Below are 45,713 nucleotides of genomic sequence, written 5' to 3' on the forward strand. Positions count from 1 at the left end.
GTCCTGGTGACGGGGGCGGGGCTGGTGGGCATGCCGGTCGGCCTGCTCGCGGTCACGGCGATGAGCGCACGCTCGCTGTCGGTGCTCATCGCCTGCGTGGTCCTCGCGTTCGCCTTCGTCCTCGCGCGCGGGGCGACGGTCAGGCCCGGAGCCGCCCCGGCGGCGGCCGCCGGTTTCGTCAGCGGGGCGCTGCTGACCTCGACCGGCATGAACGGCCCTCCGCTGGTCGCGGGCTTCCAGGCGATGGGGCTGGAACCGCGCGAGTTCCGCGCGACGCTACAGGTGGCTTTCTGCGCGTGCGACACGCTGGCCATCCTGGGTTTCCTGGCCGTCGGCCGGTTGACCGCGGACAGCCTGCTGCTCACCGCCGCCGGTCTGCCCGGCATGGTCGTGGGCTGGTGGCTGGGAGATCGGCTCTTCGCTCGGACGGACCCGCAACGCTTCAGGAAGATCGTCCTGGCGGTGCTGGTGGCCAGCGCCTGCATGGCCCTGGCCCAGGCGGCTCTCGGCTGAGCACGGCCCGTCCTGCAGGGACTCCACGTCGGAAGGTGAACATTCTGTGTTCACCCTCTCTTCAACATCCAACGTCCGACGTAGGATGTCCTCTCAAATCAGGACCTTCTCCTGCCAGGAAAGGCGAAGACATGCAGCATGGTTACCCCCCGGAGGGCCGTGCCGGGCGCTCCCTGCGCCGCCGGGCCGGCGCCGTCATGGTGCTCGCGGGTTTACTCGTCACCGTGTTCGGCGCGCCGGCGACAGCGGCGCCGACTGAGACGCCGACTGAGACGCCGACTGAGACGTCAGAAGCCGGCAGGGCCGGCGACACCGCACCGTCCGTGGACGAGCAGGTGCTCTACAAACAGGGCGACTTCGGATACGCCTGCTTCCGGATCCCCGCCGTCGTCCGCGCCGCGAACGGCACGATCCTGGCCTTCGCCGAGGGACGGGTGAAGGACTGCGGCGACGACGAGGACATCGACCTCGTGCTGCGCCGGTCCGCCGACGGCGGACGGACCTGGGGACCGCTGCAGGTGGTCTCGGAGGGGAACGGCACGACCCACGGCAACCCGGTGCCGATCGTGGACGAGCGTACCGGGCGGGTCGTGCTGGTCAGCACCCACAACGGCGCCGAGCCGTGCCCGGACGGCTGCGACCGCGACCCCTGGGTGCAGGTCAGCGACGACCACGGGGAGACCTGGTCGGCCGCCAGGGAGATGACCGAGGGCAAAAGTCCCGAGTGGAACCACTGGTACGCCACCGGCCCGATGCACGGCATCCAGCTCAAGCACGGCCCGCACGCCGGCCGGCTGGTCGTCGGCGCGAGTTACGAGAGCTGGGACCGGGTCGGCGCGCACGCCTACGGCACGCACCTGCTCTACAGCGACGACAGCGGGGCCACGTGGAACATCGGCGCCGAGACGTCCTACGACGACGGCACGATGATCGCCCAGGAGGTCACCGTCGTCGAGCTCACCGACGGGAAAATCTACGCCTCGGCCCGCGAACGCGGCACCGACGAGGGCAGCAGGGCGTACGCGACCAGCAGCGACGGCGGCGAGTCCTGGGACGAACCGTTCCGCACCATGCCGAAGCTCGCGACGACCGACGTCCAGGCGTCGCTGCTGCGGTACGACGACGGGCGCATCCTCTTCTCCTCGCCGATGCACCCGGGCGCCAGGGAGGCCATGGGGATCCGCTCGTCCTACGACGAGGGACGCCGCTTCGAGACGTGGGACGAGGGCAAGGTCTTCCACTGGGGGCCGTCGGCGTACTCGGACATGGTGCGCCTCGACGGCGACGAGGCGGCCCTGATGTACGAGGCGGGCGACGTCTCGCCGTACGAGCAGATCCGGTTCGCGCGCTTCGACGAGTCGTACCTGGAGACGCCGAACGGTCCGCCGCCCGGTGTCCCCGGGCCTCCGGCGCCCGGCCCGGCGACACCTGACACGTCGCCGTACCGCAACCAGGCGTTCGTCCGCGGCGGCGCGCAGACCACCGGCGGGCGGTTCGGCGGCGGACTGGCCCTTGACCGGGTGGACGACCGGGTGGAGGTGCCTTTCGACGACTCCATCGACCTCGGCGCGAAGGACTTCACGCTGACGTCATGGATCAGGTATTCGGAGACGACCGGCGCGCACACGATCCTCTGGTTCCACCGGGTCGACAGGGGCACGAACCCGCCGGCGTTGTGGTTGCGGGCCGAGCCGGCGAGCAACCGCATCCGGGCGATCCTCGCCGTCGACCGGTTCGACGTGACCGTGCAGTCGGCGAGCGCGTACAACGACGGGCAGTGGCACTTCGTGGTGCTCCAGCGGACAGGCGGCGAGCTGCGGCTCCTGGTGGACGGCCAGGAGGTCTCGTCGGCGGCGGCGCCGGCCGGTTCCGTGACCCTCGGCAAGGAGTTCGGGGTCGAGGGCATCCACGTCGGGCAGCGGCTGGACGGCGCGGACCGCTTCCGCGGGACGATGGACGAGGTACGCGTCTACCGGCGCGCGCTCACCGCCGCCGAGCTGGACCTGATCCGGCAGCGGAACCTCCCCGTCGGCGGGAGGCTCGGGCTGCGGCTGCCGTTCGACCGCGTCGGCTGATCACCTTCACCGTGGGCGCCACCCCCGTGGACATCCTACGTCCCCGGACCGGTGGCGCCCGCGAACGAGCGGCGAACGAACGACGTGCGCCCGGTGGCCGCACCATGTAATGGGCGTAAAATCTGCCGCACCGCCTGGCCCACGGGGACCGAGAGGTGGGATGTTCGACACGAGGTCTTCGACGAGCCTGGAGGCAGCATGCCCACGCGTGACGGCGCGTCGCTGCAGGAGCGCATCGTCGCCCTGATCCACGAGCGCGGTCTGGCCCCCGGGGCGCCGATGCCCACGGAAGTGCAGTTGATGAACCTGCTCGGGGCGAGCCGCAACAGCGTGCGCGAGGCCGTACGAGCCCTGAAGGCGCTGGGCATCGTCGAGATCCGGCACGGACATGGGACGTTCGTCGGGCACGCGTCGCTCGACGTCCTGACCCCGTCGCTCGCCTTCCAGGTGCGTGCGGGCCAGGGCGGCGGGATCCGCGCGCTGCACGACCTGGTCGAGGTGCGCGAGCTGCTGGAGACGGGGCTGATCGGCCAGGTGACGCTCGACACCAGCCCCACCCGGCTCGCCGCGCTGGACGCCCTGGTCACCGGCATGGACCGCGACCGCGAAGCCGATCGGGCGTTCCACGCGCTGCTGTACGAGTCGTGCGGCAACGAGCTGGTGCTGCAGCTCATCGGGCTGTTCTGGGACGTCTACCACGAGGTCGAGCCGACGCTCGGGCCGCCGGAGGAGCGGACGGCGGAGATCGTCGTCAACCACCGCAGGATCGTGACGGCCCTCCGCGCCCGTGACCCCGAGGCCGCCCGGGAGGCGATGCGGCTGCACTTCCGCGACGTCAAGGCGCGCATCGCACGAGCGCAGGCCCGCCCGGTGTCCGCCCCGACCTGACCGCGCACAGGTGCGGGGGTCAGGAATCGTCCACGCGGAGCACGGCGCCGGGGTCGCGGCGGCGGCTCATGGCGGTGTGCGCGTACGCCCCCAGCGCGGCGCACAGCCCCAGCCCCGCCGCCAGCGCCACGGGAGTGAGCAACCCCGGCGCGGGTCCGGAGACCGGCAGGCCACCGGCGAACGCGGACACGTCCACGCCGGGCCCGAGCGCGGCAGGCAGGACGAGACCCAGGGCCAGGCCCACCGGCGCCGTGATGACCATGACGGGCAGCAATTCGAGCAGGGTCAGCCGCCGGGCCTGCCGGTCGGAGAGCCCGAGCGTACGCAGCAGCGACACCGCCCTCGCCCTCCCGGCGGCCCCGGCGACCAGCGACAGAACGATCGCGACCAGCGCGTACGCCCCCAGCGCCACCGTCACGACGACCATCGTCGTGCGGACCGTGCCCGTGAGCGGGTCGGCCTGGACGGTGGCCAGCGCGGCCTCCTGCGTCTCCACGGTGGCCGAGGGCACCAGCCGCGCCAGCTCGGCGGGCGGGATGTCGCCCTTGATCAGCAACGTGTTGGCGGCGGGCCAGGGCAGTACCGCGCGCGACACGAGGAGGAACTGCCCGCTGGAGTAGAAACCGGGCACCGCGTCGATGACCCCCTGGGTGGTCAGCCGCACCGGCGACAGCCACGTGAGCTCGAAGGTGCCGCGGTCTCCCAGGGCGGGCGAGAGCAGCGCGGACGTGTCCCCGGACAGCGCTGGCAGGCCGATGGGGGCGTCCTCGTTGACCCGCCGCCACTGATCGAGGTCGACGGCGACGGCGTACGGCTGCTCCCCCGTGGTCCTGATCTGGACCCGGCCCGTCAGCGCGGGCGCCACCTGCTCGACCCCGGGTGCCCGGCGTACCCGCTCGACGACGTCGGGCGGGATGTCCGCGGCCGTCGTCAGCTTGATCGGCGCGCCCACCTTCTGCCAGGACGCGAGCCGCTGCGTGGTGGTGATCCCGTCGTGGACGACCGCGGCGAACACCGACAGGCTCAGCGCGGGCAGCAGGATCAGCACCGCGAGCGCACCCGTGGACCGCCCTCTCGCCGCCCCGGCCAGCCCCAGGAACGGTACGGCCGCTCGCCTCCGCGCGGCCAGCCGGACGAGCAGCCGCAGCGGGTACGGGTAGCACCGCAACGTGATCAGCGCGGCCGCCAGCGCCAGTGCCACCGGGATCACCAGCAGGAACGGATCCTGCGAGGCGGTGCCGGCCGGCCCGCGGGTCCGCGACAGGTACGCCCCCGTCAGCGCGAGCACGACGACCAGCGCCCCCGCCGTCAACCGCCGCGCTGACGGCCTGACCAGGTCGGCACGGCGCTCCCGCAGCGGCGTGCGATGGGCGAGCACCAGGCGTGCCACGGCGAAGGACACGGCGGTGACGACCACGACCGCCGGTCCGAGGTGCACGATCGGCAGCGCGGGACCCGGCAGGAGGAACGACAGGGCGTACCCGGCCAGGGCCGCGGGCCCCACCGTGAGCGCGGTCACGGTGGCTCCGGCGGACGCCACCTGCCACAGCGAGGCACCGCGCGCCCGTGCCAGGGCGATCGTGCGCTCCAGCCGGTCGGTCATCAGCCGCAGCCCGAGCATGATCACGCCGAGCGCGACCGCCAGCAGGCCGCCGAGCACGAGGTACATGACGGTCCGCGCGGCGGACAGCCCGGTCAGGAAGCCGGCGAGCAACTGGGGCAGCCCGGTGACCACGCGGTAGCTGATGGCGCCCGTTCCCTGGACGTCGACCTGCCGCCGGAACTCGGCGACCGCGGCTTCGGCGCGTGGCGCGTCGAGGGCGCTCGCGGCCCCCGCGTCGAGGGGAAGCACCCAACGGTAGGCCAGGGTGCTCGCCTTGTCGGTGAGCGCGCTCAACGCGTCGTCCGACATCAGCGTCGTGGTGTGGAACTGCTCCGGACCGTCCGCCGGCACGACATGGGTGACGTGCAGGACATCGGCGTCGTGGCTCCAGGAGCGGCCGCCCGGGTCCTTGGGCCGGAAGACGCCGACGATCTTCGCGGCGGTGTGCACGCTCTCCCCCAGCATCCTGGTCTGGCCGACGCGCAGGCCCATCCTGGCCACGGCCTCCTCCACGACGCCCACCTCGATGACCGGGATGGTCGCGCCGCGGTAACGCATGGTGGAGGGCTTGCCGGGCGCGCGGCCTCGTACCCAGTCCACGCGCCGGCCGGCGTCGGACAGCCAGCCGAGGTTGACGAAGGTGCGGCGCGGCCCGACCGCCTCGTCGACGGGCGTGCGGAAGGTCTTGGCGCTGATGTGGCCGCCGCGCCCGATCAGGGGCCGCAGCGCCACCGGGAGGAGCCGGCGCCACTGTCGGGCCGCGCTCTCGAACTCCGCGCGTGAGTGCAGCTCACCGGCGGGCCTGGCGGGAGCCGCGGTGACGGTCAGGTCGGTCCGCACCGCGGCGGTCCCCGCGAGCGACCGGAGCAGCGCCTCGTCGAACGACGCCTGCATCGTCCTCGGCAGCCCGGCGACGAGCAGGCAGGCGACCACCGTCAGCACGACGAGCAGCGCCGACGTGCCCGCGTGCGCCCGGACGTTCAGGGGGATCGTCACCTCTCCTCCAAGGCCTGCCCCCGCCACATGCGCCGGGCCAGCACGGCGACGATCGCGACGAGCACCGCCGTCACCAGGGCCAGCATCCCGGCGACGGCCGCCCACGGGATGTGGAACAGCACGCCGGGCGTGACCGCCGACGCCTGCCCGGTCAGCACGACGCGCGGGACCACGAGGTTTCCGACGACCACGGCGAGCCCGGTGCCGGCCACGAGCGACAGGCCGATGACGAACGCCTGCTCCGTCGCCAGCATCCCGAACACCTGGCGCGGCCCGGTGCCCAACGCCCGCAGTACGGCGAACTCGGCCCGCCGCTGCCGCGCGGCGACCACGGCGTTCACCAGGAACCCGAGCACCGCGAACCCCAACGCCGCGGCGAACGCCAGGGTCAGCGCCCCCTGCAGCGCGCCGGCCAGCGGATCGTCGCGCAGTTTGGCCCCCAGCTCTCGCCGGTCGACCGCGGAGACGTCCCATTGGGGGTTGCGGCGCAGGATCTCCCGCGCGGGCGCGGTGTCGCCGGCGGCGAGCCACCATTCGGTGGCGGGCCGGGACGGTCGCGCCGCGGCCAGCTCGTACGCCTGCAGCGTCTCCCAGTCGGCGAGCACGGCCTCCTGGCCGGGATCGCTCGTCGGCATGCTCGTCACGATTCCGGCCACCCGGACCCGCATGACCCGCCCCGAGATGCGGACCGTCCCGCTCTCCCCGGTGTCCAGCTTGAGCGTGGCGGCCAGGCCCGACGTGAGCACCACGGGCAGCGGCCCGGGCTCCCCGGACGCCCCGGGCGCCCCCGGCGGCCCGAAGGCGATCACGCCCCGCGGGCCGGCGACAGCCCTGGCCACGGACACGTCCCGTCCGTCCGCGCTCAGCCCGGTCAGCCGCAGGCCTGCCTGCTCCCCGGTCAGCTCTCCGGCCTGCTCTCCGGCCACGAGGCCACGTACCGACAGCGGACAGGTGATCGCGCCGGCGCGCCCGGTCATCGGGGCCAGGTCGAGCTCGATCCGGTTGCCGCCCTCCCGCAGGTCGCCGAGCGGCAGGTCGTGCCACACGCCCAGCCCGTCGGAGAGCACCAGCCGGGCCGGCCCGGCGGCGCGCGACTCGACCCGCACGGTGAGGGTGCGCGGCCGTCCCGGCAGGTCCACCGCGCCCGTCCGGTCCCCGCGGAGGGCGGCGGACAACTGCGGGAGCGTCCGCGCCGACAGGTCGGGGCGCAGGCGGAACACCTCGCCGAGCCGGCCCGCGTCCAGGGCGAGCAGCAGCGCGCTCTCGCCGCCCACCCCGGTCGGCGCGCGGAAGGCGGGAGAGGCGGCGGTGACGCCGGGCAGCGCCGTGAACGCCGTGCCGCGGCCGAGCACCCCCAGCTCGGGCCCCTCGGGCGGCCCCGACAGGCGCAGGTCGGCGGACGCCTGGTGATCGGCCTGGTCACGTTGGCTGGCCTGCCAGGTGGAGGTGGTGGCCATGGAGACGACGCCGATCGCGATCGCCAGGGTCAGCAGCAGCGCGGGGCCGGCGTACGTGAGCGGCCGCCTGCTGACCTGCCAGGCGCCCAGCGCGGGGGCAAGACCGGGCAGGCGCGAGGTCAGCCGCTCGGCCTGCCGTGACACGCGCGGCACCAGCCGCAGCCCCAGCAGGCCGCCCGCGAGCAGGGCCAGCGCCGGGCCGGAGATGATCAGAGGGTCGATGCCGAGCCCGCCCGACGCCGTCGCGGTGACCGGCGCGCCGTAGCGCTGGAGCTGCCAGATCGCCAGCGCGGCCACCGCCAGCAGCGCCAGGTCCGCGCCCGCGCCCTGGATCAGTCCGCGCCGGCGACCGCGCCCGCGCGCCGACTGCTCCTCCACGTACGTGCGCCGCGCCCCCGCCACCGCCGGCAGCGCCAGCAGCACGGCCGCGGCCAGCGCCACCCCGGACGAGACGAGGAACGCGGCGGCGTCGGCCTGCGGCGCCAGCCGTACTCCCGAGTCACCGATCCAGGGCAGCATGCCGATCAGCGCGAGCAGCGGCGGCCCGAGGAACGGCGCCACGATCGCGCACGGCACCGCCACCAGCAGCGCCTCGCCGCCCGCCAGCGCCGCGAGCCGCGCCGAGCCCGCGCCGCGCGAGCGCAGCAGCGCCACCTCCATGCGCCGGTGGTCGGCGAGCAGCCGCGCGGTCAGCATCAGCGCGTACCCGGCCAGCAACAGCAGCTGCAGCACCGGGATCAGCATCGTGGAGCGGGCCACCAGGGACGCGGTGGCGAGCTGGGTGAGCAACTCGGGCAGGTCTGCGGCGGTCAGGCAGTTCGCGCAGCCGGCCGCGCGCAACCGCTCCCCCACCCGGCTCACGGCCTCGGCCAGCGGGCGCAGCCGCTCGGGCGTCAGCGCGCCGAGCTCCGGCTCGGCCACCCACAGGGCCCGCACCCCGGTGGCGAAGCGCGCGACGAACGTCTCCTTCGCCACCATCAGCGGCCCGTACGTGGTGTACTCGCCGCGCTCCACGCCCCGGCTCAGCAGCTCCTCACCGGCCCAGCGCTCGGCCACGGGGTCGTCGAGCCGGAAGACGCCCACGACGCGGACCCGCACGGGGTTCCCGTCGAGCCGCGCCTTCGTGACGAACTCCTCGCCCGGCTCGAACCCGGTGGCTTCGGCCGCCTGTTCCGAGATCGCCGCCTCGACGGCCTCCCCGCCGTTCCCCGGCCACCTGCCCTCGACCGGCCTGGCGTGCCGGCCGAGCCCGTCGTGGCTGCCGAACCGCAGCAGCTCCGGCAGTTCCTCGCCGTCCTGCCCCGGCATGACGTACGAGTCCGAGCGCAGGCTGGTGGTGACGGCCGGAGGCGCTCCGTAGGCCGCGGCGAGCTCGCCGCGTACCATCCGGTCGTACCGCGGGAAGGTCTCGGCGTCGACCTGGGCGCTGATCGTGGTGGTCGTCTGCCCGTACGAGGCCGTCTCCATCGCTCTGCGCACGCCCGCGCCGGCGATGGCGGAGGCGTACATCGTCAGCGCCACCAGCGCGGTCGTCGTCAGCAGGATCGAGCAGAACGCGGCCAGGAGGAGCAGCGGTTCGCCGAGCGCCCGCTTGACGACCAGCGGCCCTCGCATGCCTGCTCTCCTTCCCCGACCATCACACCATCGGTGGCCCGGTGGGGCCGGGGCAAGAGTGCCGGCGCACCTGATACGCGCACGTGATCAACGAGCCGCCGGATCCCGCCCGGCGCCGGCTCAGCGGTGGCCGCGGCGCTGGACGTACAGGCGGTGGCCGCGCGGGCCGGTCCATTCCAGCCGGACGACCCCGGCCACGGCGGCCTCGTCCCTGCGGGCGGGGTCGGCCCAGTAGCCGAAGCGCGGGTTGCGGAAGAACGTCGCCCAGAGCCGCCCGCGATGGTCCTTGAAGATGTTGTTGTGACCGGCGCCGACGCCCATGGTCCACCGTTGCGAATAGGGCCCCTCGAAGCGGTCGGCGACGGCGACGACCGCGTCGTAGTGGTACTGCTCACGGCCCTCGCCGGCCGGCTCGTAGGCGTGGCGGGTGGTGCCGTCGGGGTTGGCCGACCTGCGGTTCCAGGCGGCGTGCAGCAGGAGGTACTTTCCCCCGTGCTTGAACACGTACGCGCCTTCGAGGTACGGCTCCGGCGTGTACGGCGTCTGCCGGAACTCCGGCAGGCCGGTCACCGGGACGATGTCCTCCATGTCGTCCCTGAACCGGGCGTACAGGTTGTTGTGCAGCACCAGCCAGGCGTCGCCGCCCTCGGTGTAGATGCTGCCGTCGATGTGGTGGTACGCGCCGGGCTCGATGAAGTCCGGCCCGCCGTTCAAGGGGTCACCGAAGGGCTTGTCGTGGTTGCCCTCCACCAGCCGGTACGGCCCCTCGACCCCGCCCTCGCTCACGAGCATGAATGAGCCGACCTTCCGGGAGTGGTCGCCCATGCACGCCACGACGTACCACCTGCCGCGGAAGTGATGCACCTCCGGGGCCCAGGCGGCGGACCGCTTGCCGAACCGCTCGTCGTGCCAGTACTCCTGCCACGGGGCGACCACCACACGTCCCGGCCGGTTCTCGCCGGCGAACTCGGGCGACCACACCTTGCCCTGCTCGGCTCCGGGCCGGATGCGCGTGGTGTCGGCCAGCCTCCACGGCCCCCGCAGGTCGGAGGCCACCCAGACGAAGATGCCGTCGTTCCACGGGGCCGGCCCCTGCTCGCCGGCCGCCCGGGTGGTGCCGGTGGCGACGTAGACCGGGCGGCCGCCGACGACGAAGCAGTTCACGTAGGTGTCCCGCATCCAGACCCGTTCGAGCTCCCTGTCGCGGGGGCGCAGTTCGAGCGGGAGCAGGAAGGAGTTGTCCGGACGCGGCCACAGGTCCGGGCGGGTGTCGGCGAGGCCGTAGGGCTCGGGGTCGGGCCAGTTGGGCGGGTGCCTGCGCATGGAGGCGGCCTCCGCGCTCGCGGGCAGCGCCGCCGTCCCCAGTACGCCCGCGGCTCCGGCCAGCAGGAACCTACGGTCCACGTGCGATGCGTCCTCGGCGTCGGTCATCGGTCATGTCCTCTCGCGTCGGCCTCTGTTCGGCGGCCGGTCGCGCGTGGCGGCCCGGGGACGAGGTCCCTGGCGCCGTGGCCGCGCGATAGGGCCGCCGATGTGCGGCATGCGGGAAGTCTGCCGAAGACATCTGAATTAGGTCAATAAGTCGGAAGAAATACACCAAGAACGCGAGCGCCGGGTCACCGGCGTCCGAGGGGCACCACGCCGGGCTAGCCACGTTCGAGCGTGAGCAGCGGCTCGGCGAACTCGGGCGCCGGCGCGCCGGGATCCAAGGCGACGAACCGCTCCAGGCGGCGGAAACCCTCCTCCAGCTCGTCGGGGCTGAGCTGGGCGAAGAACGAGAGGGTGCGCAGGCGCAGCCGTTCGAGCATGTCACCGCGGGTGCCGGGGGACGGCTCGGTCACCGTACAGAAGCCGGCGACGCGCCAGCCGTCCGACGTGAACATCTCGATGACCTCGTGCAGCGGCTGGAACAGCGCGGCGTCCACCTCGAAACCGCGGTGGAAGTGCTCAAGCCACCACGGGCGGGGATGGTGGTCGCTGAAATTGGCGCGCAGGAGCAGCCGCCCGCCCGGCCTGAGCACCCTGCCGAGCTCCACGACCGCCCGCGGCTTGTCCTGGACGTGGTGCCAGGCCAGGAACATGAGAGCGTAGTCCGCGCTGCCGGGCGGCACCGGCAGGTCCTCGGCGAAGCCTGCCAGATAGCGCACGTCGGGATGCGGGGACTGCGCCTGCGCTATCTCGCGCATGCGGGCCGCCGGCTCGACGCCGGTGACCGGGCCGAACGTCCGCGCCAGCGCGGGGGTGAACCTGCCGGTCCCCGAGCCGACGTCGAGCCCCGTCAGCGGACGCCGCTCGGGCAGCGCCGCCGTGAAGGCCGTGAGCCAGGTACGCAGTTGCGGCCCGGAAAGCGCCCGGCCGCGCGCGTAGTCCTGGTACTGCTCCGTGTCGTAGTCGATCCGTCTCACAGCAACCCCCGCACCGGTCGGCTGACCATCGATCCGATGTATCGACCTGATACATCGGGACGATATGTCGTGACACGTCATACCGCAAGGGGCCGTCGGCGTGGAGACCCGTCAGGCTCGCGGACGAAGCGCAGTGAGCCGGGGACGTCACGCGACCCGTGGAACCCGCCGGAGGTGATGCCGCCGTTGCCGCGCGAGGCTCCCTAGCTTGCGAGGTACCCGCCGCTGGCGTCGGGGTCGTGGCCCACGGCGCCGTCCACCTGGGTCGACTGGTGGGCGGTGAACCCCCGGCCCGACGGGTCCTCGCCGGTCTGGGCGCCGAAGAACGACAACGTCGACGAGATGGTCGAGCGCGTGGCCGCGGGGGCGGCGGTGTGCATCGGGGCCCGCTCGATGGCGGAGTACCACGCGGATCCCGAGCTGACGTGGTTGCCCATCGCCGACGTCGAACCGCTCCGGACCGCCCTGGCGTGGCCGAAGGGCACGGTCAGGCGCGTACCACCGCCACCGGGCACCGGGCGTGGTGCAGGACGCCCCGGCTGACGGAGCCGAGCAGCATCGAGCCCAGGAAACCGCGTCCGTGCGAGCCCACCACCAGCAGGTCGGCATGTCCGGACGCGTCGGTGAGCGCGTCCACGGGATGCGTGGACCGCGTGTCCTCCATGATCTTCACCTCTGGATGGCTCCGCGCGAAGGCCGCCAGCCGGTCGCGTACGACGCGGTGTTGCGCCGTACGGATCTCGTCCATGTCGTAGGCGATCACCGGTGCGTACGCGTGCACGGGCAGCTGCCAGGCGTGCACCGCGCGGAGGGTGGCTTCCCGCAGTTCCGCCTGCCGGAAGGCGTAGGCGAGCGCGGGCTCGCCCTCAGGCGTGTCGTCCACCCCCACGACGATCTCCCCGCGGGCCGGGCGGCTCTCGCCGCGCACGACCACGACGGGGCAGCGGACATGCCCGGCCACGTACGTGCTGACCGAGCCGAGCAGGGCGCCGGCGAAACCGCCGAGGCCGCGGCTGCCCACCACGATCTCGGTGGCGTCGTCGGCCTGCTCCCGCAGGACCACGGCGGGCCCGCCCTCGACGATCCGGGTGGTGACCTCGACGGTGGGCCGGCGCTCGCGAACGAGCTCCTCCGCTTCGCTCAGGATTCTCCGCCCCTCGCTCCACAGCAGCTCGGGCAGGCCGATATTCGAGTATCTGCCGATCGGGTACGGCCCCGGATCCACCGCGTGCACGATCCGCAGCGGCACCCGCATGCGGAAGGCGTCGTCCGCCGCCCATTCCACGGCGGCTCGTGAGGCTACGGAGCCATCCACTCCTACGATGACCATGACCTGTGCTCCTTTCGTCGCGCTTCCCTCGGGCCTCGCCGGCACCCGCCGGGCTCAGCCCCGCGCTGGCAGCACCGGCTCCAGGGTGGTGTCGGGGCCGACACGGGGCCTGCGGTCCCCCGCCGGCAGGTCGCCACGTGCCGGTCCGACTGCTCCCGCCGGCCGCACGACCAGGACGCGGCTCATCACCTTTCGCGCAGTCAGCTCATCGATGCCCATGACTCCTCCTCGACCTGCCGGTCACCCCACGACCTCGCACAGGAGTCCTTCGACGCCCGGCCTCGTGATCAGCTGCGGGTGGGCTTCGCCGGACGGGTGGCCATGACACTCACCTCCACAGGTCTCATGCCCAGCGCGTCAGGAAGCAGGCGGCCTGGTCAGGGCCGAGGTGGAACGCGACGATGGTCTGATGTCCGGAACGTGGCCGGGTCCCGCAGACGCCCGGCGTCCCCGCTCGACCGGGTTGGAGGAGATGGTTGGGCACCAGGCCGGCGACGCGGCGGGGACGGCCACGGACGGCCTGCTCGTGGCGCTGTTCGCGTACGCCGAGGGGATCGAGGCCCATCTGATGGGCCTCGACCGGGATGCCCTGTCGCCGGCCCGCCGGCTCGGCTTCGACCACGTCTGGACCCGTACGTCGCTTCCGCCGCTGCGCTGGGACGCCCGGCGCTGACCCCCTTCGGTCAGGCGAGCGACGGGAACTATGGCTCATTGATCACTGATGACGTAAAAAGCCGATATGAGAACGTTTGCACGCCGTTTATCCTCACTGTCGGCTGCCGTCGTCGTCGCGACCGCCCTCGCCTCGGCCCCGGCGACCGCCGAAGCCCCGGGCGACGGGCCGGCCTTCACGGTGCTCTCGTCGCGCCCGCAGGTCGTGTCCGCGGGGAACGCCCTGGTCCGCCTCGACATCCCGGACGACCTCTCCGCCAAGAAGGTACGGGTGAAGCGCGGCGGGACGGACGTGACCGCGAGCTTCCGCGCCGTCGACCGGGGCCGGGCCCTGGAAGGACTGGTGACGGACCTGCGGACCGGGCGCAACGTCCTCACCGCGACGGCGCGTGGCGTCCGGGCGGCGCGCATCGTTCTCGACAGCCATCCGGTCACCGGGCCGGTGTTCTCTGGGCCGCACGAGCAGCCGTTCGTCTGCGACACCGAGGCGTTCACCACGGTGACCGGGGACAAGCTCGGCCCGCCGGCGGACGAGAACTGCTCGATCACCACCCGCGTCGACCAGGTGTACCGCACCACGGCCGGGAAGTTCGCGCCGCTGCCCGCGGACCAGGCCCGCCCGGCCGATCTCGCCTGGACGACGACGAGCGCCGGCCGCCGGGTGCCGTACATCGTGCGCGTGGAGACCGGCACCGTCAACCGGGCCGTCTACGAGATGTCGATGCTGGCCGACCCCGAGGCCGGCGAGCCGGATCCGTGGCGGCGCTCGCCCGGCTGGAACGGCCGGCTGATCTACACCTTCGGCGGCGGCTGCTCCGGCGGCTGGTACATCCAGGGTCGCAACACCGGCTCCGTGATGGACGACAGGATGTTGCGCCAGGGGTACGCCGTGGCGTCGTCGTCGCTGAACGTCTTCGGCAACAACTGCAACGATCTCCTCGCCGGCGAGACGATGAGCATGGTCAAGGAACGGTTCATCGAGGCGTACGGCGCTCCCAGGTTCACCATCGGCTGGGGATGTTCGGGCGGATCGTACCAGACGCACCAGATCGGCGACAACTACCCCGGCCTGCTCGACGGCATCGTCTCCGGCTGCAGCTTCCCCGAGGTCGGCTTCGCCACGGTCAACACCATCACCGACGCGCGCCTGCTCGACCACTACTTCCGCGAGGTCGCGCCCGGCGCCTTCAGCCAGGAGCAGCAGCAGGCCGTCTCCGGCTTCGGACGGTGGGAGAGCATCGCGAACCTCGCCGGGGGCGGCGGCCGGATCGACCCGCGGATCTTCTGCCCGGACCAGCTCCCTGAGTCGTCGCGCTACCACCCGGACAACAACCCGGCCGGCGCCCGGTGCGACGTGTACGACCACACCGTGAACGTCTACGGCCGCGATCCGCAGACCGGGTTCGCCCGCCGTCCGCTGGACAACACCGGCATCCAGTACGGCCTCGGCGCCCTGCGCGACAAGGCGATCACGGTCGAGCAGTTCCTCGACCTCAACGAGGGGATCGGCGGCTTCGACGCCGACGCGAACCACGTGCCGGAGCGCACGGAGGCCGACCTGGCCGCGACGCGGGCGGCGTACCGGAGCGGGCGGCTGCTCAACGCGGGCGCCGGCCTGGCGCGCATGCCGATGATCGACTACCGCGCCTACACCGACGACGCGGCGGGCGGGGACATCCACATGCGCTTCCACTCGTTCTCCACCCGGGAGCGGCTGCGGAAGGCGAACGGCACCCACGCCAACCAGGTCATGATCGTCGAGGACAACCGGTACGGCGGGTTCTCGCTCAACAGCCCCGTCCTGCTCGACGCGCTGACACAGATGGACCGGTGGCTCACCGCGATCGGCGCCGACCACCGTCCCGGCCGCCCGCTCGACAAGGTGGTGCGGAACAAGCCACGCGAGCTCACGGACGCCTGCTGGACCCGCGACCCCGAACCCCGCGAGATCACCGAGCGGCAGGTCGCGGGCAACGGCACGACCGCCTGCAACACGCTGTACCCGGTGTGGACCTCACCGCGGCTCGTCGCGGGCGGCCCGATGGCAGGCGACGTCGTCAAGTGCCGGCTCCGGCCGGTCGATCCCGCCGAGTACGGGACTCCTCTGACGGAGCTTCAGCTCGACCGGCTGCGGAAGCTCTTCCCCGGCGGGGTCTGCGACTGGGACGCGCGAGGGATCGAGCAGCAGGGCCTCGCCGGCACCTGGCAGTCGTTCGGATGAGGTGAGTACGGCCCACCGACCCCGGGGCGCCCTTCCACGCCGGCGCCCCGGCCCCGTCCCGGGACGCCGAGGCGTCCGGGCCGGTTCATGGGTGCCTGGTCACCGTCAGCATGTGGTCGGCGCCACGCTGGAACTCGAAGGCGACCCTGCGCGGCGCGCACGTCAGCCCTTCCGCGCGCAGGTCCTCCCCCAGCGCGTCCAGAAAGCCGACGGGCTCCCCGTCGCCCATGCGGACCAGCGGGAAGATCCGCACCTCTCCCCTGCTGACCCGGCTCATCTCCATGATCGCCGCGCGGTGCCACTCCCGGTCCAGGTGATCGGCCCACGTGAACAGCAGGTGGGAACAGAGCACCAGGTCGGCGCTGTCATCGGCGAACGGGAGGTGCGGCAGGCCGGCCGCGACGTAACAGCCGGGGCGCTCACGCAGATCGGCGATGAAGTCCCTGCGTGCGTTGAGGCGCAGGTCGCGGCGGCGTTCCGTCGAGCCGTACCAGTCCCACACGAACCTGTCCGCGTTCGCGTCGATCATCGCGTCACACTGGTCCAGGTCGGCCTGCAGCCGGTCGGCGAGGACGCCGGCGCCGTGCGCGTAGAGCGGGTCCACCGCCGTGGTGCGGGCTCCCCTGACCCTGGCCCCGGCGACGAAACCGGACGCCCCGCCGGCGCAGTCGAGGATGACGCCGTCCAGGTCACGGTCGTCGATCGAGAACATCGCCCGGTATTCGGCGAAGGAACGGGACGACATGATGATGTCCGCCTGGTTCACGACCTTCCCCCAACGCCAGTACCGCCGCGTTTCTGCGAAGACCCTAGCAAGCCGCCACATGGCGCCCGCGGTCCTGGGCGAGCGACCGGGCGCCGGCGTTGTGACATTCGTCAGGGTTCGGCGGGCGGAGCGTCCGGTTAGGGTGGGGCGCATGAAGGGTCGGCTGTGGACCTCCCTCTATCTCGTCGTCCTGGTGTGGCCGGTGCCCGGGTTCCTGGCGTCCGGCCCTTCCGGCGTCATGGCCGGGCTGATGGTCGTCGGTCTGGCCTGCTTCGTCGCCCTCTACTTGCGGGTCGTGTGGACCGCGCTGGACCGCCCGCACCGCAACGCGACCCCGTACAGCCTGATCCTGCTCTTCATGGTCGCGGCCGCGATGGTACCGGTATTGGGCGAGATGTGGGTGTTCGCGACGTCGTACTTCCTCGTCACCGCAGCGGCCACGGCGCTGCCCGCGCGGGCTCTGCCGGCGGTGGGCGGGGCGGTGGTCGTGGCCATCCTGCCCGCCCTCGTGCTGCTCGGCAGGTCGCCGGCCGAGTTCTGGTGGATGCCGCTGCAGACCGTCGTCTTCACCGTGGCCATGCGTGCCTTTCTCCAGCTCAACGCCGCGAACAAGGCACTGAGCGAGGCCAACGTCGAGGTCGAGCGGCTGGCCGTGGACAACGAGCGCCTGCGCTTCGCCCGCGACATGCACGACCTCCTCGGTCACAGCCTGGCCGTGATGACGGTGAAGAGCCAGCTCGCGGCCAGGCTCGCCACCGCCGACCCCGAACGGGCCAGATGGGAGATGGAGGAGGTCGAAGAGCTCTCCCGGCAGGCGTTGTCCGACGTGCGTGAGGCGATCGGGGGCTACCGGGAGCCGTCGCTGCGCGGAGAGCTGGACGGCGCCCGTCGCGCGCTCGACACCGCGGGCGTGCGGCTGGACGTGACGGCCGGCCCGCTCCCCGCCGACGCCGAGCCGGTCCTGGCGTGGGTGGTCAGGGAGGCCACGACGAACGTCGTCCGCCACAGCGGCGCCCGCCACTGCCGCATCCGCCTCGGCGTCGAGGACGGGCAGGCGTACGCGGAGGTGTACGACGACGGCCGCGGGCCCGCGGACCCCCCGGAGCCCGCGGACGCCTGCGGCAACGGGCTGCGCGGGCTCGCCGAACGCGTCCACGTGGCGGGCGGCGCCCTTCACTACGGGCCCGCAGAGGGCGGAGGCTTCCTGCTGACCGCCAGGCTGCCCACATTCGACGAACACGACGGGCAGGCCGGGCAGGCCGGGCACGGTGAACGCTGGGAGCGCGGCCGGCGGGTGGACGTGGCGGAGGTGACGTGATCCGTGTCCTGCTGGCCGACGATCAGCACCTCGTACGCGAGGCGCTGGCGGCGCTGCTCGGCCTTGAGCCCGATCTCGAGGTCGTCGGCCAGGTCGGCCGCGGCGACGAGGTGGCGGGCGCCGTCGCCCGGTTCCGTCCGGACGTCGTGCTGCTCGACATCGAGATGCCGGGCCTCGACGGTCTCAGCGCCGCGGCCGGGCTCACCGGCGAACGTGTGATCATCCTGACCACCTTCGGCCGTCCCGGATATCTGCGGCGGGCCATGGACGCCGGCGTCTCCGGCTACGTGGTCAAGGACGCACGGGCCGGGGAACTGGCGGACGCCGTCCGGCGGGTGCACGCCGGGGAGCGGGTGTTCGACCGCAAGCTCTCCGCCGCCAGCCTCTCCGCCGGGGCGAACCCGCTCACGGGCCGCGAACGCGACGTACTGCGCGCCGCCACCGAGGGCGGCACCATCGCCGACGTCGCCCGCCGTCTCTACCTGTCCGACGGCACCGTGCGCAACTACCTGTCGTCGGCGATCGGCAAGCTCGGCGCGCGCAACCGGGCGGAGGCGGCGCGTGCCGCCGAGTCGAAGGGCTGGCTCTGAGCGGCGGCCCTGAGCGGCGGCCCTGAGCGGCGGCCCTGACGAACGTCACTACCGGCCACGCCCTGGCCTGGCGAGGCTTGAGGCATGGGTAGACGTATCGCGCCCGCGCTCGGGCTCTTCCTGTTGTCGCCGCTGATCGGCGAGTTCCTGCTGGGCAACCTGCCCGTCACCATGGTGTTCGCGCTCATCGCCCTGGCCCCGCTGTACGGGGGCGGCGCGCTGCTCGTCCGTGAGCTGGCCAGGCGCCGGGGCGCCGGCTGGCCGGGCATCGTCCTGCTCGCCGTCGCCTACGCTCTCGTGGAGGAGGGCCTGGTCACGCGCTCCCTCTTCAACCCTGGTTACGCGGGGATGGACCTCACCTCGTACGCGTGGATCCCCGGCGTGGAGGTGAGCGCCTGGTGGGCGACGTTCGTGCTGGGCGGCGTGCACGCGGCGGGCAGCATCTGCGTCCCGATCGCGGTGGCGGAGTCCTTCGTGCCGGCCAGGGCGGCGGAGCCGTGGCTGCGTCTTCCCGGGCTGGTGATCGCCGGGCTGCTGTTCGTGGTCGGGGCGGTGGCCGCCGCCATGTTCGACCCGGCCGCGCACCAGCCCTCCCCCGCCCACGTCGCGGGCGTGATCGTACTGACCGGGCTGCTGGTCCTGCTCGGCCTGCGCCGCCGGCGCCCGGTCACCGGGCCGCGAGGACGGGCTCCGGGGCCGTGGCCGGTGCTCGGTTTCTCCCTGGCGGCCGGGGCGGTGTTCTGGCTGGCGGCCCTGGCGCTCGACATCCTGGGCGCGTGGCCGGTCGTGGCCGTGAACATCACCGTGTACGCCGCGGTCTGCGTCCTGGTGACCCGCTGGTCCCGGCGGCCCGGGTGGGGAGCGGCCCAGACGTTCGCGCTGGCGGCCGGCGGCGTGCTCACCTACGCCTGGCACGGCTTTCCGCAGCCTCCCGCCGTACCCGTGGAACCGGCGATCGACCTCGCGGGGAACACCGTCTTCGCGCTGGCCGCAGTCGCGCTGCTCTCCGTGGCCGGGGCGCGGCTGCGCTCACCGCGGCTCGCCCGCCGGGAGCGAGCCTCGATGGAGGGATCTCCATGAACGCCGTGTGCCCCTGGATATAGTCACACCGTGTTCACGCTTCGTTCCTTGGCGGAACGTTCGTCCCTCAGCCTCACGGTGCTGGTCGAGGGCAGGCCGGGCGCGATGGACGAGCCGGTCGCCTGGGTGCACAACACCGAGCTGCCGGACCCGTCCCCTTACGTGCGCGAGGGGGAGCTGACGAGCGGAAGCAGGCGCTGGTCGGCATGGTGCGCCGGGGCGACGCGCTGGCCACGGCCATCTCCCGGGGAGCCGGCGCCGGCGGGGTGCTGAACGTTCTGCGGCGTGACTACGACCTGCCCCTCGCGGTGGTCGACAGGATGGCCCGCTCGCTCGGGACGGCATTCCTGTCGGCCGACATCCCGGCCACAAGCACGATCACACGCGAACTGCTCGGCTGGCGGCCCACCGGCCCCACCCTGCTGGAGGACATCGCCGCGGGCCACTACGACCAGCCCTGAACGATGCCGTCAGGCGTCGAAACGGCGGCGGGCCCCCTCGATGTGACCGAGGTGTTCCTGGGTCCAGTCGCACATCAGGTCGACCGTCGCACGCAGAGCCCGGCCCGGCGCGGTGAGGGTGTACTCGACGCGCGGCGGCACGGTGGGGTGCACCTTCCGCTCGGCCAGGCCGTTGCGCTCCAGCATGCGTAGGTTCTGGGTGAGCATCTTGTGGCTGATCCCCTCGACCTCGTCCCGCAGCTCGCTGAAGCGCAGGGTCCGCTCACCGAGAGCCTCGATGATCAGCAACGCCCACTTGTTGGCCACATCCGAGAAGATCTCCCGCGCCAGCGAGTCCGCGCGCCTCAGGTCCAGGTCGTCGGACGAACCCTCGAACTGCTTGGTCACCATCACGTTCCCCAGTCACCCAGAAGTGCGTTCTTCCACGTCAGCCGACACTCTCCTATGGTTTCCCGGTAACCGCAAGAGAGCACGGGCGTCCCGGGCACCCGGGCACCCGGACAAGGGGGCGTACGCCATGGCCATCACCCTGATCGATCCCGTCGGACTGCCCGAGATCGACGTCTACCGGCAGGTGTCGATCGCGTCGGGATCGCGGCTGGTCTTCGTCGCCGGGCAGGTCGCCTGGGACGCCGACGGAATCACGGTCGGCGAGGGCGACCTCGCCGCGCAGGTCGAGCAGTGCTACCTCAACATCGCCACCGCCCTGGCCGGCGCGGGCGGTTCCTTCGGCGACGTGGCGAAACTGACCGTCCACGTCGCCGGCTGGGCCCCGGACAAGATGCCCTCGCTCCTGGAGGGGATCTCGCGAGCGGCCGCGAGACTGGGGGTCACCCCGGTCCCGCCGGCCACGCTGCTGGGGGTCGCGGCGCTGGACGTACCGGAGCATCTGGTCGAGGTCGAAGCCATCGCGGTCCTCGACTGAGCGCGGATCCCGCCGCCTGGCACCTGGCCGCGGCCGGGCGCGCACGACGTCCGGCGCGGGCCGGCCGTGACGCGGTCCCGGTCTGGGCGGCTCCGGTCAGGTGAGGCCGGCGTCGTGGGCGAGGAGCGCGATCTGGGTGCGGTTGTCCAGGTCGAGCTTGGTCAGGATGCTGGAGACGTGGGCCTTCACCGTCGTGATGCCCATGGCGAGGTCGGCGGCGATGTCGGCGTTCGTCCGGCCTTGGGCGATCGCCAGCGCCACCTCCCGCTCGCGCGGCGTGAGGGCGGCCAGCGCGGAGCGGGCCCGTTCGTACGCCCCGGCCTGGGCGACGGTGCGCTCCATCAACCGCCGGGTGATGCCCGGGGACAAGATCGGGTCTCCCTCGGAGACCCGGGTGATCGCCTCCACGATCTGCGGCGGCGCGGTGTCCTTGAGCAGGAACCCGGCGGCGCCGGCGCGCAGCGCGTGCAGGACGTTCTCGTCGGTGTCGAACGTCGTCAGCACGATGACCTCGGGCGGCCGGGCGCGGGCGCGCAGCCGGCGGGTGGCGGTGATGCCGTCCACGCGCGGCATGCGCAGGTCCATCAGGACGACGTCGGGGGCGTGGGCGTCGGCCGCCGAGATGGCCTCCTGCCCGTCGGCCGCCTCGGCGACGACGGAGATACCGCCCACGCCGTCGAGCATCATGGACAGCCCGGCGCGGACCAGGGCGTCGTCATCGACCAGCAACACGCGGATCACGCGGGCCATAGTAGCCGGGCCCGCAACCGGAACTCTCCTTCGGTGCTCTGGTGGTCCAGCTCCCCGCCGGCCAGGCGTACCCGCTCGGTGAGCCCGACGAGGCCGAGCCCGCTGCCCGGCGCGAGGGCGGGCGTGCCCGCCGGGGGCAGCGGGTTGCGCATGTCGATCAGGAGGGGCGTGCCGGGAGCGCCGCGCAGCAGCAGCTCGACCGGCCGGCCGGGCGCGTGCTTGCGGGCGTTGGTCAGCCCTTCCTGCACGACGCGGTACGCGGTCTGCGACGCCACCGCCGGCAGGGCGGCGACGTCGGCGACCTCCTCGCGCAGGCGTACCGTCTGGCCGGCTTGCTCGGCCTCGGTGATCAGGCCAGGCAGGTCGGCCAGGTCCGGCCGGGGCGCGAGCTCGTCCGGGTCGTCGTCCTGCTCGTGCAGCAGGTTGATCACCTGGCGCAGCTCCTCCAGCGCCTGGTGCACACCGGCGCGGATCACCCCGGCGGCCCGCCCGAGCTGTTCCGGTGAGGAGTCGGGGCGGAACTCCAGCGCCCCGGCGTGGGTGGCCACCAGGGACAGGCGGTGGGCCAGCACGTCGTGCATCTCCCTGGCGAGCCGGCGGCGTTCGCCCATGCGGGCCTCGGCGACGCGCCTGCCCTGCTCGGCCTCGGCGCGGTGAGCGCGCTCGCGCAGGGATTCGAGCAGGGCTCGGCGGGAGCGCGCCAGCGCGCCCCAGCCGAGCAGCGCGCCGTAGGCGGAGGAGATCAGCAGCAGCCACCAGCCGAACGAGATGCCGGAGTTCGGCCGCCACAACCCCTGGACGACGTGGGCCGCGATGCCCGCCGCCGTCACCGCCGCCGCGACGGGGAACCGCCTGCGCCGGGCCACCTGGAGCGCCCCCATCGAGGCCGCGGGCGTGGCCACCGGGGAGAGCGTGGCCAGCAGGGTGGCGGTCAGCGCCCCCGAGACCGGCCAGCGCAACTGCGCCGCCGCGGCGGCCAGGCTCACCGCCGCGACCGCGAGGTCCAGCCCCCAGGTGGGCCGGCCCGCCAGGCTCCACAGTGACACCGCGGTCAGCACGCCCATGACGAGGAGCACGGCGGCGACCGCGCCCAGGTGCGGAGGTCGGTTCTCACTCACCGGCCCAGGCTATGGTCCGGTACGGCGGCGCCATCACCTACCAAAGTCGGACCCGTACCCCACGGGTGGAGGACGCCCGCGCCCGCCTGGTCGGCCCGGCCCGCCACGCGCGGAAGCCCTGGAGCGGGGCCGTGCGGCCGTACGGTCCCGCGGTCCCATGGTGCCCGCCGCCTGCTCGCCGCAGGCTGCGGTCACGGGAAAAGGAGGTGCCGGTCCGGCGGCCCCCGCCTACGCTGGCGCGCAGGCAGGCCCGCTCCGGCGCATGGGAGGTCCCCGTGGTGCACGACCGCCTCGCGTCGCTGGATTCGCCGCCCGGCTACCTCTTCCGCCCCTGCCGGGGCGGCGGCGACCACGCCGCGATGGCCGCCGTACGGCAGGGCTGCGCGGCGCTGGACCGGATCGACGCCCGGTCGGTGGTCGAGGGGCTTCCCACGGCAGCCGAGATCGCGGCGTCGTGCGCCGCGCCGGCCGACCCGTCCGGTGACCGCGTCCTCGTGGAGCACGCGGGTGACGTCGTCGGCTACGCGACGGTCACGTGGTGGGAGGAGCAGGACGGGACGTGGCTCTACCTGCACCGCGGCCACTTGCTGCCCGCGCACCGCGGCCGGGGCGTCGGCTCCGCCATGCTCGGCTGGGCCGAGAGCAGGATCCGCCGGCTCGTACGGCAGCACGGCACCGCGCGCACGGCCGTGTTCGGCGCGAACGCCACGGACCACGAACACGAGGCGACGGCGTTGCTCGCCGGCGCCGGGTACCGGCGGGTCTTCAGCCTGGTGGAGATGGAACTGCCGGACCTGCGCGACCTGTCCGCGAGCGGGCGGCCGCCGGACGGCGTGCGGGTCGGCGCCCTCGTACCTGACGCCTTCCAGGCGGCGTGGGAGACGGTGACCGGCTCGTACGCGGAGGCCGCCTTCACCGGGAGGTGGACGTTCGAGAGCTTCCTCGCCACCGCCGACCCGGCCTGCTGGCGGGGCGCCTGGGCGGGCGACCACCTGCTCGGCGTCGCCCTCTGCGTCGTGCGCCGGCGGGCCGGCGTGGTGGTGGGCGAGGTCGAGGAGCTCAGCGTACGGGCGCGGTCGCGGCGTCGGGGAATCGGGCGGGCCCTGCTGCTGGACGGCTTACGGTGCCTGCGGGCGCACGGAGCCGAGACCGCCCGGTTGTTCACCGGCACGGCGAATCCGCACCGCTCCTACGACCTCTACGAGAGCGCGGGCTTCGTACGCCGGACCGAGCACGTCCGCTACCGCAAGCCGGTCGGCCTTTCTCCGGGCCCGCCGACGCCGCCGTCACCGCCCGCCCCGGACGCGTGAAGCAGCCTCAGCCGCAGGCCTTCGCCGTGGTGCCGCTGCCCTTGTTGGTGCGGCCGATCCCGTTCGACACCGTGGCCGAGGCCTTGGCGCAGACGCCGCTGGGAGCGTAGACCATGTCGCCCCAGTGGCGGCCGCCGTTGCCCGCGCGGTAGGTGAAGGATATGTTCTTCTTGCTGGTGAAGACCGTGATCTGGCCGGTGCCGTGCTTGGACACCTTCGCCTCGCCCCAGTTGGTGCCGCAGCGGCGGGAGTAGTAGAGCTTGACCGTGCCGAGGCTGTCGCCGATCTCGTTCTTCAGCGAGGCCTTCTTCCCGGTGTAGACCTTGGAGGCGGCGCAGCCGCTCTTGTAGGGGTCCTTGCCGTCGTAGGCATGGGCGCTCGCGGGGCCGGCGCTCAGCAGAATCGTCGAGATCGCCGCCGCGGACACCGCGACCGCCGCTACCTGGATTTTCATGTCGGACATACTCCTTCGGAGTGGTTGTGGTGGAGGCTCGCCTGCAGCCGGCGCTCAGCAGTCCTTGGTGATCCTGGTGAGGTTCTCGGCCAGGCCCTTCCTGAACTTCTTCTTGCCCTCGGTCCCGCCGTTCGTGGCGAGACACTCCTTCCGCGTCCCCGCGGGACCCTTGAAGTGCAGCTCCGCGTACACCCGGTGGGAGCAGTGGTTGTTGAAGTAGACCGTCGTGGAGGAGTTGCCGTCCTTCCAGGAGTAGTTGGTCTTCCTTCCGGTGGGACGTACACAGGTGACGCTGTCGCGCTCGACCGCCTGGGCGAGGGCCGCGCCCGCCGTCGCCGCCGTCGCGGGTGCGGCGGGCGCGGACAGCATTGCCGTCGCGGCGCCGCAGGCCGCCAGGGCCGACGTCAGCTTCGTGACCCGCATTTCCGCATCCTTTCTCTCCGCGCGGACGACCAGTGAAAACAATCGCCTTCGCCTCCCCAAGGCACAGCGCCGAGACCCGGGTGAAGTGGGAACGGTTTCGACTATGCCGGGCATATCGAGGCGACGGCAACCGACATTTGCCTGAGAATTGTCCAGGCATTGTCCAGTGTCCATTTGGACAATAGAACAGCAGGTCAGGCACGTGTGGACGAGGTCAGACGAAACAACCGACGTGCCTTACCTGTGCGCCACAGAAACGACCTGGGAAAAGCCGGCACCCGCATCGCCGTCGTCCGGACGCCGAGCTTTCAGCGGTGAGTGAGCGGAATCTCGGACTCGACGCGGGTCAGCTTCTCGGGATTGCGGACGTAGTACAGGCCGCTGATGCGGGCGTCGTCCTGGACGCTGATCGCGAGGATGCCGTCGAGCTCGCCGTCCAGCCGCAGCACGAGTGCCGGGTTGCCGTTGACCACGGTGAGTGCGGTGGTGACCGTGCCGTCGTACCTGCCGAGGCCGCCGACGATCATGCGGCCGACCTTTCCCTGGCCGATGACCGGGTTCAGCGCGGCCTGCTTGACTCCGCCGCCGTCGGCCACCAGGACCGCCCCGGGGGCGAGCACGTCGAGCAGGCCCTGCAGGTCGCCTGTTTCGACCGCGCGCTGGAACGACTCCAGAGCCGCCTTGATCTTGCCCGGGGGCACCGCCTCGCGCGGGCGCCGGGCGTTGACGTGCCTGCGGGCGCGGTGGGCGATCTGACGGACGGCCGCGGGGCTCTTGCCGACGGCGGCCGCGATCTCGTCGTACCCGACGTCGAAGGCCTCGCGCAGGACGAAGACGGCGCGCTCGGTCGGCGCGAGCGTGTCGAGGACGAACATGAGCGCCATCGACACGCTCTCGGCGAGCTCGGCGTCGTCGGCCACGTCCGGCGCGGTGAGCAGCGGCTCGGGCAGCCAGGGGCCGACGTAGGCCTCCCTGCGGCGCGTCATCGTGCTCAGCCGGTTGAGCGACTGCCGGGTGGTGATCCTGACCAGATAGGCGCGCTGGTCGCGCACCTGGCCGAGGTCGACCTTCACCCACCGCAGCCAGGTCTCCTGGAGGACGTCCTCGGCGTCGGACGCCGATCCGAGCATCTCGTAGGCGACGGTGAAGAGCAGGTTGCGGTGGGTGACGAAGGCGTCGGTCGCCGGGTCGGCGGCGTGGTCGCCCATGTCTCGCCTCCTGTCCGCCCGGACGGTGTTCGCGCGTCTCACCACGGTAGGTCCTTCTCTCCTGGCGTGACCGTTCAGCGGGTGGACAGCGCGTCGCCGCGCCCGGCCCGCAGCACCTTGCGGCGCTCGGGGTCCTTGACCCAGGCCGGGTAGTTCAGCGATCCGGGCCTGCGTGCCTGGTCGGCCAGCTGCGGTTCGCGGCCGTCGCCGAGCCGCACGGCGTCGCGGGTCACGGCCGTCACCGTCGTGCCGGGGCCGTCCAGCACGGGTCACGCCGAGCCGGGTCACGGTGTCGACCACCAGCCCGACGCTCCCGGCCAGCAGGTCACGGCAGTCGGCGACCGCGTCGTGGGTGCCGCCCACGCACTGGTGCAGGCGGATCCGGTCGACGAAGCTCGGACGCGGGTTGGATCAATGTCACCGTCACGTCGTCGCGTTGCGTGAGGCGATTGGCGGCCAGTACGCCGGCGTAACCGCCGCCGATCACGACGACCCGGGCGTTCTCGGTCATGGTGTCTCCTTCGTGCCGTCAAATGGGGTTCGGCACAAGACACCGCCCGCTCCATCGTTGTGACCGGTGTGAGGCGGATCACTCCCGGCGTTCCACGTCCGACGACGGGGACGCCCCTCGGTGGATCCGGTGTGAGAGGCGGACGCCCCACCGTGGACGCCCGCCTCTCCTGTCACTGCTCGACGTTGGCGTTGTACTTCTCGATCGGCGCCTGCAGGGTGGCGGCGGCGTTCTGCATCGCCTGGTCGGCCGGGGTCCTCGGCTCCTGCCCCTCACCGGCGGGCACGGCCTGTTCGAGGCCGACCTCGGCGGCCTTCCTGGCCTCGGGCATGACGCCGAGGAGGCAGCCCGACGTGGCCGCCGACGGCTGCTGGGCGCGCAGCTGCGTCACCGCGACCTGGAAGTTGGGGTTGTCGTCCGCCTTGGCCTGCGGGTTGACCGGCACGTAGCCGGTCGCCTCGTGCCACTTCGCCTGCTGCTCGGGCGTGTTGGAGAACTTCACGAACTCCCAGGCGGCCCGCTTCTCCGCGTCGGTGTGCCCGACCGCGTTGATCCACAGGGAGGCGCCGCCGATGATCGTGCCGCCGCTGGAGGAGTCGGACACCTTGGGGAAGGGGGCGGTCTTCAGCTCGAACTTGTCCTTCGACGCCTCGGTGTAGCCGCCAAGGGCGGAGGTCGACTCCAGGTGCAGCGCGATCGTCCCGGTCTTGAACGCGTTCTGCGCCTGGTCGGTCGGCCGGCCGGTGTTGGTGGCGTACCCTTCCTTCACCAGGTCTCCCAGCCACTGGGCGAACTCGGGCCCGGCGCCGGAGCCGAAGTTCACCTTGGTGGCCAGGCCGTTCCTGCCGTTGCCGTTGTCGCAGTACTCGGCGTTGTCCTGGGCGGTCAGCTGCTCGACGAACCAGCCGTAGAGGGCGGCGTTGAAGCCGTACTGCTTGACCGTTCCGCCCTCCTTGACGGTGAGCTTCTTCGCCCACTCGCCGACCTCGTCGAGGGTGGCCGGCGGCTTGTCCGGGTCGAGCCCGGCCTTCTTCACGGCGTCGGCGTTCATGTAGAGCAGCGGCGCCGAGGAGTTGAACGGCATCGACCAGAGCTTGTTCTTGATCGTGTAGTAGCTGGCGATGTTGGGCTCTATGTTCGCGTTCTGGTCGAACTTGTCCTGCTCGATGAACTTGTACATCGGGACGACCTGCTGCGAGTCGTACATGAAGCGCGACCCGATGTCGTAGATCTGGACCAGTGGGGGTGTGGCCTCCTGCTGCACGGCCTGCTTGTACGCGACCACCATCTGGTCGTAGTCGCCCTTGAAGACCGGCTTGACGGTGATCTTGTCGTTGACCTTCTTGAAGTCCTCGACCATGGCCTTGATGGCCTGCTCGTTCTTCTCCTTCATCGAGTGCCAGAACTCGATCTCGATCGGTTCCGTGATCGCGTCCGCGCCGGGCGCCGTGGCGGCTTCGCCGCCTTCGCCCGAGCTCGCGTCGCCGCCGCAGCCCGTCAGAGCGAGGGAGAGTGCGGCCGTGACGACCAGCCCGTCGCGCGTACGCCGGAATCGGGGTCGTGCCATCTGGGAACTCCGTTTCTTGTTCACGATTACTTCACCGCGCCTGCGGTGAGGCCGCGGATGATGAAGCGCTGCCCGAAGACCACGAGCAGGAGGGTGGGCAGCAGTGCGAGGGTGACCCCGGCCAGGATGAGCGTGGGGCTGGACGATTCCGCGTCGTTCAGCATGGAGACGCCGATCTGCAGCGTCTTGTACTGGTCGTCGTTGCCGAGGATCAACGGCCAGAAGTACTGGTTCCACGTGGTCATGAACACGTAGACGCCGACCGCGGCGATGGCCGGCTTGGACAGGGGAAGCAGGATCCGCCACAGGAACCGCAGATGGCCGCACCCGTCCATCACCGCGGCGTCGCGCACCTCGACCGGGAACTGCAGGAACGACTGCCGCAGCAGGAAGGTGCCGAAGGCGTGGGCGAGGAAGGGCAGCGTGAGCCCGAGGTAGGTGAGCGGCCCCTTGGTCAGTCCCAGGTCCGAGACCAGCAGGTAGTTGGGCAGGATGATCGCTTCCCACGGCACCATGAGCGTCACCATGAACAGCGCGAACATCGCCGTCTTGGCCCACATCCGCAGGAACGCGAACGCGTAGGCGGCCAGGACGCTGGAGAGGAGCTGGCAGAGGGTGACGATGCCGGTCTGGATCGCCGAGTTGAGGTACTGCCTGGCCAGCGGGATGGTGTCGAGCGCCGAGCCGTAGTTGCCGAGGTCGATCGCCGTCGGCAGCAGCTTCGGCGGATAGCTGGCCAGGTCGCTCGGCGTCATGATGCCGCCGATGAAGGCGTAGTAGAGGGGGAAGACCACCGGGATCGCGCACACGATGAGCACGAGATAAACAACGATCTTGCTCGCGACCGAGGAGGAGGTGCTCATCGGTAGTGGACCTTCCTTTCCAGCACACCGAACTGGATGCCGGTACACACCAGGACGACCACCAGGAGCACGATCGCCGCGGCGCTGGCCGTGCCGAAGTCCGACGATCCGTAGCTGAAGGCCTTCTCGTAGATCCAGTAGACCAGCGTGGACGTCGCCCCGTCGGGGCCGCCCTTGGTGAGGATGTGGATCTGCCCGAAGCTCTGCAGCGCGTGGATCGTGGAGATCACGATGAGGAAGAAGAGCTGCGGCGACAGCATGGGGACGGTGATCCGGCTGTGCAGGCGCCATCCCGTCGCGCCGTCGAGCCTGGCCGCCTCGATCACCTCGGTGGGGATCGCGCCCACCCCTGCGGAGAGCACGAGGACGTTGTAGCCGAGCGTCATCCAGACCGTGGTGATCGAGATCGAGATCAGGGCCAGGTCGGGTTCGGTGAGCCAGCCGATCCGGTCGACGCCGACGTAGCTGAGGATGCCGTTGGCCATGCCCACGGCCGGGTTGTAGATGAGGGCGAAGATCACCGACGCGGTGGCCACGGAGAAGGCGAACGGCAGCGCGAACACCGTACGGAACATCCTCTGCCCGCTGATCCGCGACTCCAGCAGCAGCACGACCACGAGCGCGCCCAGGATCGCCGGGACAACAGTGAACAGGGCGAACAACGCGGTCGTCCCCAGCGCTTTGAAGAAGGCGGGGTCACCGAACATGTCCGCGAAGTTGTCCAGCCCGACGAACCTGTTGGCCCGTCCGATGATGTCGGTGCCCATGGTGGACAGGTAGAACGTCCTGCCCAGCGGATAGAAGACGAAGACGGCAAAAATGATCAGCGAGGGCGCCAGGTAGAGCAACGACAACCGGTGCTCGCCCGTCGGTCCTCGTTGCCTGATGGTGCGAGCTTCCATCGTCGCGCAGTCTCACTTTCGTTGACCTGGTGTTTCGTTGTGCTCGCTGGATTCTGCCGACTATGACCCTGTTTCGGTAGACCTGCTCACTAAAGCGCAGGGTGAACGTTCGCGGAACGTTATCCGGGCGGCCCCACCACCCGTCAGACCGACGGTCACGGGCCCGCCCCAGGCGCCGTCGGCACCGGGCCGGGACGGTCAGGCGGGGGCGTCACGCAGGCGTTCCACGCGGATCCCGCGCAGCAGCAGTTCCGACACGACCGCCGCGGCCAGCAGGCTGACCAGCAGGGCGGCGCCGGCGACGAGGGCGACCGGCGCCACCGCCACCTCGTGCGGCAGCGGCGGCGTGACGGGCGGGGAGGTGAACTGCGGAATCCTTCCGAGCGCCACCCGCGCCGCCACCAGTCCCGCCAGCAGCCCGGCCAGGGTGCCCGCCGCGATCGTGATCACCTGCTCCAGCAGGAGCGCCACCCGCAGCGAGGCCACCTTCGCGCCCGACGCCTCCAGCGCGGCCAGCTCGTACGCGCGCCTCCGCGCCGAGGTGTGCAGGGCGAGCACGGTGCGCCCCAGCGCCAGAGCGGCCGCCGCCAGGGCGGAGGCCAGCAGCAGCAACAGCGCGAGCCCCGGGCCCTGCCCGGCGAACGACGCGGTCAGGTCGGCCACGTGCCGCCGCGACACCACCGACAACCCCTGCCGTTCCAGCTCCCGCTCCAGCGCCGCCGTGTCCGTCAAGCCGGTCCACACCTGGTACGAGGCCTTCTCGTGCACTCCGTACGCCATCCGGTCGGCCTGCTCCAGGTTCACCAGGACGCCCACGTCGGTCAGGCCGGGCGCGGCGCCGGACGCGACGACGGTGCGCACCGGCCCGTCGAAGGCGTGGTCGAGCCCCGGCACCACGCGGTCGCCGATCTGCCCGACGGCGACGGCCGGCGGCTGCGGATCGTACGTGGCGGGGCGCAACGTCTGGTTGCCGACCATGGTGACCGCGAACGCGCCGTCGCTCTGGCCCAGGTTGGGCTCCCATGGCGGCAGGGGCAGGGAGCGCCAGCGGCCCTGGTCGCGTACGGCCATCCCCGTGACGCTCACCCGTACGAAAGCGGACTCCTCGAACTGCGCCGGCGGGACGGGCTGCCCGCGGAAGGCGCGCAGCTCGCACCGGGCCTGGCCGCAGGCCGGCGGCAGGTTCCATTCGTGCACGCCGGAGCGCCCCGCGAGTTCGCCGAGCGGGAGCCGGGCGGGCCGCAGCTGCCCGGGGACCCGGAACGTGACGAACAGCTTGATCGCCCAGCCCTTGGAGGGCCGGTCGTGCGCCACATCCACGCGGAACCTGTCGCCGCGTACCCACACCCGCGGCTCGTCCGGGGTCGGCAGCCTGGCGGCGGCCTGCGCCAGGGTCACGCCACCGGCCAGGCCGGGCCGCCAGGCCGCGCCCACGGCGGCCAGCCGCCGCGGGTCCGTGGCGATCAGCTGCGGCGGACCCGGCACCTTGATCACCGGCGCGGCGGTGCCGCCGCCGGGGTCGGCCGCGGCCACGGCGGCGATCAGCTTGCCCGGCTCGACCGGCCGGACCGTGATCGCGGTGGCCGCGCCGTTGTGGAAGCGCGCCGTCTCCTCGTAGTCGCCGGACGTGGCGCTCCACGCCGACACCGCGAACGTGGCCAGCCCGAACGCCGCTCCCAGCACGATCACGCTGCCCGTGGCCACCGGTCCCCTGGCCACCTGCCGCAGCGCCAGGAACGGCCCGAGCCCGCCGCGCCGCCTGGTGACCCCGAACAGCCGCCTGGCGAGCAGCGGCAGCGCCCTGGCCGCCAGCAGCGCCACGCCGAGCGCGAGCAGCCCCGGCACGGCCAGCGCGCCGGAGCTGCGTCCCGACACGTCCGTGACCAGGCCGGTGGCCAGCAGCTCGACCAGGCCGATCGCGGTGACCGCGAGGACCACGGCGTCCAGCACCCAGCCGCGGGCCGTGCGGCGCGGGGTGCGCCGCCACTCCTCGGTGACCGGCCGCGTCGCCGTACGCCAGGCGGCCATCGCCGCCGCGAGCACGCCGCCCAGCATCGCCGCGACGCCGGCCAGCGCCGCCTCCGGCGGGAAGGTCGCCGGAATGCCCTCCGGCAGCAGCGCGCCGATCATCACGCCCGCCGCGGCGTGCCCCGGCAGCAGCCCGAGCGGCACGGCGGCGGCGAGCAGCAGCAGCGGCTCGGCCAGCGCGAACAACCACACGCGCGCCCGCCCGTGCCCGCGCAGGCGGGCCAGGGCGAGCTCCGCGCCGCGCGCCCTGACCAGGTCGCCCACGGTCTGGAAGAGCAACATCCAGCCGAGCGTCACCACCTGCGCGATCACCAGGAGCGTCGGCACGCCCAGCGCGCCGGTGCCCGCGGTGACGGCTCTGAGCGTGTCGGCCACCCGGGAGAAGACGATGTCGCCCGAGTTGCGGCCCGCGGACTCGGCCGCGGCCTGCATCGCGGTGAGCTTGGCCACGTCGGCGCCGTCCAGCCGGTCGGTGACGATGGGGACGATGGCGTAGTCGGTCCAGCCCGCCTCTTCGTCCTGCCCGCCCGAGACGGTGCCGGAGACGTCGCCCGAGATGTTGTACGTCTCCAGCCGCGTCTCGGGCACGGTGAACAGCGCGTCCGCCTTGTCCTCGCCCGGCTCCCCTGTGGGCGAGAACAACGTCCTGCCGAACCAGAACGGGTCGCCGGCCTGCCCCGGCCGGTAGATCCCGACCACGGTCAGCTGCGCCGGTTCGCGGCCGCTGGGGGTGTACTCGACGTCCACCACGGCCGACAGCCTGATCTTCTCCCCCACCTTGAACCCGGACGCCTGGCTGGCCATCACCTCCTTGGCCGCGCCTGGGCAGCGGCCCTCGCCCACCGGCAGGTGCTCGCACTGCCCGTCCTGCCAGACCAGCGAGAACGCGCGCCGGTCTCCCGGCCGGCCGCTGCTCGCCTCCATCCCGAGGACCGGCGGGCCGGTGAAGTCCGCGCCCGCGGTGAACGCCGCGACCTTGGCGTCGATGCCGCCCTGGGTGGTCGTGTACCGCCAGCCGCGCCCTTCCAGGGGCGCCGTCTCCACCGCGTCCCTGGCGATCGTCGTGGCGGCCGCCGCCGCGTAGATCGGCCCTACGGCCGCCGCCGCGATCGGCACGACCGCGATCAGCAGGACGACCAGCGAGAGCGTACGGCGTTCCCAGAGGCCGCGCGGGATCACGGCTCGGCCCTCCTGAGCACGATGCCGTCCTCGAGCTCCTCGATCCTCGCCATGGAGCCGGGCGGCAGCAGGTGGTGGAATTCGGGCGGCACCTGTACGGCGCCCTCTCGGCCGACGACCACGAAGTCCTCGCCGCGCCGGCCCTCCGCGCCGACCCGGCCGTCCCTGATCGTCACCGTACGGCTCAGCGCCTCGCTCACCGAGGTGTCGTGCGTGACGACGACCGCGGTCGTGCCGTCGGCCGCGGCGACGTCCTTGATGAGCTCGATCACCCGCGCGCCGGACTCCTCGTCGAGCTGGCTGGTGGGCTCGTCGGCCAGCAGCAGCTTGGGCGCGTTGGCCAGCGCCACGGCCAGGGCGAGGCGCTGCTGCTCACCGCCGGACATCCGCCCGGCCGGGCGGCCGCCCGCGTCCGCCAGCCCCACCCGGGCCAGCAGGTCGCGTGCCCTGGCGCGGGCCCTGCGGCGGGAGCCGAATCCGGCACCGGGGCGGGAGCCTGAGCGGGCGCCGAGTCGGCCGTGTCCGGCGGCGCGCTGGGCGAAGGTGATGTTCTGGGCGGCGGAGAGGTAGCCGATGAGGTTGCGGGCGGGGTTCTGCAGCATCATGCCGATGTGCGTGGCCCGCAGCCGGTCCAGCCTGCGCTGGTCGAGCCGCCCGAGGTCGACGCCGTCCATCCACAGGCGGCCCGCGCTCGGGCGCAGCAGCCCGGCCAGCAGCCACAGCAGCGTCGACTTGCCCGCGCCCGAGGGGCCGAGCAGGGCGACCGTCTCGCCCGCGTCGATCGTCAGGTCCACGTCGCGCAGCGCGACGACCTCGACGTCCTGCGCCTTGTAGATCTGCACGATCCCGTCGCACCTGACGACGCTCACAGGGCGCTCCTTGACCGCCGGCGATGGGCGCGGGCGCGCAGCTCGATCACCCGGTCGCAGCGCTCGGCCACCTCGGGGTCGTGCGTGGCCACCACCAGCGTGGTGCCGCCGTCCGCCGCCGCGAGCAGTTCGTCCAGTACGAGCGCGCGGTGCGTCTCGTCCTGCTCGGCCGTCGGCTCGTCGGCCAACAGTGCCCGGGGCCGCAGCGCCAGGGCCCTGGCCACCGCGACGCGCTGCTGCTGCCCGCCGGACAGCTCCTCCACCAGGTGGCCGGCGAACTTCGCGACCCGCAGACGCTCCAGCGCCTGCGCCGCCAGGCGTACCGCCTCGCTCGGCGCGCGTCCCGCCGCCCTGAGCGCCACCTCGACGTTCTCGGCGGCGGTGAGCAGGCTGAGCAGCCCGTACGACTGGAAGACGAGCGCCAGCCCGGCCCTCAGCTCCGGCTGCTCGTCCAAGGGCACGCCGCCGACCAGGACGCGGCCGGCGGCGGGCGGGAGCAGCCCGGCCAGCGTGGTCAGCAGCGTGGTCTTCCCGGATCCGGACGGGCCCATGAGCGCCACCCGCTCGGCTCGGCCGAACTCCAGGGTGAGGTCTTCGATGATCGTGCGCCCGCCCGCCCGGCAGCTGAGTGCGCGGCATGCGAGCGTCGGTCCTGGCACCACTCGCGGATCATCCTCCCGCCCGATGATCCGCGTCAACGGCTGTCAGGACGCAACCGCATTGCGAGTGAGCCACGGACCGCGGGGCCCCGGTGGCGGATCGCGGGGACGCGGCGCGCGCCGCTCAGTCCCACCAGCCTGCGGCGAGTTCGACGCCCTCCTTCTGCAGCGCGTCGTGCCAGACGGGGTCACGCAGCAACCGGGCCTCCCATGCGCGTACGACGCCGTCGGGTCCCGTGACCGCGTCCTCGCGGGACGGGTGCAGGAACAGCTCGCTCGTGCCCTCGGGAAGCGCGGCGAGGCGGCGGAGGTAGTCGTCCCTGAGCCGCTCGTAGGCGCCGAGCTCGTCCGCCGTGCGCCGGTTGGTGGCGATCGTCTGCGGGATCGCCACGCCGAGCGCGTCGGCGAGGGCGACGGCGCGCTCGTGCACCTGCGCGAGCTGCGGCGGGAGCGGCCCGCCGATGTACGGCTCGGGGTCGCGCGGCAGCCGGAAGGCCAGGCCGTGGCGTGCGCACCATTCGAGCGTCTCGGTGAGCCATGACCGGCCGTGCAGGCCGTAGAGGGTGCCGGCGTGGGAGTCGGCCGCCTCGGGCGCCAGGCGCCGGCCGCGCATCCAGCGCAGTTGCGCGTCCGCCTCCTCCACGACGTGCCGCGCCTCGCCCCGGGCTCCCAGGACGAACGGATCGTCGTGGAGCGTACCGTCGTGGTCGGCCAGGCATTCCGCGCCGTTGAACGGCCGCCAGCGCGGGAGCCCGCGCTCGCTCGTGAGCGTCACGTGCAGCCGCGGAACGACGCCGAGCTCGCCGACCTCGGACGCGGCCCGCTCCGCGGCGGGCGAGACGCAGATGAGCGTCGTCGCGGTGACGTGCCCCTCGGCGAGCAGCGCGAGGATGACCTCCGTGGTGCCCGCTTCCCTGCCGAGGTCGTCGGCCGTGATCACGAGGCGGCGGCTCATCGCGGAGCCTCCGCGGCCGGTTCGTCCGCGCCGTCAGTGGGCGGCCCGCCCGTGGGGTCCTGGGGTGGCGGCCCGGCCGGCTCGGACGCCTCCGGCGGCGTCTCGATCGGGACGGAGACGAACCGCGCCGCGACCGCGCCGATCGCTGTCAGCACGAACGGGTACACGCACAGGTACACCCGGAACGCGAACCCGGGGTCGGCGCCCGGGTCGTCGCCGGAGTTGTAGCCGAAGAACACGCCGAGAGAGGTGAGCGCGAGCCCGGTCACGATCCCGTTGAGCCGGCCGAAGAAGCCGAACGCGGACAGGAAGAGCCCTTCTCGGTGCTCCCCGTTGCGGGCCGCGTCGGCGTCCAGCACACGCGCGACGATGAGGTCGTTCGTGGCGAGCATGCCCGACCAGCCGGCCCCGACCAGCACGCCCGCGGCGATCGCGGTGACGAGGCCGGTGGCGAGGAACAGGGCGGCGAAGCCGGCCGCGAGGACCGCGAAGGCCAGCCGCCAGGCCCACAGGGCGCCGCGGCGCGCGACGACGCGCGTCCACACGACGAGGCCGCCCGCCGAGATGAGGATGACGATGCCCTGCAGGTAGAGCGCGTTGCCGACGGGCAGCCCGAGCGAGTAGCGCACGTAGAGCTGGATGCCGGACAACACGAGCGCCATGGCCACGCCGTAGCAGGCGCCGGTGAGCCCGACCGTCCAGAACATCGGGTTGCGTACGATCGACCACACGCTGGGCAGCAGTTTGGGCCGCTCTCGCGTGGAATAGCGGGGACGCTCGCGTGCGCCGAGCGCCATGAACACGATCACGACGAGGGCGATCGCGCCGTAAATGATCGCGGTGGTCTGGAAGCCCTGGGTGGACTCCTCGGTGCCGAAGACGCTCGTCGTGAGCACCGGGGTGACCGCGAGCGAGATCACGAGCGCCACGAGCTGGAAGCCCTGGCGCAGGCTGTTGGCCACGGCGCGGTCGCGCTCACGCGGGTAGAGCTCGGGGAGCAGCGCGCCGTAGTTCGCGTTGAGCATCGAGTCGAAAGCCTCGCACAGGATCGCGAACACGGCGAACCAGAGCACGAGCCCCATGCCGTCCAGGGAGTCCGGCGCGGAGAAGAAGGCGACCATGCAGGCCGCGAGCATCGGCGCGCCGGCGAGCAACCACGGCCGGCGCCTGCCGAACCGGCTTCTGGTGCGGTCGGAGAGGTGGCCGAGCAGGGGGTTGTCGACCGCGTCGATGACGGCGTACACCACCATGACGACGCCGTACGCGCGTACGTCCAGCCCGAGGATGTCGACGTAGAAGAGGATCGTCGATCCCTTGATCATGTTGATCGGGATGGACGTGCCGAACATCCCGATGGCGTAGCGCCACGCGGGAGTCCGCCCCGGAGCGGAGCCGTCACCGGGATGGGACACGCGATCACCTTCCTTGCTGAGCAGACAATGCAGACAACCGGCGCAGGATGTCAATGTCCGGCGCCGGCGGACGGCACGCGGCGGGGCGGTCGCGGGCCGGCGCCCCTGACAAGGGCCTGACCGTTCAGAGCCCGTAGACGCGGGTGGCCGTCGCCGAGAAGACGTCGCCGATCTCCCCGGCGGACCGCCCGGCGAGCACGTCCTGCCAGGTGGACAGCAGGGTGGGCAGGTCGGTCCAGAGTTTCTCGACAGGGAAGTTGCTGCCCCACATGCAGCGGCCGGAGCCGAACAGGTCGAGGCACGTGGTCGCCACCCGCTTGATGAGCGGCCGGTCCACGCGGTGCACGAACGTGCCCTGGCCGGTGAGCTTCACCACGACGTTGGGATGTTCGGCGAGGAGTGTCAGCCCCCGGGTCCACTCCGCGGCGGCGGGCGGGGCGAAGTCCACCGGCATCCCGGCGTGGACGAGCACGAACGTCATCCCGGGGAAGTCCGCCACCAGGGCGGCGGCGTCGGCCAGCTGGGCTGGGAACACCTGCAGCTCGAACAGCCAGCCGAGGTCGGCGACCGCGGCGAGGTTGCGCCGGAAGACGGGGTCCTTCATGCGGTCGGGCGCGGTGGCGAACCGGAACTCGGGCCGCTCGTGCCAGTGCAGTTGCAGGCGGGTGCCGCGCACGAGCGGCGTGAGGGCGGCCTGACGGCGCAGGACGTCGGGGGCGTCGTCGGCGAAGAGGTCGGCGCAGCCCACCACGGCGGCAGGCCAGCCGGTCTCGGCATGGACGTCACGCAGCCGGCGCACCTCGTCGACGGAGCGGTCGAGCGGCCAGTTGGCCTGGACGTAGACGGCCGAGGTGATGCCGCAGGGGGCCGCTTCCGCGACGTACTCGGAGACGGGATAGTCGCGGCGGATCGCCTCGTACGGGCCGAAGATGCGGGGGACCATCTCCCCCTGCAACCAGGGCAGGTCGGCGGCCCGCCAGATGTGGTGGTGCGAGTCGACGATCCCGGTCATCGCGGTGCTCCCGGAGGTGTGGCGGGCCAGTGTCGTGCCGCGGCGCGGCGGCGGCCGGACAGGACGGCGGGCAGGCGGCGCACCTCCGCCAGCGCGGTGGCCAGGTCGCGGACGCCGCCGAGGTGGTCAAGGCTCGGAAGCTGGGCGGACATGGCGCGGGTGGCGGGGCGGTAGGTGGGCGAGCAAGCCAGCGGCGACCACCAGACGAGCCGGTGGCCGAGTCTCGACAGGCGGGCGGTGGCGCGGACCATGGGGCCCGGGTCGCCGCGTTCGAGCCCGTCGGACAGGACGACCACGAGCGCGCCGCGGGCGAGCGCCGCGAAGCGCGGGTCGGCCAGGAAGCGGTGCAGCGACGCGCCGATCGCCGTGCCGCCGTCGGCGTCGGTGACCAGCTCCGACACCGACCTCAGCGCCTGGTCGGCGTGCGGGTGCGACAGCGCGGCGGTGATCCGCGTGAGCCTTGTGCCGAAGGTGAACACCTCGGTACGGGCCGGCGCGGCGCGCAGCGCGGTGTGCGCCACGCGCAGGAGGTCGGGGGTGTGCTGCCGCAGCGAGCCCGACACGTCGGCCAGGATCAGCAGGCGGCGGGGCCGGCGCGGGCGGGCGAGGCGGCGCAGGTCGATGATCTCCCCGTCGTGGCGGTGGGCGCGCCGCCACGCGTGCCGCACGTCCAGCCGGTCGCCCGACCTGGACGGGCGGCGGCGCCTCGACGGGGTGACGGGCAGCGCGGCGGGCCAGGCGGCTTCGAGCGCGCGCATGAGCGCGCGCTCGCGGGTGCGGCCGAGGTCCCGCGTGCCGTACGTGCGCAGGGCGCTGGCCTCTGTCCCGTCGCCCGGCCGCGCCTCGTGCTCCGGTGGCTCCTCCTCGCCGGGCCCCCCGCGGGACGGCGTGCCGTCGTCCCGGAGGACCGGCGGATCGGTACGGGCGCCGTGCCGGAACCAGGCGTCGAAGACGCGGTCGAAGGCGGGCAGGTCGGCCACGTCCTGGAGCAGGATGATCCGGGCGGACCAGTACAGCGCGGCCATGCCGGACGGCGGCGATTCCGCGATCACCCGCAGCAGGTCCGCCCGCTTGGCCGGCGCGGTACGGAGCCCCGCCTCGCGCAGCGCGACCAGGAAACCCCACAGGTGATCGGCGGCGAGCCCCGCGGGACCGGCGGAGCGGGTGTCAGGCATCGCTGAACACGTCCTCCGCGTGGCCGAGGAGCAGCCGGGTGTCCTCCTCGTCCTTGATCAGCAGGCCGAGGGCCTTGCGCAGCGCCAGGGGCCACGGGTCGCCGCCCTCCGCCAGGGCCATGGCGCCGCGGGCCCACTCCACCGACTCGGCGATGCCGGGCCGCTTGAGCAGCGGGAGCCGCCGTACGCGCTGCACCGCCCGTACGAGCCCGTCGGCCGCCCGCTCCTCCAGGCCGGGCACGGACGCGCGCAGGATCGCCCGCTCGCGTCCCGGTTCGGGGAAGGCGATCCAGTGGTAGAGGCAGCGGCGTTTGAGCGCGTCGTGCAGCTCGCGCGTACGGTTGGAGGTCAGCACCACGATCGGCGGCGTGCCCGCCCGCACGGTGCCCAGCTCCGGGATCGTGATCTGGTGGTCGCCGAGGAACTCCAGCAGGAACGCCTCGAACTCGTTGTCGGCCCGGTCGATCTCGTCGATCAGGAGCACCGCGCCCTGCTCGGCCCGCACCGCGCGCAGCAGCGGTCGGCGCAGCAGGAACTCCTCGCGGTAGAGGTCGCCGGGGTCCTCGCCGCGGCTCTCGGCCACCCGGACGTGCAGGAGCTGCTTGGGGTGGTCCCACTCGTACAGCGCCTGGCCGGAGTCCAGCCCTTCGAAGCACTGCAGGCGGATCAGCTCCAGGCCGGTGATGCGCGACAACACCGAGGCCACCTCGGTCTTCCCGACGCCGGGCTCGCCCTCCAGCAGGAGCGGCCGTCCCAGGCGCAGCGCCAGGTGGACGGCCGTGCACAGCCCCTCGTCGGCGAAATACCCCTCCCTCTCCAGCGCCGCGGCCAGCTCGCCGGGGCCGGGGGTCACAGCTGCACGTGCTCGGTGGTCAGCAGGTGGACGCGGGACGAGGTGTGCGCGGACGCGTCGGCCGCAGCCGCCCTGCCGTGCTCGGAGCCGAACGCGGCGGCGCGGGCGTCCTCGTCGTCGAAGTACAGCTCGTGCACCGAGTCGTACGGCCCGTCGTCGCCGTTGACGATGTTGACCGTGTACCTGCGCAGGCCCGGCAGCTTCCTGGCGAACGCGACGTGCTCCTCCACCGCCCACTTCGCGTACGCGTCGTGGGACAGGCCCTCGGCGCGCTTGAGCAGCGACATGACCTTCAACATGGTTCCTCCATCCTCAAGGCGTCCAGCCCTCGCAGGACGCGTTCCGGGGTGAACGGCATCGACGTCAGGCGCACACCGCAGGCGTCGAAGATCGCGTTGGCGATGGCCGGGATCGGGGCGTTCGCCGTCATCTCGCCGATCCCCTTGGCGCCGTACGGCCCGTTCGCGGCCGGGCGTTCCAGGATCACGCTGTGCTGCGACGGGATGTCGGCGGGGCCGGGCATCAGGTAGGCGGAGAAGTCCCGGGGCCCGTGGTCGCGCAGCGGGTAGTACGGCTCGGTGGTCTCGAGCAGGGCGTGCGACACGCCCATCCAGGCCCCGCCCTCCACCTGCTGCGTCGCCATGGCGGGGTTGAGCGCCCGGCCGACCTCGTACGCGTTGAAGAGCTCCAGCACCTCGACCACCCCGGTCTCGTCGTCGACCTCGACGACCGCGACCGTGCACGCGTGCGCCTGGCAGGAGTCGGGGTCCATCTCCCCCGTCTCCGGCACCGGGACACTCGGCTCCTTGAGGTAGACGCCGCGTCCCGAGATCGTCCTGCCGTGCTTGAAGTGCGCGGCCATCGCCAGGTCGGTGACGTGGACGCGCTTGTCCTGCGCGCCCCTGACCATGATGTAGCCGCTGCCGTCGGTCTCCAGGTCGGCGGCGTCGACCTCCAGTTCCTCGGCGGCCACCTCCAGCATCACGCCGCGCGCCTCGGCCGCGGCCATGATGACGGCGTTGCCGACGCGGTGGCTGCCGCGGCTGGCGAAGGTGCCCATGCAGTGAGGGCCCGTGTCGGTGTCGGCCGTGTCGACGAGCACGTTGCCCATCGGCAGGCCGAGCGTCTCGGCGGCGCACTGGGCGGCGATCGTCTTGATGCCCTGGCCCAGGTCCACCGAGGACAGCGAGACCACGAACGTGCCCGTGGTCGTGGCGTGGATCAGCGCCTGCGAGGGGTCGCCGCCCAGGTTCATGCCGGTCGGGTAGTTGACCGACGCGAACCCGCGGCCGCGCAGCTTCGCCATCGCTACAGCCCCTCTCGGGTCGTGGAGGACATCCTGCGGCAGTCCTCGGGCAGGTCGTGCCCGGCCAGCTCCGCCGCCTTCTGGATCACCTCGACCAGGGCCGTGCCCTCGGCGATCTTGCGGTGGGCCTTGACGTCGCCGTCGCGGTAGGCGTTGATCAGCCTGAGCCGCAGCGGGTCCATGCCGAGCGCGCGGGCGATCCGGTCCATCTGCGACTCCAGCGCGAAGTCGGCGATGGTCACGCCGAATCCGCGCATGGCGCTGGACGGCGTGCGGTTGGTGAACACGCAGTGGCAGTCGGCCCACACGTTCGGGATCGAGTAGGGGCCGGGCAGGTGCGCGGCGGCCTTGGTGGTGCCGTACGGGCTGTGACGGGCGTAGGCGCCGGCGTCGACGTACAGGGTGACCTTGCGGCCGGTGATACGGCCGTCGTCCATCACGGCGTCCTTGATGACGATGCGCTCGGCCGCGCGCGGCGAGGAGACCTGCATCTCCTCGGCCCGGTCGTAGACGAACTTGACGGGGCGGTCGACCGCCATCGCGGCGACGCACGCGATCGGCTCGACCACCACGTCCACCTTGCCGCCGAAGCCGCCGCCGACCGTCCCGCCCACGATGCGCAGCCTGTTGAACGGCGTGCCGAGGATCAGCGCGGTGTTGTCCAGGGTGAAGAAGCACGCCTGGGTGTCGGAGTGGATGCGCAGCCGCCCGTCGGCCTGCGGGACGACGACGCAGCCGGTGGTCTCTACGGGGGCCTGCTCGATGGGCGACGACTGGTAGCGCCACTCGAAGACGTGGTCGGCGCGGGCGAAGGCGGCCTCCACGTCGCCGAACCGGATCCGCCTGCAGTGGTGGCCCTCGTAGACGAAGTGGTTCTGCCCCTGGTACTCGTTGACCAGCGGCGCCCCCTCCTCCAGCGCCTCCTCGACGTCGAGGACGTGCGGCAGGTCCTCGTACGACACCTCGACCGCGGCCGCTCCGTCCAGCGCGGCCGCCTCGGTCTCGGCGATCACGGCGCAGATGGGCTCGCCGAGGTAGCGCACCTTGTCCACGGCGAGGACGGGCTCGTCGTCCGGCTCGACACCGATCAGCTTGAGCACGGTGTAGACGTTGTTCGGGACGTCGGCGTGGGTGAGGACGCGCAGCACGCCGGGCACGGCCAGGGCCGCGGTCACGTCCACGCCGGCGATCCTCGCGTGGTGCCGGGCCGAGCGGTGCATCTTGAGGTGCGCGAGCCGCGGCGGGGCCACGTCCTCGAAGAACTCGGTGCGTCCGGTGACATGCCCGCGCGCGTCGGAACGCTGCACCACCGAGCCGACCACGGTCAGGCCGGCGTCGTCCCGCTCGGCCGCGAAGGCGCCGGTGTCGATGGGGGCGAGCCGGTACGTCATCGAGGCACCGCCCGTTCCCTGCGCCGCCTGGCCGCCTCCATGATGGCGATCACGATGGGCCGGTAGCCGGTGCACCGGCAGACGTTGCCCGAGACGGCCTCGATCACGTCGTCCTCGCTCGGGTCGGGGTTCCGTTCCAGCAGCGCCTCGGCCACCATGATCATGCCGGAGGTGCAGAAGCCGCACTGGGTGGCGAAGCAGTCGATGAAGGCGCTCTGCACCTCGTCCAGCTCGCCTCCGGCGGTGACGCCCTCCAGCGTGCGGACGGAGGCGCCCGCGACGGTCTCCACCGGGACCAGGCAGGAGGCCTCGGGCCGGCCTTCGACGAGGACCGTGCAGGTGCCGCAGGCGCCCTGCGCGCAGCCGCGCTTGGCCGCGATGAGCCCCAGCGACTCGCGCAGGCAGGCGAGCAGCGTGGCCCCCGGCGCGGCGATGAGCTCCCGCCGTTCACCGTTGACGACGAGCGAGACGATCTGTGACGGCACGATCCCACCTCTTCCGGTGCGGGCGCTTCGAAGGAACTTCAGGGGAGCTTCAGGGGAGCTTCAAGGGAGAAAGGCGCGGCGCAGGTGGACGGGCAGGACCCGGGCCCGGTACCACGCGCTGGCGTAGGCGTCGTCGAAGGGGTCGATGTCGGCGCGGGCCGCCTCGCCCGCCTCGGTGAGGTTCTCCGGGGTGAGCGGCCGGCCGTCCAGCAGGCGTTCCGCGGAGAACGCGCGCACGGGACGCGGGGCTACGCCGCCCAGCACGATCCTGCGGCCGCCGGGCGCGGCGACGGAGGCGACGGTGACGATGGACGCCGAGTTCAGGCGGCGGCGCATGGCCTTGTGGTAGTGCCAGGCGCCCGGCTCCGGGAGCGTGACCCGTATCGCGGCGACGACCTCGCCCGCGGCCGTCCCGGCGGCCAGGACGTCGGCCACGGGCGCGTCTCTCCTGCCGTCCGGGCCGGCGATCTCGCAGGTCGCGTCGAGGGCGAGCAGGCAGACGCCCAGGTCGCCGTACGGCTGGGCGACGAACAGGTTGCCGCCCACGGTGGCCTGGTTCCTGATGGTCGGTGAGGCGATCGTGCGCAGCGCCGGCCGCAGGAAGGCGAGACGGGGATGTTCGCCGACGGCGGCGAGCGTGGCCGCCGCCCCGATCGTGGCCACACCTCCGGCGACCTCGATGCCGCCCAGGCCCGCGCGGCGCAGGCTGACCAGCTCGGTCACGGCCGCGGCCCCGCTGTTGACGAGGGGCATCAGGGCGGTGCCCCCGCCCATGATCCGGCCGCCGCGCGCGGAGCAGGCGATCACATCGTCGAGAGACTCCGGTACGTGCACCGCCTGGATCGCCATGTGCGGCCTCCTCACTGATTATCGATAATTGATTATCGACAGCAGTGCGTCAAGGCTTCATCGGCATCGGTAGGATCACCCCGTGACCGAAGAGCCCTCCAAGCTGCCGCGCCTCACGCTGGCCAGGCAGATCCGCGACTCGCTGGTGGGCAGGATCGTCTCAGGCCAGGTCAGGCCCGGTGAGCGGCTGGTCGAGACGCGGCTCGCTGCCACGTACGGCACGAGCCAGGCGCCCGTGCGCGAGGCCCTGCGCGAGCTGGAGGCCATGCGGCTGGTCGAGACCCAGCCGCGCCGGGGCACCTTCGTCCGGCCCTTCATCCAGGAGACGCTGCGCGAGAGCTATGTCGTGCGGGCCGCACTGGAGGAGAGCGCCACCCGGCTGGCCCTGCTGGCCGGCACCGTGCCGGTCGAGGCGATGCGTGCCGAGGTGGAGGCGATGCGGGCCGCCGCGCAGGCCGGCGACAGCGAGGCGTCGGCGCGGGCCAGCGTCTCCTTCCACCGCCACATCGTCGAGGCCGCGCACAACGAGCTGCTCAAGCTCACCTGGGAGGGCCTGCAGATCGAGGCGCGCACCTCGGTCACGATGGTCGCCACCGAGGTCGACCTGCACGACATCGTGCGCGACCACGCCGAACTGCTGGCCGCGATCGAAGGCGGCGACCTGGAGACGGCGTGCCGGCAGGCCCGCGACCACCAGTGGCACTACGCCGACCTGCCGCACGACGCCCACGGGCGCATGCGCGACTCAGCGACGGGCTGAAGAGCCGCGCCGCAAGGCTCGGCGACGGGCTGAGCGGTTCAGGCGCCGCCGGGCTCGGCGGCGCGCTCCCACATCGACCTCATCTCTGCGAACCCCTGCTCCATGATCCCGACCATGGCCCGCCTGGCCCGCTCGCCGTCACGCCGCTGGATCGCGTGGGCCACGTCGGTGTGCAGCTGCAACGCCTCCTCGTCGGGGTAGTGGGGCATCAGGTGGTAGTGGTGACGGCCGGCGAGCACCTCGGCGACGATCAGTTGCAGCTCCTCGAACATCTCGTTGCCGGAGGCGACCAGCACCCGCCGGTGGAAGTCGATGTCCAGGACGAGGAAGCGCGCGTCGTCGCCGGCCTTGCCGGCGGCCCACAGCTTCGCCGCGACCCCCACTAATTCGCTGGCCTCGTCGTCGCCGATGCGCTCGGCGGCCAGCCAGGCGGCGTGCGGCTCGATCGCGGTGCGCAGCTCGGTGATCGAGCGCATCTGCGCCATCCGGGCGTCGGAGGCGAGCCGCCAGCGGATCACCTGGGGGTCGAAGACCTTCCACGCCTTGGCGGGCTGGATCATGATGCCGACCCGGCGCCGGCTCTCGATGAGCCCCATGGACGCGAGCACCCGCAGCACCTCGCGGATCACGGAACGGGAGACCTGACAGCGGTCGACCAGGTCGTCGATGCTGAGGACGGAGCCCGCGGCCATCTCACCGCTGCAGATGGCGGTGCCCAGGTGGTCGAGGACACGTGCGTGCAGCCCGGCCTCTGGAGGGG

46 protein-coding genes are annotated in these 45,713 nt (G+C 72.6%); 13 read left to right on the plus strand and 33 right to left on the minus strand.

From position 1 onward, the window contains the following. The 3 genes from GUY59_RS22370 to GUY59_RS22380 all read left to right on the plus strand — a co-directional run. Positions 1–513: TSUP family transporter (locus tag GUY59_RS22370; RefSeq protein ID WP_161714648.1), on the plus strand; the 513-nt coding region annotated here is incomplete at its 5' end. Positions 514–644: 131 nt separating this feature from the next. Then, positions 645–2,588 carry a sialidase family protein gene (locus GUY59_RS22375; RefSeq protein ID WP_201761197.1) on the plus strand — a complete coding sequence of 648 codons (1,944 nt, stop codon included), beginning with the start codon at positions 645–647 and terminating at the stop codon, positions 2,586–2,588. Between the two features lie 198 nt (positions 2,589–2,786). Further along, entirely contained in the window at positions 2,787–3,476 is a 690-nt protein-coding gene (locus GUY59_RS22380; RefSeq protein ID WP_138200508.1) for a FadR/GntR family transcriptional regulator, read from the plus strand. A gap of 19 nt (positions 3,477–3,495) precedes the next feature. Here GUY59_RS22380 and GUY59_RS22385 read toward each other — a convergent pair whose 3' ends face one another. From GUY59_RS22385 to GUY59_RS22415, 7 genes are all read right to left on the minus strand, one after another. Continuing rightward, on the minus strand, positions 3,496–6,075 hold the full coding sequence (locus tag GUY59_RS22385) for an FtsX-like permease family protein (RefSeq protein WP_138200507.1): 2,580 nt from the start codon (positions 6,073–6,075) through the stop codon (positions 3,496–3,498). Continuing rightward, positions 6,072–9,146 carry an ABC transporter permease gene (locus tag GUY59_RS22390; protein ID WP_138200506.1) on the minus strand — a complete coding sequence of 1,025 codons (3,075 nt, stop codon included), beginning with the start codon at positions 9,144–9,146 and terminating at the stop codon, positions 6,072–6,074. Before GUY59_RS22390 ends, GUY59_RS22385 begins: the two co-directional genes overlap by 4 nt. 120 nt (positions 9,147–9,266) lie before the next feature. Then, a complete protein-coding gene (locus GUY59_RS22395) occupies positions 9,267–10,577 on the minus strand; it encodes a family 43 glycosylhydrolase (protein ID WP_138200505.1) in 1,311 nt (436 codons plus the stop codon). A gap of 215 nt (positions 10,578–10,792) precedes the next feature. Further along, a complete protein-coding gene (locus GUY59_RS22400; protein WP_138200504.1) occupies positions 10,793–11,551 on the minus strand; it encodes a class I SAM-dependent methyltransferase in 759 nt (252 codons plus the stop codon). A 203-nt stretch (positions 11,552–11,754) separates the two neighbouring features. Further along, positions 11,755–12,036 (minus strand): hypothetical protein, encoded by a 282-nt coding sequence (locus GUY59_RS22405; protein ID WP_138200503.1) that lies wholly within the window; start codon positions 12,034–12,036, stop codon positions 11,755–11,757. A 2-nt stretch (positions 12,037–12,038) separates the two neighbouring features. After that, the gene (locus GUY59_RS22410) at positions 12,039–12,881 is read right to left on the minus strand and encodes a universal stress protein (protein WP_132333822.1); all 843 of its coding nucleotides are present in this window, start codon (positions 12,879–12,881) and stop codon (positions 12,039–12,041) included. A 54-nt stretch (positions 12,882–12,935) separates the two neighbouring features. After that, positions 12,936–13,100: a hypothetical protein gene (locus GUY59_RS22415; protein WP_161714649.1), complete on the minus strand. Its 165-nt coding sequence runs from the start codon at positions 13,098–13,100 to the stop codon at positions 12,936–12,938. Between the two features lie 253 nt (positions 13,101–13,353). Between GUY59_RS22415 and GUY59_RS22420 the strand changes: the two genes are divergently transcribed. Both GUY59_RS22420 and GUY59_RS22425 read left to right on the plus strand, forming a co-directional pair. After that, positions 13,354–13,554 carry a hypothetical protein gene (locus GUY59_RS22420; RefSeq protein WP_138200502.1) on the plus strand — a complete coding sequence of 67 codons (201 nt, stop codon included), beginning with the start codon at positions 13,354–13,356 and terminating at the stop codon, positions 13,552–13,554. Positions 13,555–13,620: 66 nt separating this feature from the next. Continuing rightward, entirely contained in the window at positions 13,621–15,774 is a 2,154-nt protein-coding gene (locus tag GUY59_RS22425; RefSeq protein ID WP_138200501.1) for a DUF6351 family protein, read from the plus strand. Between the two features lie 85 nt (positions 15,775–15,859). Here the strand turns inward: GUY59_RS22425 and GUY59_RS22430 are convergent, their stop codons facing one another. After that, positions 15,860–16,540, minus strand: coding sequence for a methyltransferase domain-containing protein (locus GUY59_RS22430; protein WP_161714650.1), 681 nt, complete (start codon positions 16,538–16,540; stop codon positions 15,860–15,862). 151 nt (positions 16,541–16,691) lie between these two features. Here GUY59_RS22430 and GUY59_RS22435 point away from each other — a divergent pair, with 151 nt between their 5' ends. From GUY59_RS22435 to GUY59_RS47600, 5 genes are all read left to right on the plus strand, one after another. Then, positions 16,692–17,858 (plus strand): sensor histidine kinase, encoded by a 1,167-nt coding sequence (locus tag GUY59_RS22435; RefSeq protein ID WP_161714651.1) that lies wholly within the window; start codon positions 16,692–16,694, stop codon positions 17,856–17,858. Continuing rightward, positions 17,855–18,448 (plus strand): response regulator transcription factor, encoded by a 594-nt coding sequence (locus tag GUY59_RS22440; RefSeq protein WP_138200498.1) that lies wholly within the window; start codon positions 17,855–17,857, stop codon positions 18,446–18,448. Before GUY59_RS22435 ends, GUY59_RS22440 begins: the two co-directional genes overlap by 4 nt. A gap of 84 nt (positions 18,449–18,532) precedes the next feature. Then, positions 18,533–19,528, plus strand: coding sequence for a hypothetical protein (locus GUY59_RS22445; protein WP_138200497.1), 996 nt, complete (start codon positions 18,533–18,535; stop codon positions 19,526–19,528). A gap of 30 nt (positions 19,529–19,558) precedes the next feature. After that, positions 19,559–19,801 carry a hypothetical protein gene (locus GUY59_RS22450; protein ID WP_138200496.1) on the plus strand — a complete coding sequence of 81 codons (243 nt, stop codon included), beginning with the start codon at positions 19,559–19,561 and terminating at the stop codon, positions 19,799–19,801. Further along, entirely contained in the window at positions 19,795–19,989 is a 195-nt protein-coding gene (locus GUY59_RS47600) for a hypothetical protein (protein WP_201761199.1), read from the plus strand. Before GUY59_RS22450 ends, GUY59_RS47600 begins: the two co-directional genes overlap by 7 nt. A 9-nt stretch (positions 19,990–19,998) precedes the next feature. Here GUY59_RS47600 and GUY59_RS22460 read toward each other — a convergent pair whose 3' ends face one another. Next, on the minus strand, positions 19,999–20,379 hold the full coding sequence (locus tag GUY59_RS22460; protein WP_138200495.1) for a winged helix-turn-helix transcriptional regulator: 381 nt from the start codon (positions 20,377–20,379) through the stop codon (positions 19,999–20,001). Positions 20,380–20,506: 127 nt separating this feature from the next. Between GUY59_RS22460 and GUY59_RS22465 the strand changes: the two genes are divergently transcribed. After that, positions 20,507–20,914 (plus strand): RidA family protein, encoded by a 408-nt coding sequence (locus GUY59_RS22465; protein ID WP_138200494.1) that lies wholly within the window; start codon positions 20,507–20,509, stop codon positions 20,912–20,914. A gap of 96 nt (positions 20,915–21,010) precedes the next feature. On the opposite strand, the gene GUY59_RS22470 is transcribed toward GUY59_RS22465, so the two are convergent. Together GUY59_RS22470 and GUY59_RS22475 are read right to left on the minus strand one after the other, a co-directional pair. Further along, positions 21,011–21,664 (minus strand): response regulator, encoded by a 654-nt coding sequence (locus GUY59_RS22470; protein ID WP_138200493.1) that lies wholly within the window; start codon positions 21,662–21,664, stop codon positions 21,011–21,013. Further along, positions 21,652–22,782: a sensor histidine kinase gene (locus GUY59_RS22475; RefSeq protein WP_252374900.1), complete on the minus strand. Its 1,131-nt coding sequence runs from the start codon at positions 22,780–22,782 to the stop codon at positions 21,652–21,654. The genes GUY59_RS22470 and GUY59_RS22475 overlap by 13 nt, the downstream gene beginning before the upstream one ends. A gap of 275 nt (positions 22,783–23,057) precedes the next feature. Here GUY59_RS22475 and GUY59_RS22480 point away from each other — a divergent pair, with 275 nt between their 5' ends. Beyond that, the gene (locus GUY59_RS22480; RefSeq protein ID WP_201761200.1) at positions 23,058–24,092 is read left to right on the plus strand and encodes a GNAT family N-acetyltransferase; all 1,035 of its coding nucleotides are present in this window, start codon (positions 23,058–23,060) and stop codon (positions 24,090–24,092) included. A 7-nt stretch (positions 24,093–24,099) separates the two neighbouring features. Here GUY59_RS22480 and GUY59_RS22485 read toward each other — a convergent pair whose 3' ends face one another. From GUY59_RS22485 to GUY59_RS22580, 21 genes are all read right to left on the minus strand, one after another. Next, positions 24,100–24,546: a DUF2690 domain-containing protein gene (locus tag GUY59_RS22485; protein WP_161714652.1), complete on the minus strand. Its 447-nt coding sequence runs from the start codon at positions 24,544–24,546 to the stop codon at positions 24,100–24,102. 54 nt (positions 24,547–24,600) lie between these two features. Continuing rightward, complete coding sequence (locus GUY59_RS22490) at positions 24,601–24,969, minus strand: hypothetical protein (protein WP_138200492.1); 369 nt, start codon at positions 24,967–24,969, stop codon at positions 24,601–24,603. 308 nt (positions 24,970–25,277) lie between these two features. After that, the gene (locus GUY59_RS22495; protein WP_138200522.1) at positions 25,278–26,177 is read right to left on the minus strand and encodes an RNA polymerase sigma-70 factor; all 900 of its coding nucleotides are present in this window, start codon (positions 26,175–26,177) and stop codon (positions 25,278–25,280) included. 74 nt (positions 26,178–26,251) lie between these two features. Next, entirely contained in the window at positions 26,252–26,443 is a 192-nt protein-coding gene (locus GUY59_RS47605) for a hypothetical protein (RefSeq protein WP_171055355.1), read from the minus strand. 59 nt (positions 26,444–26,502) lie between these two features. Further along, a complete protein-coding gene (locus tag GUY59_RS22500) occupies positions 26,503–26,688 on the minus strand; it encodes an NAD-binding protein (protein WP_236667404.1) in 186 nt (61 codons plus the stop codon). 172 nt (positions 26,689–26,860) lie between these two features. Further along, positions 26,861–28,255 (minus strand): ABC transporter substrate-binding protein, encoded by a 1,395-nt coding sequence (locus GUY59_RS22505; protein ID WP_138200491.1) that lies wholly within the window; start codon positions 28,253–28,255, stop codon positions 26,861–26,863. Between the two features lie 26 nt (positions 28,256–28,281). After that, complete coding sequence (locus tag GUY59_RS22510; protein ID WP_132333812.1) at positions 28,282–29,118, minus strand: carbohydrate ABC transporter permease; 837 nt, start codon at positions 29,116–29,118, stop codon at positions 28,282–28,284. Then, positions 29,115–30,020 carry a carbohydrate ABC transporter permease gene (locus GUY59_RS22515; RefSeq protein WP_132333811.1) on the minus strand — a complete coding sequence of 302 codons (906 nt, stop codon included), beginning with the start codon at positions 30,018–30,020 and terminating at the stop codon, positions 29,115–29,117. Before GUY59_RS22515 ends, GUY59_RS22510 begins: the two co-directional genes overlap by 4 nt. A gap of 198 nt (positions 30,021–30,218) precedes the next feature. Continuing rightward, positions 30,219–33,227 carry an ABC transporter permease gene (locus GUY59_RS50800; protein ID WP_138200490.1) on the minus strand — a complete coding sequence of 1,003 codons (3,009 nt, stop codon included), beginning with the start codon at positions 33,225–33,227 and terminating at the stop codon, positions 30,219–30,221. Continuing rightward, entirely contained in the window at positions 33,224–34,096 is an 873-nt protein-coding gene (locus tag GUY59_RS22525) for an ABC transporter ATP-binding protein (RefSeq protein WP_138200489.1), read from the minus strand. Before GUY59_RS22525 ends, GUY59_RS50800 begins: the two co-directional genes overlap by 4 nt. Beyond that, a complete protein-coding gene (locus GUY59_RS22530) occupies positions 34,093–34,758 on the minus strand; it encodes an ATP-binding cassette domain-containing protein (protein ID WP_201761201.1) in 666 nt (221 codons plus the stop codon). The genes GUY59_RS22525 and GUY59_RS22530 overlap by 4 nt, the downstream gene beginning before the upstream one ends. A gap of 121 nt (positions 34,759–34,879) precedes the next feature. Further along, the gene (locus GUY59_RS22535; RefSeq protein ID WP_138200488.1) at positions 34,880–35,710 is read right to left on the minus strand and encodes a carbohydrate deacetylase; all 831 of its coding nucleotides are present in this window, start codon (positions 35,708–35,710) and stop codon (positions 34,880–34,882) included. Continuing rightward, positions 35,707–37,122: an MFS transporter gene (locus GUY59_RS22540; protein ID WP_138200487.1), complete on the minus strand. Its 1,416-nt coding sequence runs from the start codon at positions 37,120–37,122 to the stop codon at positions 35,707–35,709. The genes GUY59_RS22535 and GUY59_RS22540 overlap by 4 nt, the downstream gene beginning before the upstream one ends. A gap of 124 nt (positions 37,123–37,246) precedes the next feature. Continuing rightward, the gene (locus GUY59_RS22545) at positions 37,247–38,134 is read right to left on the minus strand and encodes an amidohydrolase family protein (protein ID WP_138200486.1); all 888 of its coding nucleotides are present in this window, start codon (positions 38,132–38,134) and stop codon (positions 37,247–37,249) included. Beyond that, the gene (locus GUY59_RS22550) at positions 38,131–39,309 is read right to left on the minus strand and encodes a VWA domain-containing protein (RefSeq protein ID WP_138200485.1); all 1,179 of its coding nucleotides are present in this window, start codon (positions 39,307–39,309) and stop codon (positions 38,131–38,133) included. Before GUY59_RS22550 ends, GUY59_RS22545 begins: the two co-directional genes overlap by 4 nt. Beyond that, positions 39,302–40,162 carry an AAA family ATPase gene (locus GUY59_RS22555; RefSeq protein ID WP_138200484.1) on the minus strand — a complete coding sequence of 287 codons (861 nt, stop codon included), beginning with the start codon at positions 40,160–40,162 and terminating at the stop codon, positions 39,302–39,304. Before GUY59_RS22555 ends, GUY59_RS22550 begins: the two co-directional genes overlap by 8 nt. Further along, positions 40,159–40,461 carry an EthD family reductase gene (locus GUY59_RS22560; RefSeq protein WP_138200483.1) on the minus strand — a complete coding sequence of 101 codons (303 nt, stop codon included), beginning with the start codon at positions 40,459–40,461 and terminating at the stop codon, positions 40,159–40,161. The genes GUY59_RS22555 and GUY59_RS22560 overlap by 4 nt, the downstream gene beginning before the upstream one ends. Further along, positions 40,455–41,468 (minus strand): xanthine dehydrogenase family protein molybdopterin-binding subunit, encoded by a 1,014-nt coding sequence (locus GUY59_RS50060; RefSeq protein ID WP_138200482.1) that lies wholly within the window; start codon positions 41,466–41,468, stop codon positions 40,455–40,457. The genes GUY59_RS22560 and GUY59_RS50060 overlap by 7 nt, the downstream gene beginning before the upstream one ends. Positions 41,469–41,470: 2 nt before the next feature. Further along, positions 41,471–42,859 (minus strand): xanthine dehydrogenase family protein molybdopterin-binding subunit, encoded by a 1,389-nt coding sequence (locus tag GUY59_RS50065; protein ID WP_138200481.1) that lies wholly within the window; start codon positions 42,857–42,859, stop codon positions 41,471–41,473. Next, the gene (locus GUY59_RS22575; RefSeq protein ID WP_138200480.1) at positions 42,856–43,344 is read right to left on the minus strand and encodes a (2Fe-2S)-binding protein; all 489 of its coding nucleotides are present in this window, start codon (positions 43,342–43,344) and stop codon (positions 42,856–42,858) included. Before GUY59_RS22575 ends, GUY59_RS50065 begins: the two co-directional genes overlap by 4 nt. A 60-nt stretch (positions 43,345–43,404) precedes the next feature. Beyond that, positions 43,405–44,193: an FAD binding domain-containing protein gene (locus tag GUY59_RS22580; RefSeq protein WP_138200479.1), complete on the minus strand. Its 789-nt coding sequence runs from the start codon at positions 44,191–44,193 to the stop codon at positions 43,405–43,407. 82 nt (positions 44,194–44,275) lie between these two features. On the opposite strand from GUY59_RS22580, the gene GUY59_RS22585 reads away from it, so the two are divergent. Continuing rightward, entirely contained in the window at positions 44,276–44,953 is a 678-nt protein-coding gene (locus GUY59_RS22585) for a GntR family transcriptional regulator (protein WP_132333797.1), read from the plus strand. Between the two features lie 38 nt (positions 44,954–44,991). Here the strand turns inward: GUY59_RS22585 and GUY59_RS22590 are convergent, their stop codons facing one another. Continuing rightward, on the minus strand, positions 44,992–45,696 hold the full coding sequence (locus GUY59_RS22590; RefSeq protein WP_442939005.1) for a FadR/GntR family transcriptional regulator: 705 nt from the start codon (positions 45,694–45,696) through the stop codon (positions 44,992–44,994). Positions 45,697–45,713: the final 17 nt, after the last annotated feature.

Origin of the sequence: Nonomuraea sp. K271 (assembly GCF_009908215.1) — a bacterium.
In the GTDB taxonomy this organism is placed as follows: Bacteria; Actinomycetota; Actinomycetes; order Streptosporangiales; family Streptosporangiaceae; genus Nonomuraea; species Nonomuraea longispora.

Coding starts and splice junctions, on each gene's coding strand:
- GUY59_RS22545 (WP_138200486.1), bottom strand. CDS start 38,134: ATGACCGGGATCGTCGACTCGCACCACCACATCTGGCGGGCCGCCGAC.
- GUY59_RS22395 (WP_138200505.1), bottom strand. CDS start 10,577: ATGACCGACGCCGAGGACGCATCGCACGTGGACCGTAGGTTCCTGCTG.
- GUY59_RS22490 (WP_138200492.1), bottom strand. CDS start 24,969: ATGCGGGTCACGAAGCTGACGTCGGCCCTGGCGGCCTGCGGCGCCGCG.
- GUY59_RS22510 (WP_132333812.1), bottom strand. CDS start 29,118: ATGAGCACCTCCTCCTCGGTCGCGAGCAAGATCGTTGTTTATCTCGTG.
- GUY59_RS22410 (WP_132333822.1), bottom strand. CDS start 12,881: ATGGTCATCGTAGGAGTGGATGGCTCCGTAGCCTCACGAGCCGCCGTG.
- GUY59_RS22580 (WP_138200479.1), bottom strand. CDS start 44,193: ATGGCGATCCAGGCGGTGCACGTACCGGAGTCTCTCGACGATGTGATC.
- GUY59_RS22415 (WP_161714649.1), bottom strand. CDS start 13,100: ATGGGCATCGATGAGCTGACTGCGCGAAAGGTGATGAGCCGCGTCCTG.
- GUY59_RS22470 (WP_138200493.1), bottom strand. CDS start 21,664: ATGGCCCGCGTGATCCGCGTGTTGCTGGTCGATGACGACGCCCTGGTC.
- GUY59_RS22515 (WP_132333811.1), bottom strand. CDS start 30,020: ATGGAAGCTCGCACCATCAGGCAACGAGGACCGACGGGCGAGCACCGG.
- GUY59_RS50065 (WP_138200481.1), bottom strand. CDS start 42,859: ATGACGTACCGGCTCGCCCCCATCGACACCGGCGCCTTCGCGGCCGAG.
- GUY59_RS22550 (WP_138200485.1), bottom strand. CDS start 39,309: ATGCCTGACACCCGCTCCGCCGGTCCCGCGGGGCTCGCCGCCGATCAC.
- GUY59_RS22460 (WP_138200495.1), bottom strand. CDS start 20,379: ATGGTGACCAAGCAGTTCGAGGGTTCGTCCGACGACCTGGACCTGAGG.
- GUY59_RS50060 (WP_138200482.1), bottom strand. CDS start 41,468: ATGGCGAAGCTGCGCGGCCGCGGGTTCGCGTCGGTCAACTACCCGACC.
- GUY59_RS22485 (WP_161714652.1), bottom strand. CDS start 24,546: ATGAAAATCCAGGTAGCGGCGGTCGCGGTGTCCGCGGCGGCGATCTCG.
- GUY59_RS22465 (WP_138200494.1), top strand. CDS start 20,507: ATGGCCATCACCCTGATCGATCCCGTCGGACTGCCCGAGATCGACGTC.
- GUY59_RS22495 (WP_138200522.1), bottom strand. CDS start 26,177: ATGGGCGACCACGCCGCCGACCCGGCGACCGACGCCTTCGTCACCCAC.
- GUY59_RS22435 (WP_161714651.1), top strand. CDS start 16,692: ATGAAGGGTCGGCTGTGGACCTCCCTCTATCTCGTCGTCCTGGTGTGG.
- GUY59_RS22500 (WP_236667404.1), bottom strand. CDS start 26,688: ATGACCGAGAACGCCCGGGTCGTCGTGATCGGCGGCGGTTACGCCGGC.
- GUY59_RS22390 (WP_138200506.1), bottom strand. CDS start 9,146: ATGCGAGGGCCGCTGGTCGTCAAGCGGGCGCTCGGCGAACCGCTGCTC.
- GUY59_RS22425 (WP_138200501.1), top strand. CDS start 13,621: ATGAGAACGTTTGCACGCCGTTTATCCTCACTGTCGGCTGCCGTCGTC.
- GUY59_RS22445 (WP_138200497.1), top strand. CDS start 18,533: ATGGGTAGACGTATCGCGCCCGCGCTCGGGCTCTTCCTGTTGTCGCCG.
- GUY59_RS22375 (WP_201761197.1), top strand. CDS start 645: ATGCAGCATGGTTACCCCCCGGAGGGCCGTGCCGGGCGCTCCCTGCGC.
- GUY59_RS22505 (WP_138200491.1), bottom strand. CDS start 28,255: ATGGCACGACCCCGATTCCGGCGTACGCGCGACGGGCTGGTCGTCACG.
- GUY59_RS22380 (WP_138200508.1), top strand. CDS start 2,787: ATGCCCACGCGTGACGGCGCGTCGCTGCAGGAGCGCATCGTCGCCCTG.
- GUY59_RS22420 (WP_138200502.1), top strand. CDS start 13,354: ATGGTTGGGCACCAGGCCGGCGACGCGGCGGGGACGGCCACGGACGGC.
- GUY59_RS22535 (WP_138200488.1), bottom strand. CDS start 35,710: ATGAGCCGCCGCCTCGTGATCACGGCCGACGACCTCGGCAGGGAAGCG.
- GUY59_RS22560 (WP_138200483.1), bottom strand. CDS start 40,461: ATGTTGAAGGTCATGTCGCTGCTCAAGCGCGCCGAGGGCCTGTCCCAC.